Annotated in this window: 47 protein-coding genes and 3 pseudogenes; 24 read left to right on the top strand and 26 right to left on the bottom strand. The window is 64.5% G+C overall.

All coding sequences use genetic code 11. The features are described 5' to 3' along the window. The first annotated feature begins 120 nt into the window (after positions 1-120). The 3 genes from ACK4OE_RS07285 to ACK4OE_RS07275 are packed head-to-tail and all read left to right on the top strand — an operon-like array spanning position 121 to position 2,962. A complete protein-coding gene (locus ACK4OE_RS07285; RefSeq protein WP_409884018.1) occupies positions 121-1,317 on the top strand; it encodes an aspartate aminotransferase family protein in 1,197 nt (398 codons plus the stop codon). A gap of 25 nt (positions 1,318-1,342) precedes the next feature. Continuing rightward, complete coding sequence (gene argF, locus ACK4OE_RS07280) at positions 1,343-2,263, top strand: ornithine carbamoyltransferase (RefSeq protein WP_409884017.1); 921 nt, start codon at positions 1,343-1,345, stop codon at positions 2,261-2,263. 18 nt (positions 2,264-2,281) lie between these two features. Beyond that, positions 2,282-2,962, top strand: a complete 681-nt coding sequence (locus ACK4OE_RS07275; protein ID WP_409884016.1) for a hypothetical protein — start codon at positions 2,282-2,284, stop codon at positions 2,960-2,962. A gap of 40 nt (positions 2,963-3,002) precedes the next feature. Here ACK4OE_RS07275 and ACK4OE_RS07270 read toward each other — a convergent pair whose 3' ends face one another. From ACK4OE_RS07270 to ACK4OE_RS07255, 4 genes are all read right to left on the bottom strand, one after another. Continuing rightward, positions 3,003-4,220, bottom strand: a complete 1,218-nt coding sequence (locus ACK4OE_RS07270; protein ID WP_409884014.1) for an alpha/beta hydrolase family protein — start codon at positions 4,218-4,220, stop codon at positions 3,003-3,005. A 206-nt stretch (positions 4,221-4,426) separates the two neighbouring features. Beyond that, positions 4,427-4,831: a hypothetical protein gene (locus ACK4OE_RS07265; protein WP_409884013.1), complete on the bottom strand. Its 405-nt coding sequence runs from the start codon at positions 4,829-4,831 to the stop codon at positions 4,427-4,429. A 71-nt stretch (positions 4,832-4,902) separates the two neighbouring features. After that, positions 4,903-7,104, bottom strand: coding sequence for a TonB-dependent receptor plug domain-containing protein (locus ACK4OE_RS07260; protein ID WP_409884012.1), 2,202 nt, complete (start codon positions 7,102-7,104; stop codon positions 4,903-4,905). Positions 7,105-7,238: 134 nt separating this feature from the next. Next, on the bottom strand, positions 7,239-8,249 hold the full coding sequence (locus tag ACK4OE_RS07255; RefSeq protein WP_409884011.1) for an N-acetyltransferase family protein: 1,011 nt from the start codon (positions 8,247-8,249) through the stop codon (positions 7,239-7,241). Positions 8,250-8,420: 171 nt separating this feature from the next. On the opposite strand from ACK4OE_RS07255, the gene ACK4OE_RS07250 reads away from it, so the two are divergent. The 7 genes and pseudogenes from ACK4OE_RS07250 (at position 8,421) to ACK4OE_RS07220 (ending at position 14,563) form a co-directional block, all read left to right on the top strand. Next, on the top strand, positions 8,421-9,086 hold the full coding sequence (locus ACK4OE_RS07250) for a response regulator transcription factor (protein ID WP_409884010.1): 666 nt from the start codon (positions 8,421-8,423) through the stop codon (positions 9,084-9,086). Between the two features lie 8 nt (positions 9,087-9,094). Beyond that, positions 9,095-10,498, top strand: coding sequence for a sensor histidine kinase (locus ACK4OE_RS07245; RefSeq protein WP_409884008.1), 1,404 nt, complete (start codon positions 9,095-9,097; stop codon positions 10,496-10,498). A 36-nt stretch (positions 10,499-10,534) separates the two neighbouring features. Next, a pseudogene (locus ACK4OE_RS07240) lies at positions 10,535-10,866 on the top strand (YkgJ family cysteine cluster protein). Between the two features lie 231 nt (positions 10,867-11,097). Beyond that, positions 11,098-11,916 carry a MipA/OmpV family protein gene (locus ACK4OE_RS07235; protein WP_409884007.1) on the top strand — a complete coding sequence of 273 codons (819 nt, stop codon included), beginning with the start codon at positions 11,098-11,100 and terminating at the stop codon, positions 11,914-11,916. 1 nt (position 11,917) lies between these two features. Beyond that, entirely contained in the window at positions 11,918-12,442 is a 525-nt protein-coding gene (locus ACK4OE_RS07230; protein WP_409884006.1) for a hypothetical protein, read from the top strand. Further along, complete coding sequence (locus tag ACK4OE_RS07225) at positions 12,439-13,125, top strand: response regulator transcription factor (protein ID WP_409884005.1); 687 nt, start codon at positions 12,439-12,441, stop codon at positions 13,123-13,125. Before ACK4OE_RS07230 ends, ACK4OE_RS07225 begins: the two co-directional genes overlap by 4 nt. Next, a complete protein-coding gene (locus ACK4OE_RS07220) occupies positions 13,094-14,563 on the top strand; it encodes a sensor histidine kinase (RefSeq protein ID WP_409884004.1) in 1,470 nt (489 codons plus the stop codon). The genes ACK4OE_RS07225 and ACK4OE_RS07220 overlap by 32 nt, the downstream gene beginning before the upstream one ends. A 1-nt stretch (position 14,564) precedes the next feature. Here the strand turns inward: ACK4OE_RS07220 and ACK4OE_RS07215 are convergent, their stop codons facing one another. Beyond that, positions 14,565-14,789 carry a hypothetical protein gene (locus tag ACK4OE_RS07215; protein WP_409884003.1) on the bottom strand — a complete coding sequence of 75 codons (225 nt, stop codon included), beginning with the start codon at positions 14,787-14,789 and terminating at the stop codon, positions 14,565-14,567. 14 nt (positions 14,790-14,803) lie between these two features. On the opposite strand from ACK4OE_RS07215, the gene kynB reads away from it, so the two are divergent. The 5 genes and pseudogenes from kynB to ACK4OE_RS07190 all read left to right on the top strand — a co-directional run bounded on the left by kynB (position 14,804) and on the right by ACK4OE_RS07190 (position 17,955). Then, positions 14,804-15,430: an arylformamidase gene (kynB, locus tag ACK4OE_RS07210; protein WP_409884002.1), complete on the top strand. Its 627-nt coding sequence runs from the start codon at positions 14,804-14,806 to the stop codon at positions 15,428-15,430. Between the two features lie 18 nt (positions 15,431-15,448). Next, positions 15,449-15,523 (top strand): annotated as a pseudogene (locus ACK4OE_RS07205) (hypothetical protein); the annotation flags it as partial. Further along, complete coding sequence (gene kynU, locus ACK4OE_RS07200; protein ID WP_409884001.1) at positions 15,520-16,830, top strand: kynureninase; 1,311 nt, start codon at positions 15,520-15,522, stop codon at positions 16,828-16,830. The pseudogene ACK4OE_RS07205 and the gene kynU, both read left to right, overlap by 4 nt. A gap of 2 nt (positions 16,831-16,832) precedes the next feature. Continuing rightward, on the top strand, positions 16,833-17,723 hold the full coding sequence (gene kynA, locus ACK4OE_RS07195) for a tryptophan 2,3-dioxygenase (protein WP_409884000.1): 891 nt from the start codon (positions 16,833-16,835) through the stop codon (positions 17,721-17,723). Between the two features lie 13 nt (positions 17,724-17,736). Next, positions 17,737-17,955, top strand: a complete 219-nt coding sequence (locus ACK4OE_RS07190; protein ID WP_409883999.1) for a hypothetical protein — start codon at positions 17,737-17,739, stop codon at positions 17,953-17,955. Between the two features lie 81 nt (positions 17,956-18,036). Here ACK4OE_RS07190 and ACK4OE_RS07185 read toward each other — a convergent pair whose 3' ends face one another. Beyond that, complete coding sequence (locus ACK4OE_RS07185; RefSeq protein ID WP_409883998.1) at positions 18,037-20,094, bottom strand: beta-propeller domain-containing protein; 2,058 nt, start codon at positions 20,092-20,094, stop codon at positions 18,037-18,039. Between the two features lie 208 nt (positions 20,095-20,302). Between ACK4OE_RS07185 and ACK4OE_RS07180 the strand changes: the two genes are divergently transcribed. Together ACK4OE_RS07180 and ACK4OE_RS07175 are read left to right on the top strand one after the other, a co-directional pair. After that, a complete protein-coding gene (locus tag ACK4OE_RS07180) occupies positions 20,303-21,127 on the top strand; it encodes a DUF6502 family protein (RefSeq protein WP_409883997.1) in 825 nt (274 codons plus the stop codon). Continuing rightward, the gene (locus ACK4OE_RS07175; RefSeq protein ID WP_409883996.1) at positions 21,111-21,617 is read left to right on the top strand and encodes a hypothetical protein; all 507 of its coding nucleotides are present in this window, start codon (positions 21,111-21,113) and stop codon (positions 21,615-21,617) included. The genes ACK4OE_RS07180 and ACK4OE_RS07175 overlap by 17 nt, the downstream gene beginning before the upstream one ends. A gap of 202 nt (positions 21,618-21,819) precedes the next feature. Here ACK4OE_RS07175 and ACK4OE_RS07170 read toward each other — a convergent pair whose 3' ends face one another. Next, positions 21,820-22,170 carry a hypothetical protein gene (locus tag ACK4OE_RS07170; protein ID WP_409883995.1) on the bottom strand — a complete coding sequence of 117 codons (351 nt, stop codon included), beginning with the start codon at positions 22,168-22,170 and terminating at the stop codon, positions 21,820-21,822. A gap of 497 nt (positions 22,171-22,667) precedes the next feature. Between ACK4OE_RS07170 and ACK4OE_RS07165 the strand changes: the two genes are divergently transcribed. Then, positions 22,668-23,849, top strand: coding sequence for an MFS transporter (locus ACK4OE_RS07165; protein ID WP_409884032.1), 1,182 nt, complete (start codon positions 22,668-22,670; stop codon positions 23,847-23,849). Positions 23,850-23,950: 101 nt separating this feature from the next. After that, positions 23,951-24,790: an ornithine carbamoyltransferase gene (locus ACK4OE_RS07160; protein ID WP_409883994.1), complete on the top strand. Its 840-nt coding sequence runs from the start codon at positions 23,951-23,953 to the stop codon at positions 24,788-24,790. Positions 24,791-24,911: 121 nt separating this feature from the next. Here ACK4OE_RS07160 and ACK4OE_RS07155 read toward each other — a convergent pair whose 3' ends face one another. The 5 genes from ACK4OE_RS07155 to ACK4OE_RS07135 all read right to left on the bottom strand — a co-directional run bounded on the left by ACK4OE_RS07155 (position 24,912) and on the right by ACK4OE_RS07135 (position 35,796). Next, complete coding sequence (locus tag ACK4OE_RS07155; RefSeq protein ID WP_409883993.1) at positions 24,912-26,123, bottom strand: FAD-dependent monooxygenase; 1,212 nt, start codon at positions 26,121-26,123, stop codon at positions 24,912-24,914. Positions 26,124-26,172: 49 nt separating this feature from the next. Next, positions 26,173-28,692, bottom strand: a complete 2,520-nt coding sequence (locus ACK4OE_RS07150) for a putative bifunctional diguanylate cyclase/phosphodiesterase (protein ID WP_409883991.1) — start codon at positions 28,690-28,692, stop codon at positions 26,173-26,175. Then, entirely contained in the window at positions 28,689-32,024 is a 3,336-nt protein-coding gene (locus ACK4OE_RS07145; protein WP_409883990.1) for an EAL domain-containing protein, read from the bottom strand. Before ACK4OE_RS07145 ends, ACK4OE_RS07150 begins: the two co-directional genes overlap by 4 nt. Positions 32,025-32,206: 182 nt before the next feature. Then, positions 32,207-35,155, bottom strand: coding sequence for an aconitate hydratase (locus tag ACK4OE_RS07140; RefSeq protein ID WP_409883989.1), 2,949 nt, complete (start codon positions 35,153-35,155; stop codon positions 32,207-32,209). Between the two features lie 230 nt (positions 35,156-35,385). Continuing rightward, entirely contained in the window at positions 35,386-35,796 is a 411-nt protein-coding gene (locus ACK4OE_RS07135) for a hypothetical protein (protein WP_409883988.1), read from the bottom strand. 110 nt (positions 35,797-35,906) lie between these two features. Between ACK4OE_RS07135 and ACK4OE_RS07130 the strand changes: the two genes are divergently transcribed. After that, positions 35,907-36,794: a helix-turn-helix domain-containing protein gene (locus tag ACK4OE_RS07130; protein ID WP_409883987.1), complete on the top strand. Its 888-nt coding sequence runs from the start codon at positions 35,907-35,909 to the stop codon at positions 36,792-36,794. A gap of 200 nt (positions 36,795-36,994) precedes the next feature. Here ACK4OE_RS07130 and ACK4OE_RS07125 read toward each other — a convergent pair whose 3' ends face one another. Continuing rightward, positions 36,995-37,297: an H-NS histone family protein gene (locus tag ACK4OE_RS07125; RefSeq protein WP_409883986.1), complete on the bottom strand. Its 303-nt coding sequence runs from the start codon at positions 37,295-37,297 to the stop codon at positions 36,995-36,997. A gap of 474 nt (positions 37,298-37,771) precedes the next feature. Here ACK4OE_RS07125 and ACK4OE_RS07120 point away from each other — a divergent pair, with 474 nt between their 5' ends. Then, entirely contained in the window at positions 37,772-38,617 is an 846-nt protein-coding gene (locus ACK4OE_RS07120) for a symmetrical bis(5'-nucleosyl)-tetraphosphatase (protein ID WP_409883985.1), read from the top strand. A 96-nt stretch (positions 38,618-38,713) separates the two neighbouring features. On the opposite strand, the gene ACK4OE_RS07115 is transcribed toward ACK4OE_RS07120, so the two are convergent. Both ACK4OE_RS07115 and ACK4OE_RS07110 read right to left on the bottom strand, forming a co-directional pair. Next, the gene (locus ACK4OE_RS07115) at positions 38,714-40,219 is read right to left on the bottom strand and encodes a DEAD/DEAH box helicase (RefSeq protein WP_409883984.1); all 1,506 of its coding nucleotides are present in this window, start codon (positions 40,217-40,219) and stop codon (positions 38,714-38,716) included. 343 nt (positions 40,220-40,562) lie between these two features. Then, positions 40,563-41,441, bottom strand: coding sequence for a neutral zinc metallopeptidase (locus ACK4OE_RS07110; RefSeq protein ID WP_409883983.1), 879 nt, complete (start codon positions 41,439-41,441; stop codon positions 40,563-40,565). A gap of 140 nt (positions 41,442-41,581) precedes the next feature. Between ACK4OE_RS07110 and pcp the strand changes: the two genes are divergently transcribed. The 3 genes from pcp (at position 41,582) to ACK4OE_RS07095 (ending at position 45,003) form a co-directional block, all read left to right on the top strand. After that, positions 41,582-42,256, top strand: a complete 675-nt coding sequence (pcp, locus tag ACK4OE_RS07105; protein WP_409883982.1) for a pyroglutamyl-peptidase I — start codon at positions 41,582-41,584, stop codon at positions 42,254-42,256. 99 nt (positions 42,257-42,355) lie between these two features. After that, entirely contained in the window at positions 42,356-43,306 is a 951-nt protein-coding gene (locus tag ACK4OE_RS07100) for a delta(1)-pyrroline-2-carboxylate reductase family protein (RefSeq protein ID WP_409883981.1), read from the top strand. After that, positions 43,303-45,003 carry a diguanylate cyclase gene (locus ACK4OE_RS07095; protein WP_409883980.1) on the top strand — a complete coding sequence of 567 codons (1,701 nt, stop codon included), beginning with the start codon at positions 43,303-43,305 and terminating at the stop codon, positions 45,001-45,003. The genes ACK4OE_RS07100 and ACK4OE_RS07095 overlap by 4 nt, the downstream gene beginning before the upstream one ends. Before the next feature lie 16 nt (positions 45,004-45,019). Here ACK4OE_RS07095 and ACK4OE_RS07090 read toward each other — a convergent pair whose 3' ends face one another. The 11 genes and pseudogenes from ACK4OE_RS07090 to ACK4OE_RS07040 form a co-directional block, all read right to left on the bottom strand. Beyond that, positions 45,020-45,277: a hypothetical protein gene (locus tag ACK4OE_RS07090; protein WP_409883979.1), complete on the bottom strand. Its 258-nt coding sequence runs from the start codon at positions 45,275-45,277 to the stop codon at positions 45,020-45,022. A 369-nt stretch (positions 45,278-45,646) separates the two neighbouring features. Continuing rightward, positions 45,647-46,219 carry a dCTP deaminase gene (dcd, locus tag ACK4OE_RS07085; RefSeq protein ID WP_409883978.1) on the bottom strand — a complete coding sequence of 191 codons (573 nt, stop codon included), beginning with the start codon at positions 46,217-46,219 and terminating at the stop codon, positions 45,647-45,649. 81 nt (positions 46,220-46,300) lie between these two features. Continuing rightward, positions 46,301-47,611, bottom strand: a complete 1,311-nt coding sequence (gene guaD, locus ACK4OE_RS07080) for a guanine deaminase (RefSeq protein ID WP_409883977.1) — start codon at positions 47,609-47,611, stop codon at positions 46,301-46,303. A gap of 94 nt (positions 47,612-47,705) precedes the next feature. Beyond that, positions 47,706-48,809 (bottom strand): BMP family ABC transporter substrate-binding protein, encoded by a 1,104-nt coding sequence (locus ACK4OE_RS07075; RefSeq protein ID WP_409883976.1) that lies wholly within the window; start codon positions 48,807-48,809, stop codon positions 47,706-47,708. A 132-nt stretch (positions 48,810-48,941) separates the two neighbouring features. Further along, entirely contained in the window at positions 48,942-50,516 is a 1,575-nt protein-coding gene (locus tag ACK4OE_RS07070; protein ID WP_409883975.1) for a methyl-accepting chemotaxis protein, read from the bottom strand. A 363-nt stretch (positions 50,517-50,879) separates the two neighbouring features. Then, positions 50,880-51,932: an adenosine deaminase gene (locus ACK4OE_RS07065; RefSeq protein ID WP_409883974.1), complete on the bottom strand. Its 1,053-nt coding sequence runs from the start codon at positions 51,930-51,932 to the stop codon at positions 50,880-50,882. Further along, entirely contained in the window at positions 51,932-52,915 is a 984-nt protein-coding gene (locus ACK4OE_RS07060; protein WP_409883973.1) for a Rieske 2Fe-2S domain-containing protein, read from the bottom strand. The genes ACK4OE_RS07065 and ACK4OE_RS07060 overlap by 1 nt, the downstream gene beginning before the upstream one ends. Positions 52,916-53,020: 105 nt before the next feature. Then, positions 53,021-54,187 carry a BMP family ABC transporter substrate-binding protein gene (locus tag ACK4OE_RS07055; protein WP_409883972.1) on the bottom strand — a complete coding sequence of 389 codons (1,167 nt, stop codon included), beginning with the start codon at positions 54,185-54,187 and terminating at the stop codon, positions 53,021-53,023. Between the two features lie 107 nt (positions 54,188-54,294). Beyond that, positions 54,295-55,215: an ABC transporter permease gene (locus tag ACK4OE_RS07050; protein WP_409883971.1), complete on the bottom strand. Its 921-nt coding sequence runs from the start codon at positions 55,213-55,215 to the stop codon at positions 54,295-54,297. Beyond that, the gene (locus tag ACK4OE_RS07045) at positions 55,215-56,285 is read right to left on the bottom strand and encodes an ABC transporter permease (RefSeq protein WP_409883970.1); all 1,071 of its coding nucleotides are present in this window, start codon (positions 56,283-56,285) and stop codon (positions 55,215-55,217) included. The genes ACK4OE_RS07050 and ACK4OE_RS07045 overlap by 1 nt, the downstream gene beginning before the upstream one ends. After that, a pseudogene (locus ACK4OE_RS07040) lies at positions 56,278-56,891 on the bottom strand (ABC transporter ATP-binding protein); the annotation flags it as partial. The gene ACK4OE_RS07045 and the pseudogene ACK4OE_RS07040, both read right to left, overlap by 8 nt.

Here is a 56,891-nt window from a genome sequence, read left to right as displayed (position 1 = left end):
ATTGCAGTGATGCGCAATCGTCAACAGACGATCACCTTGCTCCCCCTAGAATCGTGCTTCGCTTTTTCGGGTTTACAGGCCACAAGCCGACCCATTACCGCACCGTCTGGAGATTTCTGCATGACCGCTACCACCCCGGCAGCTTCGCCCCACGTGATGAACACCTATGGCCGCGTACCCATCGCGCTGGCCCGTGGGCAAGGCTGCCGAGTCTGGGACGTGAACGGCAAAGAATACCTGGACGGTCTGGGCGGCATTGCGGTGAACACACTGGGCCACAACCACGCCAAGCTAGTGCCCGCGTTGCAGGATCAGATCACCAAACTGATCCACACCTCCAACTACTACCACGTGCCGCTGCAAGAGCAACTGGCCGCCAAGCTGGTGGAGCTGTCGGGCATGACCAACGTGTTCTTCTGCAACTCGGGCCTGGAGGCCAACGAGGCGGCACTGAAGATCGCACGCAAGTACGGCGTGGACAAGGGCATCGCCAAGCCCGAGATCGTCGTGTACGAGAAAGCCTTCCACGGCCGGTCCATTGCCACCATGTCGGCCACGGGCAACCCCAAGATCCACAGCGGCTTTGGCCCGCTGGTCGAGGGTTTCATCCGCGTGCCGATGAACGACATCGAGGCCATCAAGAAGGCCACCGAAGGCAACCCCAATGTGGTCGCGGTGTTCTTCGAAACCATTCAGGGCGAAGGCGGCATCAACTCGATGCGGGTGGAATACCTGCAGCAGCTGCGCGCGCTGTGCGACGAGCGCGACTGGCTCATGATGATCGACGAAGTGCAGTGTGGCGTGGGCCGCACCGGCAAGTGGTTTGCCCACCAGTGGGCTGGCATCGTGCCCGACGTGATGCCTCTGGCCAAGGGCCTGGGATCGGGCGTGCCGATTGGCGCGGTGGTGGCAGGCCCCAAGGCCGCCAACGTACTGCAGCCCGGCAACCACGGCACCACCTTTGGCGGCAACCCGCTGGCCATGCGTGCCGGGGTCGAAACCATCCGCATCATGGAAGAAGACGGCCTGCTGGCAAACGCCGCCAAGGCGGGCGACCACCTGCGCGCCGCACTGCAGCGCGAACTGGGCAGCCTGCCCGGCGTGAAGGAAATTCGCGGCCAGGGCCTGATGCTGGGCATCGAGCTGAACAAGCCCTGCGGCGCACTGATCGGCCGCGCGGCCGAGGCGGGCCTGCTGCTCTCGGTCACGGCCGACAGCGTGATCCGTTTGGTTCCCCCGCTGATCCTGACAAACGCCGAGGCCGACGAGATCGTCGCCAAACTGACCCCGCTGGTCAAAGCCATACTGGCCGAATAATCGGCCGGCACCGAGACACAAGCCCATGAAACATTACCTGCAGTTCAACGACCTCAACGCCGACGAATACAGCTACCTGTTCGAGCGCGCCGCGCTCATCAAGAAAAAGTTCAAGGCCTACGAAAAACACCACCCACTGGTGGACCGCACGCTGGCCATGATCTTCGAGAAGGCCAGCACCCGCACGCGTGTGAGCTTTGAGGCGGGCATGTACCAGCTCGGCGGCAGCGTGGTGCACCTGACCACCGGCGACAGCCAGCTGGGCCGCGCCGAGCCGATTGAAGACAGCGCCAAGGTCATCAGCCGCATGGTGGACCTGGTGATGATCCGCACCTATGAGCAGACCAAGATCGAAGACTTTGCCGCCAACTCGCGCGTGCCTGTCATCAACGGACTGACCAACGAGTACCACCCCTGCCAGATCCTGGCGGACATCTTCACCTTCATCGAACACCGTGGTTCCATAAAAGGCAAGACGGTGGCCTGGGTGGGCGACGGCAACAACATGGCCAACACCTGGCTGCAAGCCGCCGCGCTGCTTGGCTTCAAGGTGCATGTGAGTACGCCCCGCGGCTATGAAATTGATGAGAAATTGGCCGCTGGCGCTGGTGGAATAAGCGCTGGCAGCTATCAATTTTTTAGCAACCCCATGGACGCCTGCCAGGGCGCAGACCTGGTTACCACCGATGTGTGGACCAGCATGGGCTACGAGGCCGAGAACGAAGAGCGCAAGAAGGCGTTTGCAGACTGGTGTGTGGACACCGAAATGATGGCTGCAGCCAAGCCCGACGCACTGTTTATGCACTGCCTGCCTGCGCACCGGGGCGAAGAGGTCGAAGCGGACGTGATCGACGGGCCGCAGTCGGTGGTATGGGATGAAGCCGAGAACCGGATGCATGTGCAGAAGGCGCTTATGGAATATCTGCTGCTTGGCAAGGTAGCCTGATCCCCAAAAGCCCCATCCATGCCTTGGCGCCGCCTGCCTGCCCATAGCGCCGAACTGCTGGCGCATTGGCAAACATTGGGCCAAGCGCTGGGCATGGATACACCAGCCTGGCGCAAGGAAGGACGGCGCCTGATGCTCAGTTGGACTCGATGGCCGCGCGCGTACCACGACACCACCCACCTCTGGGCCTGCCTGCGGCATTGGCAAATGGTGCAGGATCAGCAACCCGGCGCGCTCGACAACCCTCACGCTGTGGCTCTGGCCATGTGGTACCACGACGCCATCTATTGGCCGTGGAGCAAGCACAACGAAGAGCGCAGCGCCGACTGGGCAAGCCGCTTTCTGCCCAGCCAGGGCCTGCCCGCCACGCTGGCGCAAACCGTGCACCAGCACATCATGGACACCCGGCACACTCCAGGCCCACTCACGGGCGATGCGCAATGGGTGGTCGATATCGACCTGGCCATCCTTGGCCAGAGCGACGCGGTGTATCGCCAGTTCGAGCGCAACGTGCGGCGCGAATACTTCTTCGTGCGCTGGCCGCGCTATGTGACGGGGCGCAGTGTGGTGCTGCAGGGGTTTCTCGACCGCCCGCGCATCTACGGCACCGAACTGTTTTACCAACAGTACGAAGCGCAGGCGCGCGCGAACCTGAGGCATGCGCTGGAGGCGCTGCGCAACGGGCAGCTGTACCGCTGACCGTCCGACCACAGCCCCGAGTAGGCACTAGCATCCGCGTCTACCGGGAAGGTCCGGCGAGGGTCTGCGCAAGGTAGCTGTCCAACTCTTCCCTCCACAGTGCAGGAAAGTCATGAATGCTGTGGCCGTCCTGCCCCGGCGGCAGGGTGTAGCTGACCATCTTGCCCTTCCCGCCCGCTGCGAGAAAAGACTCAAAACTGGCACGGCTGTGGTCCAGCGAATAGTAGGAATCACGCTCCCCATACAGCCATAGGGTTGGCCGAGGCATGGCCGTGCCCCGGACGAATCCGGTGCGGTTAATGAGCGCAGCCTCCTTGCACCCCTCACCCATCCAGCCGCCCACAAAATTTACGACGCCCTGGAACATGTCTGGCCGAGCACCTGCATACGCAACCGACAGCAGGCCTCCACGCGACACCCCGCCGACTAGCAAGCGCGTCTTGTCGACATCGGGGCGTTGCCGCACGTGCGCCATCACTGCATCCAGGTCGGCCAGCGCCCGGTCCAGCCCCTTCAGCGACTGTTCGGGCTGGCAGGTGTAGCCCTCCGCACGGTTGGCCCCAAAACCTTCGTCGTACAGGCCATCCGACTTGCCGCGCCCTCGGCGTTGGGGGAACACGACCTGCCAACCTTTGGAGGTGAAATACTGCGCCACCTCGGGGCTGGTCCAGGTCAACGTAAACCAGCTGGGGCGATTGCCTGCACCCGTAGAGCCATGGTTGAAGACGAGCGTGGGCAACAGACCCTTAGCATTGATGGGACGGACCACCACCGCCTCCAACGTCTGCGCACGACCATCTGCATCGGTCCAGGGTGTGGGCAGGCGCTCAACCACACGCGTGTATTGCCGTGCCAGCGGCTTATTGGTCAGCACACCAGCAGCCAGCAACTGTGTCTCAGGGCGCCACACAGACATTTCCATTTCATCCACCCCGCCTCGCAGGCGAAGCACTAACCGCGCACCCGTATGAAGCCGCGCGTGCAGTTCGTTGCCAACGAAGCTCCCCTGCGCCCGGTCGGTCACCTGGGGCTGCTGCTCGCTCGCCCCGGCGTACACAACGGTGGCACCGGTCGTGGTGACGGATTCAATAGCAACGCGGATATCGCACGCTCTCGAATTGCAGGCCCAGCCCTGCCAGACACCGCTCCAGCGGGCCTTATCCACGGGCAGCGATACATCTGGAGGCGTGATCACCACGTCAGTCGGCAAAACGGCGGCGACCGAGCTCTCCGAAAAACCTGGAACCAAATCGGGCATGTAGCTTGGCCACGCAGTGATGGTTGCCGGAACGGGATCAGGCTGCTGCGCCACAGCGTGCCCACACAGCATGAGTGGAAGCCAGAAAAATGCGGAAACCCGGCTTTTTTGCAAACACTTTCGCAATGCAAGCCTGATACGAAAACTGAACATGGGCAAACCTCATAAAAATGGAGCAGCAACCCGCGCTGTCTGCAGGCCAATCTTCAATCGCACGGCTGAAAACGCCTGCATTCTTCCACCACGTGGATGGCGGTCAGCCAGTTCACACCACCTTCAGACCTGGCCGTGAACTTGACCCACGATCCCTCGGGAATGTCCGCCACTAAAGCCCTGTCGCGCACAGTGAACGTCTGCGTGGAGAACGGTATTTTGGAACGCGGCAGCAGCTTCAGACGCACCAGCAGTCGGCCGTCCCGATCCGGCTGCACAGACACCAGGCGGGCCCGCGTGAAAACTGGCTCTGCAGTGGCGGCACTCTTGTCGCCCTGTGTTGCTGGTGCAGACGGTGCGGCGACGGCACTCGGCGCCAGTGCGCAGCACAGCGACGCCGCCACCACCAGCACCGCGAACTGACCAGAAACTGCTGCAACCCAATTTCCTGTTTTCATGCTGACCTTTCTAGCGACATTGGCGATCTGAAGGCGCAGGCGGGTGCATCACCGCCACCCCGCCCCGTGTTTCAAAACTGAGTGCCCACGGTCAGGTACACCCGTGGCGTCCACTGCATGCTGCTGCGGCTGACCACAGGCGCCGCGCCCGAAGCATCCACCCGGTCCCGGCGGAAGTGCGCGTCGCCCACGTTGTACACGCCCAGCCGCCAATACCCCAGTCCGCGCACCAGCTGACCCACGTAAAAGTCCAGCATGGCGCTCACGCGGTTCTGGCCCGTGAGCGTGGCGTTGATGTCCTGGTCGGCACGCCCTGTCATGGTCAACGTGGCGCCGCCATACCAGCCGCCGCTGCGCGGCATGGGTTTGGCAGCGGTCAGCGTGGCCACATAGCGCGCCTGCCCGGGGATGCGCCGCCCTTCGTTGGTCCCGCTGGTCATGCGCGACTGCAAGAGGCTGGCGTTGGCCGACAGCGTCCAGTCGCGCCCCAGGCCCAGCCACGCGAGCCCCGTGCGGGCATCGGCCTCCAGGCCCCACACCATCGCGTCGCCCACGTTCGCACGCTGCTCCACCCATCGCGATCCATTCAATGCCAGCGTGGGCGCCAGCACATCGCTCATCTGCCGCACAAACAGATTCAGGCCTGCGTGGCCGTTGGCCAGGCGCCGCTCAAAACCAGTGTCCAGCGTCCACGCCACCTGCGGGCGCAGGTTGGGGTTGCCGATGGTGTCGGGGTTGCCCAGGCTGTTGCTGCCCTGGCTGGGGATGACCCGGTCCACCAGGTCCCACACGCGCGGCAACTGGGTGACGCGGGCCAGGTTCACACGCCACTGCAGGTCGTCGGACAGCGGCGTGCGGGTGTGCAGCGATGGCTGCAGGATGTTCCATTGCTTGCTGCCCGCCACTGCAGAGCTTCCGCCGTTGAGCTCCACGCGTTCGCCGCGCAGGCCCAGCGTGAGTGTGGTGCTGGCGGGCAGCTCCCATTCGTTTTGCCCCCAGACCACCCAGCGGCGGATGCCAGCGTCCAGACCCGAGTTCACCGGCATGGCGCCGCTCGCGTTGGTGCTCACAAAGAGCTTGCGGTCTTCCAGCTGCGCCCCGGCACTCCACAGCAGCGCATCGGCCGTGCCGGTGAGCTTGCTGCTGAGGCTCCAGACGTCTTCGCGCCGGTCGTCCACAAAGCTGTAGCTGTCCTTGACCACAGCACCACCCCCGCCAATGTTGCGTAGCAGCTCGCCTCTGCGGTCCACGGTGTCGCTGGCACGGCTGGCGGTCAGCGTGGTTTCGAGCTTGCTGGCAGCAAAGCGGTGCGTCCAGTCGGCGGCCGCTTGCAGATAGCGACGGTCGTAGTAGTGTGATTCTTGTGAGTTCAAAGCGTAGGTGCCATCGCCGCTGCCTACGCTGTCGGCCACGCCGCCAAAGTCTGCCTTGCTGAGCGTTGCCCGCAGCGTCACCTGGTCTGCCGCGCCGATCTTTCCGCTGATGCGCGGCACCAGTGCGTAGTCGGTGCGCTTGTAGCGGGCGCTGGTGTCGGACTGCGCCACTTCAGCCCCGGCACGCTGCGTGCTGCGGTGCGTGTCCGAACCCAGCAGCAGCCCTGTCGCCGACGCGGCGACGAAGTACGACCAGGGCTGGCTGGCCTCCGCTTCGCGAGGCTCGTCAGCGCCCTTGGACGTTACCCCCAAGGGGCCGGTGCGCGAGAAGAACGCCTGCCCCGCATTGCGGCCCCACACGTGGTTGTCGGTCAGGCGCAGCGTGGTTTCGCGCTTCACGGTGGCCTGGCGCAACACGATGTTGAGCGTGCCGCCCGTGGCACCCGAGAACTCTGCGCTGGGCGCGCGCACCACCTCGATGCGTTCGATCAGTTCGGGCGGCAATTGGTCAATGGGTAACTGGGTGCGCTTGCCGCCCACGCGCTGGCCGTCAATGAGCAACTGCGTGGCGCCGCGCTCCATGCCGCGCATGCGGATCTCCACGCTGCCGTCAGCACTCGGCGTCACCTGCACACCCGGCAACTGGCGCAGAACATCGGCCACCGAGAACGCGCCCATCTGCTCGATGTCGCTGCGGTCCACCACCACCAGCGAACCGGCCGCAAAAAACCGCTGCTCCAAGGACCTGCGTGCCGTGACCGTGACGCCATCAAGCTGTGGGGTTGCGCCGCCTGTTCCGTCTGGCGTGCCCTGCGCCCATGCGGCACTCCCTGCCGCGGAGGCTACGCATGCTGCCCAGATGGCAATGCGATGGCTTTTGTGTGTTGTTCGATTTTTCATAGACACCCTCTCTGTGCCAGATTGTCCGGGGGCAAGGCTTAAGCGCAGCCTAAGGCCCATGCCTTTTGCACCCGGGTGTCGCAGAACTGCAGCATCCCAGCGACAGGTGATTGCGGAGCCAGCGCACGCCGCGACTACAGCCTGGGCACCTCCAGCGGCTTGCGGTAAATCGTGTTGCGCTTGACCACCTGAAAACCGCAGTCCGCATACACCCGATTAGCGCCCGTCAGGTTCTCGCCATCCACCGCCAATGCCGACTCGACCATCCCTTCGTCGGCCAACAAGCGCAGGCTGCGGGCAATCAATGCCCTTGCCAGACCGCGCTTGCGCCACTTGCGGCCCACACTGATGAACTCGGTGTAGCCCCGTCGCCTGGACAGATGGCGGTTTTCGTCCTCATTGATGTACGTGCGGACCTGGCCTGCGACCTCATTGCCGTCCCACGCTACCTGCCAGCGAGCGGGCTGAAAAATCCGGCTCTCCAGCCAGGTGTCGTAGTCGCGTGGCAAGGGAGGCGCCATGCCCCAGTGGTCTTCAAACGCGGTGTGGTGCGCGTCCCAAATGGCGCGGCAGTGCTCGGGCAACACGGGCCGCAGCTCCAGCCCTTGCGGCATGGGAAAGTCGGGCGCAGCATGCAGTTCGGTATTCAGCATTTCAAAGAAGTACCGCATTGGCGCATAGCCACTGGCCTGCAGCAGTTTCGCGCGCGCTTCCTCGCCTTGCTGCACATAGGCATGGTGCACGTGCGGGCCGCCCGGCTGCTGCGTTGCCACGGTGTGGTGCCGCTGCTCGATCCAGCCCTGCAGCACACGGCCAATGCCGCGCCCGCGCCAACGCCCTGGAACAAAACCGATTTGCGCGTGCAGCGTCAACCCGTCGGCCTGCGTGAACCGCCAGCACCGGCCATAGGCGACCAGCTCGCCATTCAACTCGGCCATTACTGCGTCCTGGTACGGATCGCACTGGGTGAAAGCGGCGTAGTCGCGCGCCAGGTCTTCGGGTGTGCGCCGTGCGAGCACCCCATCGGCATCAAAGCTGGCATTGGCCACCTCGGCCATGGCCGGAAAGTCCGATGGGCCGCGAAACGGCCGCAACACCAGCTGCGAGAGCGCCGATGGCCCCCTCAATGATTTGCTATGGCCCACAAGGGCCTCCTCCCCAGTTCCGTCCATTCTTTTTACCCCTCAAGTGCCGGTACACGGGCCACATTGCGCTGCGCGCGCTGCCACATTGTGCAAAGCGCTGCCTTAACGCCAGCTAAAGGCACCGCTTGAGGCAGCGCACAGCCGCCACCACACCCGCCACAATCGCACCCCATGCACATCCTGCTCATCGAAGACGACCTGGACCTGGGCCGCGCTCTGCAGTCCGCGCTGAAGGTGGAGGGCCTGACCAGCGAATGGCTGCGCCGCGCGGTGGATGCGCCCGCCATGGTCGACGCCACCACGGTGGACTGCGTGCTGCTGGACCTGACCCTGCCCGACGGCAGTGGTTTTGACCTGCTCGCGCGCTGGCGCAACCAGGCAGGCCAGGGCGGGCAAGTGCCCATCATCGTGATCACAGCGCGCTCGGCGGTCGAAGACCGGCTGGCCGGGCTGGATGGCGGGGCAGACGACTTTGTGATCAAGCCTTTTGCCACGGCCGAGCTGATGTCGCGCATCCGCGCCGTGCTGCGCCGCAGTGCACGCCAGGCCAGCGAGCGCTGGGTGTTGGGCGATCTGGTGGTGGAGCCGCGCCGCCATGCCGCGCAGCGCGGAGGCGCGGCGCTTGACTTGTCACCGCGCGAGTTTCAACTGCTGCTGGAGCTGGCGCGCGAGCCAGGGGTGGTGGTGTCCAAAAGCGTGCTGTCGCAACGGCTCGACCCGTTGGGCGAGCCCGTGGACTTTGGCGCCATCGAAGTGCATGTGTCCAACCTGCGCCGCAAGATCGGAGCGGAGCTGATCCGCACTGTGCGGGGCGTGGGCTATCTGCTGCAGTCATGACGCGCGCCATGTTCATTCCTCAACCGCTGCGCACAGCGTGGGCAAAGCTGGCCGAGCCGACGCTGGTGCGGCGCAGTGTCGTGTCTGTTGTGCTGGCCTTCGTGCTGGTGTGGGCGGTACTGCTGGGCTATCTCTTCATCACCTATAAGCAGACCATCGCCAACGAACCCGGCTTGCAAAAATACGGTGACGCTGTGCTGGCATCGCTGGCGAACGTTTCCGACCCAGCGCTTGCAGCTGCCGCACTGGCGTCTACCGATAGTTGGACCAATATCCGCCGTCGCCAGATCGGCGTGATGCCGGGCACCTCGCTGTATCAACTGGCAGATGCACGGGGCGAGCCCATATACGCGTCGCCCGGTTGGCAGACGCTGCCTACGCGGGCGCACGACGGGACTATCACTGAGACCCTCGTGAGTGGCCAGGTGCACCGCATCTACGCAGGCCACAAAGCTCGCTGGGTGCTGACCATTGCAGACCCGAAGCGCTCGGACGCGGCCTTCCTCTCGCGCAACGCGCGGTCGCTGGTGCCCTACCTCCTTCTGGCCGCCCCCTTCGTGCTGATCCCCGTGTGGCTGTCCGTGCGCAACGGCCTCAAGCCCCTGCAGCAACTGGCCCGCCGCATCGCCCAGCGCAACACCGACGACCTGCAACCCGTGGGCTTCAACGCCCGCCACCGCGAACTCAAACCGCTGGAACAATCGCTCGATACCCTGCTGGCCCGCATGCGCCAAAAGGTTGAGCGCGAACGCGCGTTTGTGCAGGACGCCGCCCACGAGATCCGCACGCCCTTGGCCGTGATCACCGCGCAAGCCCATGTCATGGCCCGCTCGCAAAGCGAAGACGAGCGCACGCAGGCCCAGGCGCACCTGGAGCAGGCCATTGCACGCACCTCGCACCTGGCGCAGCAGCTGCTGGACCTGGCCGCGCTGGACGAAGCGCAGCGCCCCGCACCGCGCGATCTGGACGTGGCGCAGTGGCTACGCGCCGCTTTGGCGCAGGCCGCGCCGCAGGCCATGGCGCAGCAGATCGAGCTGTCGCTGGACGCGCCCGACACGCTGCCCGCTCGGCTGGACCTGCCTGCGCTCGAATCCATCGTGCACAACCTCATCGACAACGCGGTGCGCTACGCCACGGCCGGGGGGAATGTGGCGGTGGCTCTGCGGCACGATGGCGCGCTGCTGCACCTGGTGGTGCAAGACGATGGACCGGGCATTCCGGTCACCGAGCGCAGCCGGGTGTTCGAGCGTTTTTACCGGGGCGTTGGGCACGCGGCCAATGGGTCGGGACTGGGCCTGGCCATCGTGCGGCAGGCCGTGCGGCGCATGGGTGGGCAGGTGCAGGTGGGCGAAGGCTTGAACGGCCAGGGCGTGGGATTTTTCGTTAGCATTCCCCTGCCCCGCAGCGCCTGAATCCGCACAGGCGATCCACTCACCATTTCGCCCGCCATGCCCGACTCCGTCCACCCATGCCTGACCTGTGGCGCCTGCTGCGCCAGCTTTCGCGTGGACTTTGCAGAAGAAGAAAGCAGGAGAGGGGTGGCACCGTGCCGGGCAGCCTGGCCGTGACAGTGACCAGCACCCCCTGCCGCATGCGCGGCACCGACCACGTGCCTGCGCGCTGAGCGGCGCCCACCGGCAAGATCGGCGAGAAAGCGGCCTGCGGCATCTACGAATGGCGCCCCTCGCCCTGCCGCGAGTTCGAGGCGGGGGACGATACCTGCCACCGAGCGCGTCTGCGACACGGGCTGCCGCCGCTGGCGGAAGGACTGGGTTACTGAGCAACGGTCAGACACCCACTGCAGCCAGCAGGCTCCTGGCACGGCATTGACATCCCACTGCGCAAAACAGGGCCGATGCAAGCAGTTCGCCCCAAGCCTCAGCTGGCGATGCATCCCAATTGCGCAAGTGCAGATTGGCGAAAACAACACCCAATGGCCGCAGGTAGCCAGTAAGTAGCCGGTAAGTACGAGCGGGAGAACATGGATGCCTTCACATCCAGGGTTCTATCCATGCACACGCCACAGACACTCGCGCCACACGCGGCACCTCTGACCCGCATCGCCGTAGCAGCCCTCACCGGCCTTGCCCTGGCAGGCAATGCGACAGCCCAATCTGCACCTCCAGCATCGTCCATACCCTCGTCGCAATGGGGCCTGGGCATCGGAGTGGGGGTGTTCCAAAGCCCTTACCTGGGCGCAGACAACAAAACCCGGGCGTTGCCTTTGATCAACTACGAGAACTCCTGGTTGCGCGTCGCAGGCACCAGCGCGGATGTCAAGCTGGGGAACTGGCCTGTGGGTGCCAGCAGCTCCATCGCGCTGGCGGCACGCCTCAAGTACGAACCCACCGGCTACGAGGCTGGCGATGCCCCGATCCTGACCGGCATGGACGAGCGCAAAGGCAGCTTCTGGGCTGGCGGCACTGCCACCTGGCTGAACCCCATCGCCCGGGCCACTGCCGAATGGACCGCTGACGCATCCAGCAACAGCAAGGGGCAAAAGGTGTCGCTGCAGCTGGATCGGCGCTTCGGCTTCGGAAAACTGGGCGTCACGCCCAGGGTCGAGGCCCAATGGCTGGACAAGAAGTATGTGGACTACTACTTCGGTGTGAAGGCCAATGAAGCCGTGCCCATCATCCGCCCTCAGTACATCGGCAAGGCAGCCACCGTGATGGAGGTCGGCGTGCGGTTGGACTATTCGCTCCAGGCCCAACAAACTGTTTTTCTCGACGTCAGCGCCACCCAGTTGCCCGACGAGATCAAACTCAGTCCCATTGTGGGGCGGTCCAGCCTGTCGCGGGCCACCGTCGGCTACCTGTACCGCTTTTGAGATGAGACCCCTGGGCCTCCCTGAAAGCGCAGTGGCAGATCTGTATCCCGTTACCCCCGGGGAGCAGACTGAAGAAGCCAAGAGACGCCATCCCGGCGTCGAAAAGCGGCTGCACAGCCCCCACGGGCAACACCGCGCCCAACTGGACGAGGTCTTTGAGCGCCTGGTGCGGGGGTTTCGGAAAGCAATGATGGAGATGCTGGGTACAGAGCCCCCCGGTGCCACCAGGCATCTGAGGGCCTACCTGCAGTGCGTCAGCGAGCACGCGCTCCAAAGGCCAAAGGGGCACTTTGCGGCAGTGGCCTTGATGGCCGATGACAGCTACCGGGCCATCTGGAATGATTTCATCGAAGAGGCATGTGCCTATGATGATTGCGATGCCCGCCTGCTGGACCATTGCAGAGCGGCCGCAGAAACCCTGTGGATGGAACAAGCTACCCTGCAGCGGGCCAACCCTCAGCGCATCGCACGGCTCACGGCCCACCTGCTGGCAACCGCACAAGATCAACCGGCAAGCTCCGTATGAACCGTATTGCACTGATTGAAGACCATACGAGATTGGCAGCGCTTGTGCGCCAGGCACTGGGCAATGCGGGTATCGAAACCGATGTGTTTCACGCGGTCGCGCCCGCGTGGCTAGCGTTGCAAGACATCACCTACGGAGTGGTCGTCGTGGACAGAGGATTGCCAGATGGTGACGGGCTGCATCTGGTCAAGCGTCTGCGAGCCTCGGGCAGCGCCACCCCGTGCTTGATGCTCACGGCACGGGACGCCCTGCATGACCGCCTCGAAGGGCTGGACTCTGGCGCTGACGACTACCTCACCAAACCCTTCCCAATGGAAGAGCTGGTGGCACGGGTGCGTGCGCTCCTGCGGCGTCCCGCCAACGTGCAGGAATTTGCCCCTACCCATGGCGACGTCTGCGTCAGCCCCGAACACGGGCACATGGTTTGTGCTGGCGCCACCGTCTTCTTGCCGGCCACAGAACTGCAGATCATGCTGTGCCTGGCCCGCAAAGCAGGTCAGACTGTCAAGCGCTCCACACTGGAGGCTGCGGCCTGGGGCATGACAGAGGCCGTCACCCCCAACGCATTGGATGTGGCCCTGCACAGGCTGCGCCGCAAGCTGACTGCGGCAGGGTCCTGCATGCAGATCGTCAACCTTCGAACCCAAGGCTATGCCCTTCGTGAAGTTTCAGTGGCCCCATAGCCTGCGCGCCCGCCTGCTGGCGGTGTATGGCGTTGCAATGCTGGTCAGTGCCCTCCTGGTGGGGTCAATGGCCTTTTTTATGGCAGGTCCGTTTAACCGGTACATGCTGCAGTACGGGGCAGAAGACTTTGCCCAAAACATCGCGACAAGAGCCCAGTTTTCGGCCGATGGCAAGCCCACGGGGTTTGACGAGCAAAAAATTGAAACGTGGCTCTTCACCAGCTTCAAGGAAGAACTGGCGGTACGCATTGTCGACCCCGAGGGCCGGGCAGCGTTTTCACCCACAGGCGAAGCCGATGTCCTGGCACCGCAGGGCCAGGGTTTCAACCCAGCCGTCAGAAGGTTCGCGCTGGAACGCAATGGCGTGCAAATGCACGCGGGCACCGCCCCCATTGAGCACGATGGTGTCACTTGGTACGTGCAGTTTGCGGCCAGCGACCGACTGGTGCTGAAGCTGCGCGATTCCTTAGGCACACCGGCATTGCAGCATGGGATTTTGGCCACCTGCCTGACCTTCCTGGCGGTGTTTCTGGTGGCAACGCACCTGACCCTGCAGCGCATGCTGCTTCCGCTGCGTGCGGCCTCTCTGGAAGCACAGCGCATAACACCGCAGACACTGGATGCACGCCTTCAGGCCCGCGACCTGCCGGAGGAATTGGCCCCCTTGATCAATGCGTTCAACCGCGCGCTGGACCGGCTGCAGGTGGGTTTTCGCACCCAGCAAGAGTTTTTGGCCAACGCCGCGCACGAGTTGAAGACCCCACTGGCCCTCATCCGGGCGCAGGTCGAACTGATGCCGGCAACGCAGAACAACACGTATCTGCTGCAGGATGTGGACCACATGGCGCGCCAGGTGCAGCAACTGCTGCACCTGGCCGAGGCCAGCGAGACCCACAACTATCGGATCGAAGAAGTGCACCCGCTCGCCGCCATTTCAGAGGTCTGCGAGTACATGGACCGTATTGCCGAGCGCAACGGCGTAAAGATTGCCTTTGGCATGCGGCCACAAAAATACGGGGCTGCTGCGTTCTGGAGGGCTGACCGCGGGGCCCTGTTCACGCTGCTCAAGAATCTGCTGGAAAACGCCATTCAGCACAGCCCGGCAGGCACCGTCGTCACAATAACTGCCCACCGCGACGGGTTCAGCGTGGCCGATCAAGGCACCGGTGTCCATCCGGCAGAGCTGGACAAACTCTTCCACAGGTTCTGGCGCGGCGCGGCGCGGCGCGACAAAGGCGCTGGCCTGGGCCTGTCCATTTGCCAGGAAATCACCAACGCGCACCAATGGCAGATTGAGGCACGCCCTGGTGCTGTGGGGCTGGAGGTCCGTGTCCGCTTTCCGTCTGCAGATGGGCGGGCACAACACTCCGAGCACCCGCAACCGGCTTCCCCATCGCCCCCATCGCCCCCATCGCCCCCATCGCCAACAGGACACTAATCTAAGGGTTCGCTGGCACCTGTGCGAATTCACAATTTGCCAGCGCAAGCGCTCGCAGGATGGCTGCTTCCTGCTCTACTGCGCAGATCGCCAACAGCACCGGCACGGTGCAGCGCAAAACGGGCAAGGCGTGCGGCCAGCCCCAGCGTTCAGCCTCGCAGACCCACCAGGTCTTAAAAAATAGCCTCTGTTGGAAATAACCGACACCGCAAAAAATCCAGGCCATTACCTTCACATCCCATGCAAAAGCTTTGGGACATTTCCCCACCCATCCACACGGGCAGCCCGGTGTTTCCGGGCGACACGCCCTACAGCCAGCAGTGGTGCGCCACCATCGGCCCCGGCTGCCCGGTCAACGTCAGCGCCATCACTCTGTCGCCCCATGTGGGCGCCCATGCCGACGCGCCACTGCACTACGACGAAAACGGCGCCACGATTGGTGATGTATCGCTCGACGCGTTCCTTGGGCCCTGCCGCGTGGTCCACGCCATTGGCTGCGGACCGCTCATCACCTGGGACCACATTGCCCACGCAGTGGATGACGCCCTGCCCCCGCGCGTGCTGGTGCGCACCTACGCGCAGGCCCCCGAGCAGTGGGACGGCCAGCTGGCCGCTTACGCCCCTGACACCATCGAGCGGCTGGCCGACCGGGGCGTGCTGCTGGTGGGCATCGACACCGCCAGCATCGACCCGGCCGACAGCAAAACACTCGACAGTCACCAGGTCATCCGCCGCCGGGGCCTGCGCGTGCTGGAGAACCTGGTGCTCGACAACGTGCCCGAGGGTCACTACGAGCTGATCGCCCTGCCGCTGAAGCTGACCACCGCCGATGCGTCACCCGTGCGCGCCGTGCTGCGAGCGCTCTGACACCACAAATTTCAAGCCTTTTTGGCCTCTAGCGCTTATCCCATAAGCGCTAGCAGCTATCAAAATAGAAGTAACCGACCTGAACCGCTATGACGACAACCCTCAAAGACTGCCGCGCCCTGGATGCGCAAGACGCCCTCGCACCGCTGCGCGAGCACTTCAGCCTGCCTGCGGGCGTGATCTACCTCGACGGCAACTCGCTGGGCGTGCTGCCCAAAGCCGCCGCAGCACGTGTGGCCGAAGTGGTGGCGCGCGAATGGGGCACGGACCTCATCAAATCCTGGAACACCGCAAGCTGGGTGGACCTGCCCCAGCGCCTGGGCAACCAGCTGGCACCGTTGATCGGCGCGGGCAAAGATGAAGTGGTGTGCACCGACAGCACCTCCATCAACCTCTACAAAGTGCTCAGCGCCGCGCTGAACATCGCCCGCGAAGACAGCCCCGCCCGCAAGCGCATCGTGAGCGAGCGCAGCAACTTCCCCACCGACCTCTACATCGCCGAAGGCCTGTGCAAAGAGCGTGGGCTAGAGCTGGTGCTGGTGGAGCCCGAAGAGATCACCGCCACGCTGACCAGCGACGTGGCGGTGCTGATGCTGACGCACGTGAACTACCGCACCGGTGCCATGCACGACATGGCGGCCATCACCGCTGCGGCGCACGCCGAGGGCATCTTGTGCGTATGGGACTTGGCGCACAGCGCAGGTGCCGTACCCGTGGACTTGAACGGCGCAGGCGCCGACTTCTCCATCGGCTGCGGTTACAAGTATTTGAACGGAGGCCCTGGCGCCCCGGCCTTTGTGTGGGTGCACCCGCGCCACGCCAACCGGTTCTGGCAACCGCTTTCGGGCTGGTGGGGCCATGCGGCACCTTTTGCCTTTACGCCGGATTACCAACCTGCCCCGGGCATCACGCGTTACCTGTGTGGCACGCAGCCCATCATCAGCCTGTCGGCCTTGCAATGCGGGCTGGACGTGTTCACCGCCGCAGAAAACCTGGGCGGCATGGCCGCACTGCGCACCAAGTCGCTGGCACTCACAGACCTGTTCATAAAGCTTGTAGAAGAGCGCTGCGCAGGCCACGGCCTGGGTCTGGCCACACCGCGTGAACATGCACAGCGTGGCTCGCAGGTCTGTTTGACGCGTGACGAAGGTGCTGGCGTCAACGGCCAGGGCAGCGGCGCGTACGCCATCGTGCAAGCGCTGATCGCGCGCGGTGTGATTGGCGACTTCCGCAAGGGCGATGGGGGCAAGGGTCCGCACAAGGACATCCTGCGCTTTGGCTTCACGCCGCTGTACATCGGCTTTGAAGACGTGTGGAACGCGGTGGAGCATCTGCGCCAGGTGCTGGAAAGCGGCGATTGGCAAAAGCCCGAGTTCAACCAGACCCACGCGGTGACCTGATCATGTGCCCCTTTTCCCAAACTCCCGCGGGTGATGAAAAGGCCGTGGCCCTGCCCGAATCCATCGTGCACGAAGAGCGCGCCCAGCTCGACTTCAGCAAAAGCATGAGCTACGGCGACTACCTGCAGCTCGACGCCATCCTCACCGCGCAAAAGCCGCTGTCGCCCGCGCACGACGAGATGCTGTTCATCGTGCAGCACCAGACCAGCGAGCTGTGGATGAAGCTCATGCTGCACGAGCTGCGCGCGACCATCGACCGTATTGCCAACCCCGATACGGGCACCCGCGCCGAGGCCTTCAAGATGCTGGCCCGCGTGAGCCGCATCATGGAGCAGTTGGTGAGCGCATGGAGCGTGCTGGCCACCATGACGCCGCCCGAGTACACGGCCATGCGCCCGTACCTGGCCAGCTCCAGCGGCTTTCAGAGCTACCAGTACCGCGCCATCGAGTTCTCGCTGGGCAACAAGAACGCCGCGATGCTCAAGCCGCATGAGCACCGCCCCGACCTGCTGGCCCAGGTGCGGTCGGCGTACGAAACGCCCTCGCTGTACGACGTGTCGCTGCAATTGCTGGCCAAGGAAGGCTTGCACATTCCGGCAAGCCACCTGGAGCGCGACTGGACGCAGCCGTACATGGAAAGCGAAGCGGTCAAAGAGGCCTGGCTGGCGGTCTACCGCGACCCGCAGAAGTACTGGGACCTGTACCAGCTCGGCGAAAAGCTCACTGACATCGAGGACGCCTTCCGCCTCTGGCGATTCCGCCACGTGACCACGGTGGAGCGCGTGATCGGATTCAAACGCGGTACCGGCGGCACGGGCGGCGTGAGCTACCTGCGCAAGATGCTGGACGTGGTGCTGTTCCCCGAGATCTGGAAGCTGCGCACCGATCTCTGAACCACAACCGGCCTTGGGCCTGGCGCAGAACCTCCTGGCCATGAAGGCCCTGGCCACGACTGGCATCCAGAAGGGCCACATGGCCCTGCATGCGCAGAACATCGCGATGATGGCGGGCGCCGTGGGCGACGAGATCGACCGCGTGGCGCAGGTGCTGGTGGCGCAGGGCACCGTGCGCATCGACGTGGCTGAAGCCGAGCTGCAGCGGCTGCGCGCAGGCTCTGGCGCATAGATTTCAAACCAAAATGGCCGCTAGCGCCTATCCATAAAGCGCTAGTAGCTATCATTTTTAAATCATTACCTCATTGCAAGGTCAGTCGCCCACCTTGTAAAACGTCTGCCCGCCCGACAGCTGATAGACAGCGTTGTCGATCTGCAGGCTGCGTTCGTTCCACAGCTCGTTTTGGCCGTTCCAGCCCGGCACAAAAGGGTCCGCTGAGGTGAGGGTCCCCAGCATTGACCGCTGCCTGAGCGTGCCCGTGTTGGTGTTCACCTCCCACCGCGCAGCGCCTTGTTCGCCCCGCACTGGGGGCGGCGTTCCAACGATGGCGGACACCCGCGTGGCTCGCGCCGGGAAGGCAATCAACACGCGCGAGCCCTGTTGCAGCACGTTGAGCACCGGGCGCACTCCACCCAGTGTCGTGGTGCTGCCGTCGAGGCCCAGCGTGTCGGTGGCCACGCGCCGTGCCTGGGCAGGGTTGCGCACGTCAAACAGCGCCAGCGGGATGCCGTTTGCCGTGCCGCCATTGATGCGGTCCTGGCCAATGCCCAGCAGCCAGCCGTTGGGCAAGGGAAACAGATGGTCTTTATGACCCGACGCAGCAAACTCGCCCGCCATCGCCGGGTTGGCGGGGTTGCCCAGGTCCATCGCATACACCGGGTCGGTCTGCAAGAAGGTGGTGGCGTAGGCCCGCGCGCCCGCAAAGTGCACCGTGTCGATCTGCTGGCCGCCCTGCCCCAGGGGCGACAGCCGCTGCCGGATGGGCAGCTTGGACAGCAGCGTGAGGCGGCTGTCGCCCGGGTTGTCGCGCAGCACTGACAACACGGCGGTGGACACGGGTTTGGACTGGATGGTGATGGGCGCGGTTCCGCTTTGGCCCGTCTGGCCGGTGTAGCTCACCACGCGCAGGTCGCCCTGGTATTCGTTCATGCGGGCGGGCAGCCGCCCGATGTCCCAACCCAGGTGCCCATCCACGCTGCCCGATGCGCTGTAGTCCACCTGCGCGCCTCGCAGCACAAAGCGGTGGATGTCGGTGCGGCTGCCCGTGGGGAACACGGTGTTGGCCACATCGCCCACATAGCGGTACTGGCGCGAGCTGGCCACATACACGCTGGCCACGCCCATGTGCAGGCCTTCACTGCCGCCCGCAAAGCACCGGCTGCTGCGTGCCAAGCTGGTGGAGGACAGGTCGATGGCAGTGACCGTGGTGACCTGCAGCGCCAGCGATGCGTTGGCCGTTTGCACCAGGCAGTCGGCCTCGGCCACCAGCGGCTGGGGCTGGCCGCCATCTACCCGCAGCGTGGGCAGGATGTCTGCCGTCTTCAGGTCTTTGAGGGCCGTGTCCACGGCCGGTGCCGTTGCGCCCGCCGCCACGGAAAAGCGCGTGAGATCGGGCGACCAGGTGGTGACCAGGTACAGCGTGTTGCCCACCAGCCGGCTGCCCACCACCAAGCCATCAATGCGCATCTGCTTGAGCTGTGCGGGCGCCACGTCCTTGCCGATGGAGAACACGTCCAGCGACAAGGTGCGGCTGTACTCAGGCACCACGGTCGTCTCCGCGGTGCCGTCGCCCGCAAGCGGCGGTGCGGCCGCAAAGGCGATGCCCGGCTGCCTGCCAGCATACGGGTCTTGCTGTGACAGGATCGCAGCGCGCGTGCCGCCACCGGCCACATAAAAGCCATAGGGAGTGAACTTGGAATCCAGCGTCACGCGCCCCACGCTGCGCAGGCTGCCATCCACCAGCCGCGCCATGGCAGAAAAGCGCGGTGGCTCTGTACCGGCCCCGGTGGTGATGCTGCGGTGCAGCGCATACACCATGCTGCCGTCGGCCTTGATCAGGCCGTCCTCTTCCACCACCGGACCCACCAGGGGCGTGCCGGTGTTGGCAACCACCGAGCCCGCCGTGGTCAGCCCACCCACCGTGGGCACGGTGATGGCCGTGCCTGGCAACCCTGCCGCCACGCGCTGGGCGACCTTGGTCTTGAAGTAGCCCACCAGGTCGCCCGTTCGCGCGCTCTGCAGCCGCGCCTCGTTGGGCGCCTGTGGCCCACCTGCATCGCCACTGCCACCGCCACAGCCCGCCACAAACGCAGCGGCGCACAGCACGCCCCAGCCCATATGCACGCCCAACCTTGATTCCCAGTTCGTCATTTTTTGTTTCTCCAAGTAGTTATCTGCGGCGGGCGGGCGCATGCGTTCTTTCAATCCGGTGTTGCGCCATCACGGGCCACACCTGCCGCAGATGAGTGGGATAATATCCCACGCAACTTTAAGACGTCAAATTTGCAGACCTCAAATTTGCAGACGACAACCAAAGCACAATGGCAACCCGTTCCTGCTGTTCCCTTAGTTTTTGACCATGTCCTCCCGCTCCGCCATCGTCCTGGCCTGTGCTCTGCACGTGTTGCGCCCTCTGGCGCGGCTGCTGCTGCGCAATGGCGTGGCGTACCCGGCGTTTGCGGTGGCAATGAAGAAGGTGTTTCTGGATGCCGCCCATGACGAGTTGCGTGACAGCGGCAAGAAACCCACGGACAGTGCAGTCAGCCTCATGTCGGGCGTGCACCGGCGCGATGTGCGCAACCTGGGCCGCCTGGCAGAACCCCAGGCGCAGGACGACGGGTTTGAGACGCCACTGAACATGGCCAGCCAGGTGGTGGCACGCTGGCTGAGCCAGCCAGACTGCCTGGACGACGAGGGCCAGCCGCGCCCCCTGCCCCGCACCGGAGACGCACCCCACTTCGACGCCATCGTGGCCAGCATCAGCAGCGACGTGCGGCCCCGCGCGGTGCTGGACGAACTGGTGCGCCTGGGCATGGCGCAGGAGGACAACGACCACGTCACGCTGCTGGCCACGGGCTTTGTGCCGCGCCAGGGCTTTGCCGAAATGGCGCAGCTGATGCAGGACAACCTGCACGACCACATCGCTGCCGCCGCCCTCAACCTGCAGGGCGAGCACAACTACCTGGAGCAGGCGGTGTTTGTGGACCAGCTCAGCGACGAGTCGGCCCGGCGCCTGCATGCAGTGGCCGCCAAGGCCTGGCGCCAGGCCTTCAAAACGGTGATGACCGAGGCGCAGGCCCGCTTTGACCACGACCAGCAACACACCGACCCCAACCTGCGCATTCACCGCGCGCGGTTTGGCAGCTACTTCTACGCGGCAGACAAAGATGACCACCCTTCCTGATCTTGCAAGGCGCGCCCTTCAGGCATGCGCCGTTTCGGTATTGCTGGCACTGGCCGCCTGCGGGCCGGGAACCGGCGGCACGGGCACAGGCCCCATCACCGGCGTTTTCAACTATGCAGGCCCAGGCTTTTCGACGGGCGCGCCCTGTGCGCAAGACTGCCCTGGCGTGACGCTGCAGCTAGAGAGCGACCGGGTGGAATTCATTGCCGCCTGCCAACGATTCATCTACATCGGCCCGTGGGGTCTGGACGAACAAGGCGTTGCCGTGCTGGAAGGCACGCTGGAGACGACCGAGGTGGTCAACGGCCAGCCCCAGACCACACGCCAGCCTGCCGTGATGCGACTGCAGTTCAGCGAAGCCACGGCCGACAGCCGCGAGGTGGCGCTGACGATGCGCGACGCCACGGGGGCCAACCTGCTGGCGCCGGTCACGTTGCAACAGGGCTTCCGCGCGGCAACGCCTGCTGCGTGCGGAGCGGGCAGTGAATGATCCGGAATGAAACCCACTGTGCACCGGGTGCACCCCGCTCTGCGGCAGTGAAGTGGCTGGAACGCCCAAAAAATACATAAAAAAAGCTGCTAGCGCTTGATGGTCAGGCGCTAGCAGCTATCATTTTTGAATTTTTTTGGCCTGCCGCCAGGCGGCTACCGTCTGAGCACCCGGCATCAAACCGGGCCAGCAATGCCAGCCTTCAGCGGCCCGACACCAACATGGGGCGCCCACGGCACCAGATGGGGGTGAGGTAGCCGATCTGGATGGTCATCTCGTTGCCTTGGCCGCGCACCGTGGTGGGGCCGTTGCTGTAGGCGTAACCGGTGTCGGTGGCCTGCTCGGGCAGCCCGACCGTCCAGCCATTGCGCACCAGCACGCTCATGCCTTGCTCGGGGAAGAACTGCATCTCCACCTTGTCGCCGTTGCCACATGCAAACTGCATGTTGTTGCTGCGCTCGCCAAACGCCACCTTCTCGGCGGGGACGCTTGCGCATCCAGTGGTCAGGAGGGCTGCCAGCAAACTCGAACCCAGTGGTACCAACTTCTTCATCCGTTACTCCTGATTGCGGCGTGCCTTGCAGCACCCGCATAACCTGCAACTGTGGCCCAAGGCCCCACTGTAGGGAGCCTTGCAAGACGTCATAAGCACAAATCTTGCCAATGCAGCCTCGAATTCAGCGCTTCACAAAAAACCAAAAACCGCTAACAACCGAAGCACGGATGCAAGAGTGCCCCACGCCACCGGGGCCGTCGATTGGGGTGATCCCTGCGTCGGGTATTGCGCAGAGTCTGCGGGCGGCAGGTTGCACCCTCATGACGCGGGCAAAGACGGTGAAAATTCGGGGTTTACCCGCAGCATGGGTGACCGTGGTGTGACGGCAGGCAGCGGGTTTGGAGATGGCTCCCGGCGACAGGCACCCCGCCCATACGGGTTTACGCTCGACAACCTGGGCACCGCATTGCCCCCGCCCCCCAACCCCATCGACTCTTTACGTGCCCACCGCAAACTCCCCCGCCCCCCCGCTGCCCGCGCGCACCGCGTGGGTCATGCTGCTCGCGCTGATCTCCGGCTTTGGTCTGAGCCAGGCTTTTCGCACCATCACCGCCATCATGGCCACCGGGCTGCAGGCAGAGTTCGGCCTGTCGGCACAGGCGCTGGGCGTGTTTGCGGGCGCGTTTGCGTTTGCCTTCGGCACCATGCAGTTGTTCATGGGCATTGGCATTGACCTATATGGAGTGCGGCGCACGCTGCTGGTGGCGTTTCCGCTGGCGATTGCGGGTGCGGTGCTGTCGGCGCTGGCGCCCAGCTATGGCGGGGTGCTGCTGGGGCAGGTGCTGATCGGCGTGGGCTGCGCGCCCGCGTTTTTGGTATGCACGGTGTTCATTGCGCGCTACTTTCCGGCCCGCCGGTTTGCGATGGTGTCGGGCGTGGCCATGGGCGTGGGCGGGCTGGGCATGCTGTTCACGGGCACGCCGCTGGCGTGGCTGGTGCAACTGTCGTCCTGGCGCATGGGGTTTGCAGTGCTGGCGGGCCTGGCCGTGCTGGCTTGGCTGCTGATCTTCTGGAAGGTGCACGAGCCCGTGCAGCAACCCACCCACGATGCGCCCCCGCGTGAGTCAGTGCTGCAGGCGGTGCGCGGGTTTGGCGCGCTGTTTTTGCTGCCGCACACTGCCGGCATCATGCTGCTGGCGCTGACGACGTATGCGTCCTTCCTCACGCTGCGCGGGCTGTGGCTGGGGCCGCTGCTCATCGAGCGGCACGGTTATTCGCTGATTGCCAGCGGCAACGTGGCCATGCTCTCGTCGCTGGTGTCGCTGTTCACACCCGCACTGTTCGGGCGCATTGACCCCGGCCCTGGCAAACGCCGCAGCTGGATCACCGGCTTTACCGTGCTGCTGGCAGCGCTTTTCGGCGCCATCGGCCTGCTGCATGCCGAATGGCTGGACGTGGCGGGCTCCATTGCCGTGGGCCTGCTGTCGGGCTACATGGTGCTGCAGTATTCGGACGTGCGCTCGGCCTACGCGCCTGCCGTCACAGGGCGGGCCATGGCGGTCTTCACCATGGCGCTGTTTCTGGGCGTAGCGCTGATGCAGTGGGTGACTGGCGTGGCGGCCTCCATCGCCGCCGCGCAGGGTGCCGACCCTTATGTGGCGGTGATGCTGACCATTGCCGGCATGCTGGCTGCGGGTGCCCTGGCGTTCAGGTGCCTGCCCGCGCCAGCCCACTGACCGGCGCCCGCGGGGCATCGGCCACGCGCCACCACCTGAAGTACGCTGCAGGGTCCAGCGGTTTTTTTGCTGCTGCCCCTCTTCATCGAAAGACCGCCCGCATGAACCTCATCCATCTCACGGACCTGCAAGCCGACGACATCCGGCATATCTGGTCGCTGGCCGATGCACCCGCAGCGGCCCCGCTGCAAGGCACGGTGGCATGGTCGTTTGAGGGCAAGGGCATCCGCACGCGCACCACGTTCATCGAGGCGTTCCGCCAGCTGGGCTTGGCCTTTACCGAATTGCCGCACCTGTTGCAGACCAGCGAACGCCCGTGTGATTTGGCCGGTTACCTCGACCCGTTTTATGCGCTGTACGTGGTGCGCGAGTCCGACCATGCGCGGCTTTCAGAGTTTGCGGCCGCTTCCAGGCGCCCCGTCATCAACGCCATGTCGGCTGCGGGGCACCCGTGCGAGGTGCTGACCGACGCCTACTACGTCGATACGCAGATCAAGCCGCTGGCGCAGGCGCGGGTGTGCCTGTGGGGGCCCAGCACCAATGTTTTCCGGTCATGGCACGAACTGGCGCAGGTGTTGGGGCTGGAGCTGGTGCAGGTCTGCCACCGCCGTTTTCATGAGGCGTTGGCACATGTGTCGTTTGTAGAGCAGTCTGCCTTGCCTGGCGCAGTGGACGTCGTCATCACCGACTGCTGGCCCGCAGGTGCCGAGGCCGACGCACAGACGCAGGCCGACATGGCCCCGCTGACCGAGGAACACCTGGCCGCTATGGGCAGCCCCGCCCTGCTACCCACGCCGCCCTTCACCCTCGGCCGCGAGTTGACCGTGGACCCGCTGGAGTACCCGGGCTTTGTGGGCTACCAGCAAAAGGAACTGCTGCTGCCGGTGCAGGCGGCCATCATCCGCTGGGCGATGGGCGCGGACGGCCCTGCTGATCGATGAACCCGCCGAGGCGCGCAGTCACGATCGGCCGAAGCACCCCAGCGGTCAAAATTTAAGCCAAAACAGGCCTTAGCGCTTATCCAGCATGCGCCAGCAGCTATATTTTTTGTAGCAACAGGCACTACAAAGTGCTGGCGCTGGACCCATCCCCCCGGTACAGCCACGGCACGTCCAGCACCCGCTCGCCCAGCAGTCGCAGCGACAAGTCGCGGCCCCAGCGTACGGGCCCCGTGGCATGAAAGATGCGGCCATTGCGCGTGGACCGGGCCTGAACGCGCGCGTTGCGCTGCCAGCGGTTGAGGGCGTAGCGGGCGAGGCGCAGTGGCACGTCCAGGTCGTGCATGGCCAACGCCCGCTGCAGCTCGGCCGCGTCTTCAATGGCCATTCCCGCGCCCTGGGCCAGGTAGGGGCGCATGGGGTGGGCGGCGTCGCCCAGCAGGGCCACCAGGCCTTGCGCCATCTCGTCGGCACCGCGCACCGGGGGGCGGTCGCACAGCGGCCACAGGCGCCAGCCGGGGCCACCGGCGGCGCTGACACTGCGCACAACATCCTGCAGTGCCGTGCAGGTGCCTTGCAGCGCGTGTTCCAGGCCCGCTGCGTTGGCGGCGTGGTCCCAGCTTTCCAGGTCTTGCGGGGCGGGGCCCTGCACGATGACGACAAGGTTCTGCAGCTCACCCCGGCGCACGGGGTACTGCACGGCATGCAGGCGCGGGCCCAGCCAAGCAGTAACCTGCGCGGTGCGCAAGGTTTTGGGCAGCGCATGCTGCGGCACCAGGGCACGATAGGCCAGGTGGCCGGTCACCCGCGGGGGCGAGGCGCCCAGCAGCTGGGCGCGCGTGCGGCTCCACAGGCCGTCTGCCCCAATGAGCGCGTCGCCCTCTATCAGCTTGCCCCGGCTGGTGCGCACGGTCACGACACCCTCGCTGTCGACAAAGCTGTCGATGGCGTGCTCCAGATGCAACTGCGTATCGGTGTATTTGGTCACGGCGGCCAGCAGCAGCCCATGCAGGTCGGCGCGGTGGATGGTGGCGTAGGCCGCGCCGTAGCGTTGCACCGCCGTGGCGCCCAGCGGCAGCACGGCCAGTTCTTTACCACTGACGGCATTGCGCACCTGCAGTCGGCTGGGGAACGCGGCCACGGCCTGCAACGGCCGCTGCAGCCCCCAGGCCTGCAGGCGGCGCACCACATTCGGCCCGATCTGCACGCCCGCCCCCACCTCGCTGAACGCAGCGGCGCGTTCGTACAGCCGCACATCCCACCCCGCCCGCGACGCACCCAGCGCCGCGGCCAAACCACCGATGCCGCCACCGGCAACCAATACCTGTTTTTTCATGGCGCGATTGTGAACTGCACGCGCTGGCGGGCGCTTGTCCCAGCGCAGGTCATAGCGCAGGCCGCAGGGCTCGCTCCAGCACCTCGGGCGGCATGGGGCGGCCAAACAGGTAGCCCTGGAACGATTTGCACCCGTGGCGCTGCAAGAACTCCAGCTGGCCCGTGGTCTCCACGCCTTCGGCCACCACCGCCAGATCGAGGCTGTCGGCCAAGGCCAGAATGGTGCGCACGATCGCTGCGTCGTTGGGGTCTGTCTGCAGGTCGCGCACAAAACCCTGGTCGATCTTGAGCTGGTCCAGCGGCAGGCGCTTCAAGTAACTGAGTGACGAATACCCGGTGCCAAAGTCATCCAGCGAGAAGCCCACACCAAAACGGCGCAGGTACTCCATGCGCGCAATGATGTCCTCCACGTCGGCCAGCAGCAGGCTTTCGGTCAGCTCCAGCTTCAGGCGCTCGGGGTTGGCGCCCGTGGCGTTCAGGGTGCCCAGCACCTGCTCCACAAAGTCGGGCTGGCGAAACTGCCGCACGCTCACGTTCACCGACAAGAAGAACTGCCGCGTGAGCGTGCTGCGCGACCACGCCACCAGCTGCGCGCAGGCGGCCTCCAGCACCCACTGCCCCAGCGGCAGGATGAGCCCGGTCTGCTCGGCCAGCGGAATGAATTCGGCCGGTGACACCAGCCCGCGGCGCGGGTGCTTCCAGCGCACCAGCGCCTCGGCGCCCTGCAGGCGGCCTTTGCCGTCCACTATGGGCTGGTAGTACAGCACCAGCTCTTTGTCCTGCAAGCCACGGCGCAAGTCGACCTCCAGCGCAGACCGGTTGCTGACGGCCGCCTGCATGTCGGGGTCAAAGAACCGCTGGGTGTTGCGGCCCGCCGCCTTGGCCTGGTACATGGCCAGGTCGGCATGCTTGAGCAGCTCGTCCACACTGCACACCTGTTGGTCAAACAGCGCGATGCCAATGCTGGGAGTGCTGTGGTGGCTGGTTTCGCCCAGGGCGTAGGGCTTGCCCAGGGTGGTGGCGATGTGGCTGGCCACCAAAGCGGCCTCGGCGCTGGCGTGGGCGCCGTCGGCGCTCAGCCCCTCCACCAGCACCACAAATTCGTCGCCGCCAAAACGCGCCACGGTGTCCACCTCGCGCACGCAGGCTTTGAGGCGCTGGGCCACCTGCACCAGCAACTGGTCTCCGGTGTCGTGGCCCAGGGTGTCGTTCAGGTCCTTGAAGTTGTCTAGGTCGATGAACAGCAGCGCGCCCTGCGCGTGGCTGCGCTGCACGGCTGCCAGCGCGCGCTGCAGGCGGTCTACCAGCAAGCGGCGGTTGGGCAGGCCGGTCAGCACGTCGTAAAACGCCAATTGCTCGATCTGGCTTTCCACCCGCTTGCGCTCGGTGATGTCGCGGCCCACACCGCGATAGCCGCGCAGCATGCCTTCACTGTCAATCACAGGCACGCCACTGACGGAAATCCAGTGCATGGTGCCGTCGGGTCGCTGGCGCTGCAACTCCAGGTCGCGAAACGGTTGCCTGGCCTGCAGCACCGCCCGGTGCGCAGCCCAGTCGGCGTCGTTCATGTTCAGCGCACCAATCTCCCAGCGCGTGCGGCCCATCACGGCCGACAGCGGAATGCCATTGACGCTGAGGTCGCCCGCCAGCTGCACAAAGCGGCCCTCGGCGTCATGCTCCCAGTACCAGTCGGAAGACAGATCGCTGAGCGATCGGAAACGCGCCTCGCTCTCGCGCAGCTCGTTTTCCACCCGCACGTAGTCGCTCACGTCGGCAAAAGTGCGCACCAGGCTGCCATCGGGCAGCGTGGTGGTGCGCACCTCCAGCGTGCGGCCGTCGCGTGCGGTGCGCCAGTACAACGGGGGCGCAGGTGCCACCGCTCCCTGGGCCACGTAGTCGTGCCCGCGCCGGTCCACCAAGCTGTAGCCCTCGCCAAAGTCACCGCGCTCAGCCTGTACGCGGGTCAGGTCGGCCAGCGTGGGGCGGGTGCCCATCAGGGATTCGGGCAGGCTCAAAAGCTCCAGCACGCGCTCGTTGTAGACGGTGATGCGCCCGTCGGGTGCCGTCTTGAAGATGCCCTGGCTCATGCTGGCCAGCGTGGCCTGCAGGGCCTTGCGCTGCTCTTGCAGCATGGTCAGGGCTTCCTGCCACATGCGGGCGTCCACCATGCGCACGGGCAGGCCCTTGCCCTGGGCGCTGTGCATGAGAGTGGCCAGGCGGTGCAGCAGCTCGCCCAGATGGCCCACCCCGTCCAGATCAGAATCGCGCAGCACATAGTCGCCCAGGCCGCAGCGAAATGCCCGCGCTGCCAGGGCCTCCTGCGCTGCGCCAATGCACAGCAGCACGGGGCGGCCCGCGCACAGCTCCAGCAGGGCGGGCAGCTCGTGCACCGAGGGCCGCAGACATAACACCACTGCGTCCCAGGACTGTGAGGCCAATGGGGCCAGCGCCGCCTCGGGTGTGGGGCTGTTCACCACACGCCAGTCTGCGTGGCGCGCAGCCATCAGCCGCCGTGCGGCGGCGGCATGCTGGGTGTCGCTGTCCACCCACAGCACGCCGGGGGCGGTCATGGTGCCGCTCCTGCGCCACCCAGCGTACTGGCGGGTTGCGGAGCCATCGCACCCAGCTGGTGCTCACGCACAAACGCGTCGATGGGAGCGGGCCGCCCAAACAAATACCCCTGAAACGCCTCACACCCATGCAGCCGCAAAAACGACAGCTGCCCCGTCGTCTCCACTCCCTCGGCCACCACCTGCAGATCCAGGCTCTTGGCCAGCGCCAATATGGTTCTCACAATCGCCGCGTCGTTGGGGTCTGTCAGCACGTCCCGCACAAAGCTCTGGTCGATCTTGACCTGGTCGAGCGGCAGGCGTTTGAGGTAGGACAGGCTGGAGTAGCCGGTGCCAAAGTCATCGAGCGCAAAGCCTACGCCTTCGCTTTTGAGCTGCACCATGCGGGCGATGGTGTCTTCGATGTCCCCGAGCAGCAGGCTTTCGGTGAGTTCGAGTTTGAGTTTTTGGGGGTCTGCGTTGTGGTGCTTGAGGGTTTGCAGCACTTCGGCGACGAAGCCCGGTTGCCTGAATTGCCGGGCGCTGACGTTGACGGCGATGGTCAGGTGGGCGGTGGTTGCGTGCTGGCTCCAGCGCTGTAGTTGTTCGCAGGCGGTTTGAAGGACGTATTGGCCCAGCGGGAGGATGAGGCCGGTTTGTTCTGCCAGGGGGATGAAGTCGCCGGGGCTGATCATGCCGCGCTGGGGGTGGCGCCAGCGCACCAGGGCTTCGGCGCCCATGAGGGTGGCGTGGTGGTCCACAACGGGCTGGTAGTGCACCAGCAGTTCGCCCCGGGCCAGACCTTGGCGCAGGTCGGCTTCCAGGTTGGAGCGGGCATTGACTGCCGCCTGCATGTCGGGGTCGAAGAAGCGTTGGGTGTTGCGTCCTGCGGCTTTGGCCTGGTACATGGCCAGGTCGGCGCGTTTGAGGAGTTCGTCTACCGTGAGGCGGGTGTCGCCAAAGAGGGTGATGCCGATGCTGGGGGTGCTGTAGTGCTGGCCGCCGCCGAGCTCGAACGGCTGGTTCATGCTGGCCAGCAGTTTCTCGCCCACGGCTTCTGCCTGGGTGGCGGCTTCTGTCAGGTCGGCGCTGAGGTTGTCGAGCATGACGACGAATTCGTCGCCGCCAAAGCGGGCCACGGTGTCGGCTTCGCGCACGCTGCCCACCAGGCGGGTGGCGACCTGGGCCAGGAGCTGGTCGCCCATGTCGTGGCCCAGGGTGTCGTTCAAGTCTTTGAAGTTATCGAGGTCGATGAACAGCAAGGCGCCCTGGTTCTTGCTGCGCTGGCAGGCGGCGATGGAGCGTTGCAGGCGGTCGAGCAGCAGGCGGCGGTTGGGCAGGCCGGTCAATGCGTCGTAGAAGGCCAGGCGTTCGATCTCTTGTTCTGCGCGCTTGCGGTCTGTGATGTCGCGGCACACGCCCAGCACGCCGGTCACGCGGCCTGTCAGGTCGCGGATGGGGCTCTTGATGGTTTCAAAATGGCCCTGGTAGCCGTCCTCGGCGAAAGTGAGGGTTTCTTCGTACACCAGCGGCTGCCAGGCCTGCATGGCGCGCAGGTCGTATTTGCGAAAGCGCTCTGCTTCGGAGGGTGAGGTCAGGTCGTAGTCGTTGCAGCCCACAATCAGTCGCTCGGGCCGGCCCGCAAAGCGCTCGAACACCGGGTTGACCGACAGGTATACACCGTTGGCATCCTTCAAGAACACCATGTCGGGCATGGCGTTGACCACGCGGGCCAGGTGGGCCTTCTGGTCGGCCAGCTCAGCCTCCACGCGCTTGAGCTCGGTCAAATCGTAGGCAAAAAGCACCACGGCAGGCACCACGCCATGCTCATTCACCCCTTCAGGGGCAATGGTGGTGTGCCTGAACAGCAGCCCATCAGGGGTGTCGATACGGCTCTCGAACACCGTGGACTCACCCGCAAACGCCTTGTCAAAATGCGGCTGCATCCGTGCCAGGAGATCGAGCGAAATCAACTCGTCGACCATGCGCCCTTGCACCTCTTCAGCGGGGCGCCCCAGCCACAGCGCCTGCTGCTCATTCACATACAGCACGCGCATGTCGCGATCCACCCGCGCCACCCCGCCCGGCACATGGCGCAACATGTGGGCCATCAGCGCCTCTTTGGCATGCGCAGCTTCCTCGGCGTGGTGGTGGGCGGTGATGTCGGTCTGCACACCGTCCCACACCACACGCCCATCGCCCAGCAGGCGTGGAGACGAGTTCAGATGCATCCAGCGCACCTGGCCGTCGGTGCGACGCACCCTAAACACCGCCTCCATGCTGGTCATGGTCAAAAATGACTTCAGCTCGGCATGGTGCAGGCGGCCAATGTCTTCTGGGAGTATCTGGCGGTACAACAGCCTCGGATCGGCCATGACATCTTGCGCGCTCACCCCGTTGAGCCGCTCGATCGCATCACCCATGTGCAAAAAACGCGCGCTGCCATCGGCCTCGCGCACGATCTGGAACAACACGCTGTGGGGCAGGTTGCGCTCCAGCAGCGACATGCGTCCCTCGCTCTCGCGCAAGCGGCGCTCTGCCTCCTGCACCCTTGCAAAAGGCAGGCGGATGCCGGCGTTGAACACCGCTTGGTACAGCAGCGCGTAGGCCAGCACCCGAAACCCGTGGGCCAGCGGGCCACCAATAGGCGAATGCCCACCCAGCAGCGCCACCGTGATCTCGCCACAGACAAACGCGCCCGCAGCCCAGGCAAACACCCGCTCTCGCGGTTGCGCGTGCCGCACTCCGCTGCGGTACATCAGCACCGCCGCCGCTGCCAGCGCAATGGCAACTGCAAACGCCAGTAACTGCCGAAGTGCCCCCCCAGCGGTCTGCGCAAACCACCCCGGCAGCGCCCCCATGACCGACCACACCAGCAGCAGCGTGATGCCCCCCGCCGCCGCGAGCCAGGCTTTCGCGGGGCCGCGCGCGGATACCTGCAGCGCCGTCAGCAGCAAGGTGAGCATCTCTGCCACGCGCGCCCACCCGCTCAGCCACAGCGAAATGTCTGCAGTGCCGGACGGCAGGTGCACCGGGGTGGAATGGGCCAGCACGCCATGCAGGAAATTGCAGGCGGCCGCCACCCCGAACCCCACCACCAGCACGTTGGACCGCACCTGTTCGCGCGCCTCCAACGTGTGTAGCGATATCGACACCACCAGCAGGCCCAGCAGCACGGCCATCAGCTCCAGGAAAGGTTCCAGCCCGTGCTGCGCACCTGCGCCATCTCCCAGCACTTGTGCCAGCGGAACAATCACAAGCGCCAGCGCACCGACCACCAGCACCACCGTCAGGGCAGGCGCGTCCCACCACGGACTGCGTGCGGTTGTGGGGGTGCTGGGGAAGGACGACATACGGGGATGTTCAGGCGGCGGGCGGTGTTCGGGATGGCTTCATGTCGACATAACGTCACAAGTGTATCGACGAGTAAGGCGTGTGTTCATGCTGTTTTCCAGTGCCTGTGCGCTTGCACGCCACTGCTCCACGCAAAACGGGGCCGAAGCCCCGTTTTGTACTCACTACCTCAGCGGGCCGTTCAGCCTTCCAGCAACTGGCGCAGCACGAACGGCAGGATGCCCCCGGCCTGGTAGTAGTCCACCTCGATGGGCGTATCAATGCGCAGCGTCACCGTAACTTCCTTGCGCGAGCCGTCGGCCCGGTGGATCACCAGTTGCGCGTCGCTTTGCGGGGTGAGCGCGGGGTCGGGCACTACGTCGATGACTTCATTGCCCAGCAGGCCCAGCGTCTCCCACGAGTCCGCACCCTTGAACTGCAGGGGCAGCACGCCCATGCCGACCAGGTTCGAGCGGTGGATGCGCTCAAAGCTGCGCGCCACCACGGCCTTGATACCCAGCAATTGCGTGCCCTTGGCCGCCCAGTCGCGGCTGGAGCCGGTGCCGTACTCCTCGCCCGCAAAAATCACCGTGGGTGTGCCCTGCGACATGTACTGCATGGCGGCGTCGAAGATGAACATCTTCTCGCCCTGCAGTGCGCCCTCGTTCTGGAACACGGTCACCCCGCCCTCCTCGCGCGACCCGTCGGCCGTGGCGGGCAGCATCAGGTTCTTGATGCGCACGTTGGCAAAGGTGCCGCGCATCATCACGTCGTGGTTGCCGCGGCGGGCGCCGTAGCTGTTGAAGTCGGCCTTCATCACGCCATGCTGCAGCAGCCACTGGCCGGCGGGCGAGCTGTCCTTGATGGAGCCTGCCGGCGAGATGTGGTCGGTGGTGATGGAGTCGCCAAACAGCGCCATGATGCGTGCACCGCACACCGACGGAAGTTTGGCATCATTTTGGCCTGCAGCGCTTGATGGTTCTGCGCCAGCAGCTCCTTTTTCAAGAGCAAACTGGGCAAAGAACGGTGGCTCGGCGATGTACGTGCTGGCGGGCCAGGTGTAGGCGGTGCCGCTGACTCCCTTGATCTTCTCCCACAGCTTGCCGGGGTCGGTAGCCACCTTGGCGTAGTTCGCGCGGAAGGCTTTGCCATTCATCGCAAACTTCAGCAGCGCGTGGACTTCTTCGCTGGTGGGCCAGATGTCACCCAGGTAGATGTCTTTGCCACCCTTGCCCTTGCCCACAGGCTCGGTCATCAGGTCCTTGAGCACCGTGCCCGCAATGGCATAGGCCACCACCAGCGGCGGGCTGGCCAGAAAGTTGGCCTTGAGGTTGGGATGGATGCGCGCCTCGAAGTTGCGGTTGCCCGACAGTACGGCGGCGCACACCAGATCGTTGCTAGTGATGGCCTCATTCAGCTCGGGTGTCAGGTCCCCCGCATTACCGATGCAGGTGGTGCAGCCGTAACCGGCCACCGAGAAGCCCAGCTTTTCCAGGTACGGCAACAAACCGGTTTCCGTCAGGTATTCGGTAACGATGCGCGAGCCGGGCGCCAGCGATGTCTTGATGTGCGGTTTGACCTTCAGCCCCGCCTCCACCGCCTTTTTGGCCAGCAGGCCCGCCGCCAGCAGCACGCTGGGGTTGCTGGTGTTGGTGCAGCTGGTGATGGCGGCAATCAGCACATCGCCGTTGCCCACCGTCACGTCACCCGTGCGGCTGGCTTGCTGTGCCGGAACTTCGGCATGCGCGGCGGCCATGGTGGGCTTGTTCTGTTCCATCTCCACCACAAATCGCGGCGCGCCGGACGGTGCTGGCTTCTCTTCCGGCGGGGCCAGCAGGGGCGGCATGTCGCCACTGCGCACATGGTGGCGCGTGTGCAGCAACTCGGCCGGGCGGTTAAAACCATTTTGTGCGTTGGGCTTGCTGAACAGGTCCGCAAACTGGCTGCTGACCTTGCCAAGCTCGATGCGGTCTTGCGGGCGCTTGGGGCCGGCCAGGCTGGGGGTGACGCTGCCAAGGTCAAGCTTTACGACCTGCGAGTAGTCCACCTCACCGGCCAGCGGCACGCCGAACAGGCCCTGCGCCTTGAAGTAGGCCTCGAAGGCTTCGATTTCGGTCTTGGTGCGGCCCGTGCCCTTGAAGTAGTCGATGGTCTTTTCGTCCACCGGGAAGAAGCCCATGGTGGCGCCGTACTCGGGTGCCATGTTGCCGATGGTGGCGCGGTCAGGCAGCGCCAGGGTGCGCGTGCCTTCGCCAAAAAATTCGACAAACTTGCCCACCACCTTGTGTTGGCGCAGTAGCTCGGTCACCGTCAGCACAAGGTCGGTGGCGGTCACACCTTCGCGCAACTGGCCCGTCATCTCAAAGCCCACCACATCGGGGGTCAGGAAGTACACGGGCTGGCCCAGCATGGCGGCCTCGGCCTCGATGCCGCCCACGCCCCAGCCCACCACGCCGATGCCATTGATCATGGTGGTGTGGCTGTCTGTGCCCACCAGGGTGTCAGGGTAGTAAACGTTGTCCTTGCGCTTGTGCACGCCGCGCGCCAGATATTCGAGGTTGACCTGGTGCACGATGCCAAAGCCCGGAGGCACCACGCCAAAGGTGTCAAAGGCCTGCATGCCCCATTTCATGAACTCGTAGCGCTCTTTGTTGCGCTGGAATTCAAGCTTCATGTTCAGGTCGAGTGAATTCTTCTTGCCGTAGTGGTCGATCATGATCGAGTGGTCCACCACCAGGTCGACGGGCACCAACGGCTCGATCTTTTTGGGGTTCTTGCCCAGTTTTACAGCCACGCTGCGCATGGCGGCCAGGTCTGCCAGCAGCGGCACGCCGGTGAAGTCCTGCAGCACCACGCGCGAGACGACGAAGGGGATCTCGTCGGTGCGCGCAGCGTTGGGCGCCCAGTGCGCCAGCTGCTGCACATGCTCGGCGGTGACCTTGCGGCCATCGCAGTTGCGCAGCACCGATTCGAGCACGATGCGAATCGACACGGGCAGGCGGTTGATTTGAGGGAACTGCTTGGCCAGCGCGGGCAACGAGTAGAACTGACCTTCCTTGCCAGAGGCGGTCTTGAAGTTCTTGAGGGTGTTGGCAAACGCGTGGCGGGCGGGTTTGGTCGGCGATTTGGCTAGCTTGGGTTTTGAGGCCATGGCGAACTCCTGAAAAAGACAACAAGGCCCATTCTGGCAGTCTCACGTGTTGCCGCAATTGTGGGGATATGCAGCGGACCCCGGCAGCACACACCTGGCCAATGACATTCGCCTACCCCACTTGTGCACACCATAGCGATCAATTTCAAACCAAAATGGCCGCCAACGCTTGAATGGAAAGCGCTGGCAGCTATGCATGTGATAGCAGTTCAGTGGCGACACTGCGCGCACTACGCGACCGCAAACCCCGGCAGCCGCCGCACACCCATCCATTGCAGTTCTGCCAGCACAGCCACCGACACCACATGCACCACCAGATACGCCTGGCCGAGCAGCGTGGGGGCAAGTGCACTGCCCAGCAGCAACGCCAGGCTGGCAAGCGCCCAGGCAAAGTTGCAAGTGATCAGCACCCACAACAATCCGCGCGGCATCGCAGGGGCGCGGGCAATGGTGATGGCCAGAGCGGCGTAGCTCAGCAGCATCACGCCGGTCACGGTCAGCAGGCCTGCAGGCAGGCCCAACCATTCAGCCAGCGATGCAGTGAGCAGCAGATGCAAGGCACCCAGCAACACCCCGGTTGAGGCATCAAACCAGACCACGGCACGCAGGGTGGAGGGGGAGGACAACAGGTTCATCAACATGGCAAGCTCCTTGGGGTTGAAAGAAGGCTGCATCGTTGCCGCTGCGGCGCACCGCGTCGATGACCTGCCAGGTAATGGCCGACGCGCGCATTGCCCCTAGGATGCGGGGCATGACCTCCACGCCATCTTCCTCATCCAGCCCCTCGCACCGCCCTTCGCGCCACGCGCTGCCGCACCGCACGGCTGCGGTGGGGTCGCCCGCATCGTTTGGCGACCACCTGCGCACGTGGCGCCAGCAGCGGCACCTGAGCCAGCTGGAGCTGGCGGACGAGGCAGACATCTCCACCCGCCACGTGAGCTTCATGGAAACCGGCCGCACCAACCCCAGCCGCGACATGGTGCTGCGCCTGTGCGAACGCCTGGCTGTGCCCCTGCGTGAACGCAACGCGCTGCTGGTGGCGGCCGGCTACGCGCCCATGTACCGCGAACGTGCACTGGACGACCCCGCGCTGGCCGCCGCGCGCCAGGCGGTGGAGCTGGTGCTCAAAGGCCATGAGCCCTGCCCCGCCATCGCCCTGGACCGCTGCTGGAACGTGGTGGCCACGAACCGCGCCGCGCACGCCCTGCTGGCCGCCCATGTCAGCCCCGCGTTGCTGGCGCCGCCGGTCAACGTGTTCCGGCTCAGCCTGCACCCCGAAGGCCTGGCCCCGCGCATTGCCAACCTGGCCCAATGGCGGGCCCACCTGTTTGAACGCCTGCGCCAGCAAATACAGGCCACGGCAGACCCGGCTTTGATTGCGCTGCAGGCCGAGTTACAACAATATCCCGCGACTGAAGAGTCCAGCCCCATGGTACTGGTCGGTGAAATGCTGGGCGTGGTAATGCCGTTCTGCTTTGAAAGCGTGCATGGCATGCTGTCGTTGATCAGCACCACTACCATATTCGGCACGCCGGTGGATGTGACCTTGCAGGAGCTGGCGGTGGAGTCGTTTTTCCCGGCCGATGATTTCACGGCGAAGGTATTGCGCGACGTGGCTCAGCACCATTCTGAAGATTGAAAATCGCAGACTGGATCTGAGCGCGGCCAGGGTCGCGCGTCCGCGTCAAGAATGCAAAGCAGTCCACCAAGAGCCGATGCAAATCGGATCGCCTTGCAAAATACCCTGCACACCCCGTTCAGCACCACCAATGCCGAACGAATCCCGCACCATAAAAAAAGCCCGCTGAAGCGGGCTTTTTGCTGGGGAGCAAAACAGGCTCAAATCGCAAACTGTGCGCGGTCCTGGTTTTGAATCCACTTAGGTGCCTTGCCGCGGCCGGTCCAGGTCTGGCCGGTGGCGGGGTCACGGTATTTGGGAGCCACCTTGGTGCCGGCTGTGGAGCTGCGGCCCACCTTGCCTGCGGCCTTGCCCGAAGGAAACACGTCCTGGGCCGTCAGACCGTGCTCTGCGACCAGCGTACGAACCTGGGCCACGGCGTCCGACAATTCGCGGCGGCGGGCTTCACTGATTTGTTGCTCAAGGGCTTCGCGCTGCTTCAACAGTTCTTTATAGCTGGTCATAGTATCTAGGTAGAGGTTGTGAGGTGGACGACTGAAGAATTATATAAATATTGCGCCGGATTTGTGCAAGACAGGACAATTCTCATAAAAAAATGATTACTTCCCTGACCATCATATTGAACGGTTCAATCTGCCCCCCTGGTAACGCTGGGTATTGAGACGCTTTGCCAGCAGGCGTTCCATGGAATGGTGTGGGCACCACGTTGTGAGCCGTCATTGTTCTATGCAACTTTTGCGATTTCCACAGGGTAAATATCTGGCGCCAGCACTCCATTCATTGCGCAACAGTGGGCAAAACTCCATTTTCTGTCGTCAAAATGGTGCGCGCCGGTTATAGCGGGGCCAAGCTGCATGAAAAAGCAAAGTGTTCCGCTGCGGGTCGGTTCTCACGTTCACTGAGACCAAAGCACCCGAAAGCCACGGCCGCAGCGCAATACGCTGAAAATCCACGCTTCCTTCCTTTTCACACACACCATGGCTCTTTACTGTATTGGCGATATCCAGGGCTGCGACTCAGCGCTGGGCCGCCTGCTGGACGTGATCGGTTTTTCATCCAGCCGGGACACCGTGTACCTGCTGGGCGACCTGGTGAACCGAGGCCCCGACTCGGCCGCCGTATTGCGCCGCTGCATGGCCCACGGCGACGCCCTGCGCTGCTTGCTGGGCAACCACGACCTTCACCTGCTGGCGGCCGCCCATGGCGCCCGCAAGCCATCGCGCCGCGACACCCTGGGCACGGTGCTGGACGCGCCTGACCGCGATGCCCTGCTCGACTGGGTGCGCCAGCAGCCGCTGGCGCGCGTGCACGAGCACGCTGGGCAAGCGCTGCTGATGGTGCACGCAGGGGTGTTGCCCGCGTGGTCGGCCGCCGACACATTGGCCCGCGCGCAGGAGGTGCACACCGTGCTGCGCAGCGCCGATCTGCCAGCTTTTTTGCACGCGATGTACGGCAACACGCCTGACCAGTGGAGCGACCAGCTCACCGGCACCGACCGCCTGCGCGTGATCGTGAATGCGCTGACTCGATTGCGGTTTTGCTCGGCCAACGGGGTGATGGACTTTGAAAGCACCGAAAGCGCAAGCGCCGCGCCCCCTGGCCTGATGCCGTGGTTTGACGTGCCAGGGCGCCAAACCGCGGGCACGCTGGTCGCGTTTGGCCATTGGTCCACGCTGGGCTGGCTCAACCACAGCGACCTGCTGGGGCTGGACACCGGGTGTGTGTGGGGAGGTTGCCTGAGCGCAGTGCACTTTGGCGCGACGCTGTCAGACCGGGAGCTGCTGCAGGTGCACTGCGAGCAGGCGCAGCAGCCCGGCAACTAAACAACAAATGCAAAAAAATAGCGGCCTTTGGGCCGCTATTCTTTATATAGCTGTCAGCGCTTTACCATCAAGCGCTAGCAGCCATTTTGACCACAATTATTGGATGGAAGTCTCAGGCTGAACGGCCTTGAACAGTGCGGCCACCTTGCGCTTGGGCTTGATGTTGGCCGAGATGCTGCTGCGCTGCGCCGACTTGGCAGATTCCCAGGCGGGTGCGGCGTCGGGGGCTGCGCTGGCTTCGTACGGCTTTTCAAAGAACGGGTCGCGGGAGGCCACTGCGGGGCGAAACCCACGGTGCTGTTCACGCGGCTCGCGGGGTTCGCGGCCCAAGGGACGCGGTTCGCGCTCGCGGCGCGGGGGTGCCGAGATGGCATCGCGCCCGTCACCGGTTTCGCCCGCTTCGCGCCAGGCGCGGCGGCCATCGTTGATGCGGCCCTGATTGCGAATGTTTGGCTGGTCTTCTTCGTACTCAACGGCTTCGAGTTCGATCTTTTTCTTGATCAACTTCTCGATGTCGGCCACCAGACGGGCATCGCTGCCCGACACCAGCGTGACCGCCAGACCCGACGCCCCCGCGCGGCCGGTGCGGCCAATGCGGTGCACGTAGTCTTCGGCGTTGAACGGCACGTCGAAATTGAACACGGCAGGTACGTCCTTGATGTCCAGGCCGCGTGCGGCCACATCGGTACACACCAGCAGGTCGACTTCGCCGCTCTTGAACGCTTCGAGCGCCTTCAGGCGTTCGTCCTGGCTCTTGTCGCCATGCAGCGCGGTGGTCTTGAGGCCTTCGCGCTCCAGGCTGCGCGCCAAACGGGCACAACCGAGCTTGCTGTTGACAAAGATGAAGGCCTGCTTGATACCCCGGGTCTTCAGAACCTGGTGGATGGCGCGGCGCTTGTCGTCGTCGTTGGCGCTGTAAAAGCGCTGCTCCACGGTGGAGGCCGTTTCGTTCGGCCGGGCCACCTCGATGGTGACGGGGTTTTGCAGGTAGCTGCTGGCTAGGCGCTTGATCTCAGGCGAGAACGTAGCGCTGAACAACAGTGTGGTGCGCTGCTTGGGCAGGTACGACAGGATGCGCTGCAGATCGGGCAGGAAGCCGATGTCCAGCATGCGGTCCGCCTCGTCGAGCACCACGTATTCGACCTGGTTGAGCACCGCGTTCTTGGCTTCGATGTGGTCCAGCAAGCGTCCCGGCGTGGCCACCAACACTTCGACGCCTTTTTTCAGCTCGATGGTTTGGGGCTTCATGTCCATGCCGCCAAACACCACGGTGCTGCGCAGCTTGGTGTACTTGGCATACAGCGCGATTTGCTGGGCCACCTGGTCCGCCAGCTCACGCGTGGGCAGCAGTACCAGGGCGCGCACAGGGTGGCGGGCGGGAGAGGTGGAGCTGCTTTCGTGCTTGAGCAGCCGCTGCAGCAAAGGCAGCGAGAACGCCGCCGTTTTACCCGTGCCCGTCTGGGCTGCGCCCATCACGTCCTGGCCAGTCAGGACCACCGGAATGGCCTGCTCCTGGATGGGTGTCATGGACTCGTAGCCCATTTCGGCTACGGCGCGCGCCAGCGGCTCGGCCAGCGATAGATTGGAAAAGGAACTTGTCATTTAGCCTTCTATTGTCGCACCGGTGGCCAAAAAAGCGATTTTTCGCAATCGAAACGCAGAAAACAGGGACCACATGGGTCAACACTTGGCGGTACATCCACAACAAAAGCTATTATTTTTATAGCTTTTAGCGCTTATCTGTAAAGCGTTACAGCCCATTTTCATCACAATTTAATTCAGCACCGCGCGCAGCTGACGGGTGGTAAAGGCAAAACGCCTCGCCCCGATCTGGGCGAGGGTATTCATTAGAGGGAGCGCGCCGTCAGGAGCGCTAAAGCCAGTGAAACCGGGTGCAGCGCAAATGACTTGGTATCTTGCGCGCCTCCGACCAACGCAGCAGCAGCTACACGCTGCGGGCCGCGAAGGTATCGCACCCCTTCACGCTCCCGTTCTGCAACCCGTTGTTGAACCAGCGCTGGCGCTGCGCACTGGTGCCATGGGTGAAACTGTCCGGCACCACGGCGCCACCCCCAGCGCGCTGCAGGGCATCGTCGCCAATCTTGGCGGCTGCGTTCATGGCCTCTTCAACGTCGCCTTTCTCCAGTATCTGGCGCGCGCTTTGGGCGTGGTGGGCCCACACCCCGGCAAAACAGTCGGCCTGCAGTTCCAGCCGCACCGACAGTGCGTTGTATTCCACCTTGCTCACCCGGCCACGCATCTCGTCGACCTTGCCGCTGATACCCAGCTGGTTCTGCACATGGTGACCCACCTCATGCGCAATCACATAGGCCTGCGCAAAGTCGCCGGGCGCACCCAGGCGGTTCTTCAGGGTTTCATAAAAGCCGAGGTCGATGTAGACCTTCTGGTCTGCCGGGCAGTAAAACGGCCCCATGGCGGCCTGGCCTGTGCCGCAGGCCGTGGGCGTGGAGCCCCGAAACAGCACCAGACGGGGCTCCTGGTACGTGCCACCGCCCTCGCGGAACACCGCCTTCCACACGTCTTCGGTATCGGCCAGCACGGTGGAGACAAACCGGGCCATGGTGTCGTCGGCAGGCGGGCGCTGCGCCGGGCCTTGCGACTGCACCTGCGCAGGGGGCCCGCCGCCGCTCAGCAGGCCCAGGATAGTTAACGGATTGATACCCAGCACCCAGCCACCGACCAGCGCAATCACGATGGTGCCAATACCAATGCTGCGCCCGCCAAAGATCGGGGACCCGCCCCCACCGCCACCGCTGCGGCGATCTTCCACGTTGTCCGATTCGCGATTGCCTTCCCATTTCATACCGGTTCTCCCGCTCGCTCCAGAGGTGGAGGGAATGGGCAGCATGTTACGCGCCGAACGGGGGCCGGGAGGCACAGCCGCTACCATGCTGCCGGATGCGCACGCCCATGCGCCATCCCTGTCAACGGACTTTTCTCGCCATGCTCAACGATGCCTCCCGTTTCTCGCCCGCTGCAAAGCGGGTGATTCTGCTCACCGGCTTCGACCCCTTTGGCGGCGACATGCAGAACCCCAGCTGGCTCATTGCGCAAGCACTCCACGGCCAGCGCATTGCAGGCCATGTGGTGATAGCTGCCCAACTGCCCACCGTGTTTGATGAGGCGCTGCAGCACCTGCAGGCGTTGGTCGCGGCGCACCAACCCGCGCTGACCCTGTGCCTGGGCCAGGCGGGTGGGCGAGCCGCACTGTCGCTGGAGCGCATTGGCATCAACATCAACGATGCACGCATTGCCGACAACAGGGGGCACCAGCCCATCGACACGCCCGTGGTGCCCGGCGGCCCCGCAGCGTACTTTTCGACCCTGCCCATCAAGGCCATGCTGCGCGCCACGTTGTGTGCTGGCGTGCCATGCGAGGTGTCGCAAACTGCAGGCACCTTTGTTTGCAACCACGTGCTGTATGGGCTGATGCACATGCTCGCACGCGGCACCGGCCAGGCAGGCGCGCGTGGCGGGTTTGTGCATGTGCCCTGGTTGCCCGCACAGGGCACGCCACACCTACCACTGCGCGACATGGTGCGCGGCATCCACACGGCACTGTGGACGGCCATGCTGGTGCAAAGTGACATTGCGCTGGGCGCGGGTGCCACATATTGATTGATGGGCCCACAGAGCATCCGGAAAACGGCATTCCCCCGGCCCCTACTGGGGGCTTGTCCGCTTCTCGGGGCATCCCGCGCTGTGTAGAGTTGGCACATGCTTTCCGCCCCCACTTCAGAACCCGCTGGCACGCTGGACGCTGCGGCCACCGCCGCGCGGCTGCCTTGGGGCCCGCTGGCCGATGAAATCGCCGCGCTCCTGCACGACAGCACTGTTTCGGTGCCTGCCCGCTCGGTGCTGCCCCTGCCCCGGGGCGGCAGCCTGTTTGTGATGCCCGCCACCGACAGCCGCGTTGCGATGACCAAGCTCATCACGCTGACGCCCGCCAACGCAAGCACCGGACGCGCCTCCATCCAAGGCGACGTGGTGATTTTTGACATCGCCACGGGCGAGCGCCGCCTGGTGCTGGACGGACCCACTGTCACCGCGCGCCGCACCGCTGCCGTGTCGTTGCTGGCGGCGCGGCTGATGGCACCCGTGCAGCAAGGTCCGCTGCTGGTGGTGGGCGCAGGCGTGCAGGGGCAGGCGCATGCGCAGGCTTTTATCGAAGGGCTGGGCGTGCGAGAGGTGTGGATCGCCTCGCGCAGCGCGGGCAGCGCCGAACTGCTGGCGCAGCAGGTGCGCGCAATGGGCGCCACCGCCCGGGTGGTCACCGATGCAGACGCCGCGCTGCCCCACTGCCCGCTGGTGGCAACCTGCACCCCCGCTCACGCCGTGGTGCTGACCGCCACGCCACGGCCCGATGCCTTTATTGCAGCGGTCGGCGCTTTTACGCCGACCATGGCAGAGCTTTCGCCGTCGCTATGCCTGCACATGGCCCAGCACGGGCACATCGTGGTGGACACCGAGGACGCCAGCCATGAGGCGGGCGATCTGCTGCAGGCGGGCCTTGACGTGGCGGCCATCCCCACGTTGCGCGATGTGGTTCGCGGCCCATTCACAGCGAGCACGGGGCCCGTGCTTTTCAAAAGCTGCGGCTGGGCCGGGTGGGACCTGGCAGCGGCGCGGCTGGCGATGCAAGCCGTCACACAGCGGGAGCACCCATGAATCTGTTTGCCCGCTTCTCCGACCGGGGTCTGCGCATGCAGATTGCCCTGGTCTTCGGCACGCTGGTGGTGACGCTCTCGGTGCTGCTGTCACTGGCCTTCGGAGAGCTGTTCAAGCACCGTCTTCAGCGCGATGCGGGCACGTCGCTGCAGGTCGTCGCTGAAAACGCCGGCAAACTTCTGGCTAACGGGCTCATGGAACGCAGCCTCGAAGCCGAGGTACTGGCCGACTCCACCCAGGTGTGGGCCAAGGGACTCGACACCCCCGAAGCCCGCTACCTGCTGGCGCGCGCCCAAGCCATGCATCCCACCAGCCTATGGATTGGCGTGGCAGACGCCCAAGGCATCGTGCGCTCGGCCACCAACGGTATGCTGGTGGGGCACAGCGTGGCGGAACGCCCCTGGTTCAAGGCGGGCATGGAGCAGGTGCATGTGGGCGACGTACACCCCGCCGCCCTGCTGGAAAAGTTGCTGCCGCCCCTGGCATCCGGCGAACCCTACCGGTTTGTGGACTTTGCCGCACCGATCCGCGTGGGCCCCACCACCGTGGGTGTGCTGGGTATTCATGGCAGCTGGGAATGGACGCGGGAGGTGCTCGAAAGCCTGACGCCGCCCCGGTCGGACGAGAGCGCGGTCGAACTTTTCATCTTTGACCGTGCGGGCGCGCTCATCCTTGCGCCCAGCGGCCAAGCGCGCACGCTGCAGGCCACTGGTCAGCGGCTACCCGAAGGCGTCAACATCAACAACAACCGAGATGGCGGGCGAATCAACACCGCCGTGGTGCGCTGGCAGGACGAGCAGCGCTACCTGACCGCAGCCACCCAGCTGCAGCCGCGCAACGCTGCCAGCGACCTGGGATGGCGCATCGTGGCGCGCCAGCCGGTGGAGCTGGCGTTTGCGGAGGCCAATCGCACGGTGCACATGTCGCTGGCGATAGGGCTGATAGCTGCCCTGCTGGCGTCCGCCCTGGCATGGATGGCCGCGCGCAGGCTGAGCGATGACCTGGACGCATTGGCCGAAGCCGCCAGCGCAGTAGAGGCTGGAAAGCCCGGTGCCGACATCCCGGCCGTGCACAGCAATCTCGAAGTGGCGAAACTGTCTGTGGCGCTGGGCAGCATGACGCACCGACTGCTTGCGGCCCGCGAGGCCATGGAAGAAACAGTCCGCCTGCGCACGCTGGAGCTGGAAACAGCCAACCGGGCGCTGGACCTGCAGGCCCGCACCGACGCGCTGACCGGCCTGCTCAACCGCCGCGGGTTCGACACCCAGATGGCGTTTAGCCTGGCGATGGCCCGCCGCAGCGGCAGGCCGTTGAGCCTCATCACCGTGGACGTGGACCACTTCAAGCGCGTCAACGACACTTTTGGCCATGAAGCGGGTGACGAAGTGCTGCGGCGGCTTGCGCGCACGCTCGAACAACGCCTGCGCGGATCAGACGTCGTGGCCCGCCTGGGCGGCGAGGAATTTGTGGTGCTGCTGCCTGACACGGACCTGGCGGGGGCCCAGGCCATAGCCCAAGCACTGGTCACGGCGATGGCCGCGCAGCAAGACCCCGTTGTGGGCGCCATCACGGTGAGCGCTGGCGTAGCCAGCATGCGCGGCCTGCAAGACAACGGCAACGACATCCTGCGCAGGGGTGACGCCGCGCTGTACGAAGCCAAGGGCCAAGGGCGCAACCGGGTGTGTGTGGAGACTTAGCGCCACCAACAGCGGTTTAAGCGACCCCCCATTGCTGCGAAGCGGTTTCAGGCGGCACATCGAAATACGCCTGCAATTGGGCAGCCACACCGCGCAGGGCCTCATCGGGCACCTGCTGCGCAGCGGCCAGTTGCTGCACCGCATAGGGGCGGTGGCCCAGCATCATCGCGGCGCTCACGCAGTGGCCGTGGGCAGCCATTTGCAGGATGAATGCATTAAGCAGATCGCACGGCCAGTAAGTCACCCCGCCTGCAGCATCTCCCGATCGGGCCATGCACGGGCCTGTTTCATCCACCCACTGATCGCTGCCCGCAGTTGCGCAAGCCCCCGCCGTATCGGCCAACGACTGTTGCCGCGCCTGCAGGCCGCCGGTTGGATTCAAAGACGTCGAAAACGAAGCCGCCAAAGAACCTATCCATGCGGCTACGGACTGAGCAACTGTGGGAGCAACTGAGGGAGGGGCAAAGGTCAGCATGGCAAGGTGTCTTCCAGATTCGGTCACGCCAGCATGACGCTGGAACATGACATCCATGCTAAGAAAACTTACCCCTGCTTGCATTTCGGCCAACCGGCACGGATGCTGTAGGACGCCACCGCGGCTCACCACGCCCCCGTCCGCCGCCGCTATCCGCCCGGTGGTCTATCAAGCCTTGGGCAGCGTAACCCCCACCTGGCCCTGGTACTTGCCGCCCCGGTCTTTGTAGCTGACCTCACACACATCGTCCTTGTCGCTTTCGAAGAACAGCACCTGGGCGCAGCCCTCACCCGCATAAATGCGTGCGGGCAGCGGCGTGGTGTTGGAGAACTCCAGCGTCACATAGCCTTCCCACTCGGGCTCGAACGGCGTGACGTTGACGATGATGCCGCAGCGGGCATAGGTGCTTTTGCCCAGGCAGATGGTGAGCACGTTGCGCGGGATGCGAAAGTATTCCATCGTGCGGGCCAGCGCAAAGCTGTTGGGCGGAATGATGCAGCTGTCGCCTTCAAAATCCACAAAACTCTTCTCGTCAAAGTTCTTGGGGTCCACCACCGTGCTGTGGATGTTGGTGAACACCTTGAATTCGGGCGCGCAGCGGATGTCGTAACCGTAGCTGCTGGTGCCGTAGCTGATGATCTTCTTGCCCTCGACCTCGCGCACCTGGCCGGGCTCAAAGGGTTCGATCATTCCGTGCTCGGCCGCCATGCGGCGGATCCATTTGTCGCTCTTGATGCTCATGGCTAAATTCCCTGCGCTGTGGCCCAGGCAGGCTGCACACCGCCGGGCGCTATTAAATATGTAGCTGGTAGCGCTTGATGATCAAGCGCTAGAGCCGTATTTTGCTTGAGAAATCACGGTTTGTTCCACCACCCGGTCATCGCCCAGCACGATCAGCGCAAACAAAAGCTCATTGAGGTTGCGCGCTTGGGCGGTCTTGCGCGCTAAAAGCGGCGTGGCCTCGGGGTTGAGCACCAAAAAATCCGCTTCGCAGCCCGGCTGCAGATTGCCCACCACACCCGCCAGGCCCAGCGCCTTGGCCGCACCTGCCGTGTGCTGCCACCACAGCTGCTGGGGAGACAGGCTCAGGCCCTGCTTGGTCTGGCGACCTTCGACAGTGGTGCGCCCAACATAGTAGGCAGCCATCATCGTGTGGAACGGGCTGAAGCTGGTGCCGCCCCCCACGTCACTGGCCAGGCCGTAGCCAAATCCCACGCGGTCCGCGCTGGCGTAATCAAAAAACCCGCTGCCCAAAAACAGGTTGCTGGTGGGGCTGACGGCGGCCACGGCGCCGGTGTCACGCATCAACGCGCGGTCGTCATCGTCAAAGTGGATGCAGTGTGCGTACACCGCGCGCTCACGCATCAGGCCAAAGTCGTCGTACACACCCAGGTAGCTGCGCGAGGCGGGAAACAGCTCGCGTGCCCAGCGAATCTCGTCCAGGTTTTCGGCCACGTGCGACTGGATCCACACGTCGGGATAGCGCGCGGCCAGCTCGCCCGCGCCGCGCAGCTGCTCGTGCGTGCTGGTGGGTGCAAAACGCGGGGTGATGGCATAGCCCAGGCGGTCCACACCGTGCCAGCGCTGGATCAGCAATTCGGTGTCGATGAGGCTTTGCTCGGTGTCGTCCCGCACGCCGTCGGGCGAGTGGCGGTCCTGCAGCACCTTGCCGGTGATCAGACGCATCTGCTGGCGTTGCGCCTCGGCAAACAGCGCGTCGGCCGATGTCGGGTGCGACGTGGAAAAAGCCAGTGCCGTGGTCACGCCGTTGCGCAGCAGCTCGGCAACGAAGAACTGCGCCACCTGTTCGCTGTAGTCGGATTCGACAAAACGCGATTCATGGGGAAACGTGTAGTTTTCAAGCCAGGGGAGCAACCCGTCAGCAGGCGAGCCGATGACATCGGTCTGCGGGAAGTGGATGTGCATGTCCACAAAACCGGGCGCCAGAATGCGCCCGGGCAGGTGCGTCACGGGCTGGTCAGCATATTGCGGCGCCAGCGACTGCCAGGAGCCCGCCGCCAGCACACGATGACGGCCCTGGGCATCGGGGCCCGTAGCCAGCAGGCCATCTTGGTCATACAGGGCCGTGCCGTCGTCGGCAAAGCGCAAAAGGGCAGATCGATAAACAGGCATGGCGGCAAGCTTAGCGGCAAGGGGGCACCGCTTGTATACGGAGCGCCCCATAGTAGATATGGGGATTCAGAGAGCGCCGGTAGGTCGTGCAGGCTCAGCGGGCCAGCTTGCCCACCACACCCTCCACCAGCCAGTTCATCTGCAATATTTGTGCATCCGACAGTGCCTGACCCGCAGCGATCCGCTCTTGCCCCTCGTTGTCGCGCACCGGCGCCTTGCCCGCGCGGAAAGGCTGGAGCTTGCCAGCGCCGATGGCCTTTTGCGCGGCCAGCACCTCCTGCTGCACGGCGGCTGGCACGCGGGGGCCAAAGTCGCCGACGCGGATCATGCCTTCGCGCACGCCGCCCCAAAGGTTGGCGCTTTTCCAACTGCCGTTTTGTACGGCGCGCACCCGCTCGGTGTAGTAGTTGCCCCACTGGTGGGTCACGGCCACGATCTGCGCATCGGGCCCTGTGCGGCGCATGTCGGAGTGGTAGGCCACGGCCATCTTTCCCCGCTCCTGCGCAGCCGCCATCACGGCTGTGGAGCCGGTATGGAATGCGATCACATCCACATCCTGGTTGAACAGGGCCATGGCGGCATCGCGCTCCTTGGGCGGGTCAAACCACACGTTGAGCCACACCACCTTGACGGTGGCCTGCGGGTTGACCGAGCGCATGCCCAGAGTGAACGCATTGATGCCCTGCAGCACTTCTGGGATGGGGAAGCCCGCCACAAAACCAGCCACACCGGTTTTGCTCATGCGGCCCGCTGCAATGCCCGCCAGGTAGCGGCCCTCGTAGTAGCGCGCGTTGGCGGTGGTCACATTGGGGGCTGTCTTGTAGCCGGTGATGGACTCGAACTTGACTTGGGGGAAGTCCTGCGCCACCTTGAGCGTGGGCTCCATGTAGCCAAAACTGGGGGTGAAGATGATCTGGTGGCCGGTGGCGGCCAGGTCGCGGATCACGCGCTCGGCATCAGCACCTTCGGCCACGTTCTCGACGAAGGTGGTCTTCACCTGGCTGCCCAGCGCAGCCTCCACGGCCTTGCGCCCTTCATCGTGCTGGCGTGTCCAGCCCGCTTCGGTGATCGGGGAGACGTAGACGAATCCGGCCTTGACGGGTTCGCCAGCACGGGCGTCTTTGCCCTGTGCGGTCTGTGAAAAAACGGGGGATAAAAAACAGGCGGCCACGAGCGTGGCTGCGAGGTTTTTGTACATGGTGGTCCTCTACATGGCCCAGTTGGTAAAAACACCAGACTCGCAGGGCGACGCGTCTGGTGGTGGGTTTGCAGCTTGGTTCGATCCGCTGGAGGGTCGGCCTCTACAAGGTTGATGCGGCCGTCAAAGCACTCAGTTCAGGCGCGGGGCGTGCGAGGGCGCGCCCAGACGGAAGGCGCCCACCACGTCTGCCAGGCGTGCAGCCTGGTCCTTCAGGCTCTCGGCCGCAGCGGTGGATTCTTCCACCAAGGCCGCGTTTTGTTGAGTCATCTGGTCGAGCTGGTTGACCGCAACGTTGACCTGGCCAATGCCCAGGCTCTGCTCGGATGCGGCGGCGCTGATCTCGCCAATGATGTCGGTCACGCGGCGCACCGAACTCACGATCTCGCCCATGGTGGTGCCTGCGTTTTGCACCAGCGCGGCGCCCGACTCCACCTTTTCGACCGACACGCCGATCAGGGTCTTGATCTCCTTGGCGGCCTCGGCGCTGCGCTGGGCCAGGTTACGCACCTCGCTCGCCACCACGGCAAAACCACGGCCTTGTTCACCGGCACGGGCCGCCTCGACGGCGGCGTTCAGCGCCAGGATGTTGGTCTGGAAGGCAATGCCATCAATGGTGCCGATGATGTCGGAAATCTTCTTGCTGCTGGCGTTGATGTCGTCCATGGTGTGCACCACCTGGGCCACCACATCCCCGCCACGTTGTGCCACCTGCGCAGCCGACGCCGCCAACTGGTTGGCCTGCACGGCCGAGTCCGCGCTCTGGCGCACGGTGCTGGTCAGCTCTTCCATCGAGCTGGCGGTCTCCTGCAGGCTGCTGGCAGTCTGCTCGGTGCGGGCGCTGAGGTCCTGGTTGCCAATGGCGATCTGGGTGCTGGCGGTGGAGATGCTGTCCACCACGCCACGCACCTGCTGCAGCGAGCGGTGCAGGGCACTGCGCATGGCATCCAGGGATCGCAGCAGGTGACCGGTTTCGTCGTTGGCGTAGGTCGCCTGGGGGGCGCCGGTCAGGTCCATGTTGGCAATGGTTTCTGCAATGGCCTCGGCCTGGCGCAGCGGGCGCGTGATGCTGGTGGTCAGCAGCCAGGCCAGCAAGGCGCCCAGCAGCAGCGTGACGCCGGTGCAGATCTGCAGCAGCAGCGTGGTCTGGGCGCGCAGTGCTTCACTGCGCTTGCCCGCGGCGTCCAGCTGGTTGCGCTGCAGGTCCACCATCTGCTTGACGCCCGCCACATAGTCGCGCGAAGTGGGCTCAAACCGTTCGGTGAAGACCTTGCCTGCTGCATCGGCATCGCCCGCCTGCTTGAGCTTGCTGACTTCCTCGCGCGCGTTGAGGTAAGCCCGGCGCAGCTCGCCCAACTTGGCAAACAGCTGCTTTTCATCGGGCGTATCCATCTTCGACTCGATGAACTTCTGCAGCGTGTTGGTCTCGCTGATGGCGGCGGCCGTGGCCGGTGCGAAATATGGCACCAGCGAGGCGTCGCTGCTTTTGGCAATGGCCGCAGCACGCTGCACGCCCGCGGTGGTGTTGAGCAGCCAGTCCGCGCCCGCACGCTCAGTCTTGACGTTCTCGTCCACCATGGTGTCGATCAACGCACCCAGCTGGTTCAGTTTGACAACCGCAACCACGCTGCTGACGAAAAACAGCAAAAGAATCACGCCCAGTACCAGGGTCAGGCGCTTGCCGATGGAAAGTTGATGGAGAAACATGGTGAGAAATATGACGGGAGAAGAATGCACAACGCCTGCGCACAACGGCCGCCCCACGGGGCGCAGCACACACCACCGCGCGCGGGCAAAAAAGCGCCCGGAGCGCATGGCGCGCTTCGGGCAGGTACAGAATCTCACAATTGTAGGGTTTACCCGGAACTCATACGGCGCACCCTCCCGCAGATTCGCCTTGGGCCCATGTCACGCTGGCACGCTGCCATCACCGATGGAATGGCGAGCAGATTCAGCATCAATTTAGCCACCAGCGCTTATCTGTAAAGCGCTATTAGCTAGTATTTTGATAGCATTTGCTACCTGCTTGGCACGCTGCGCGGCGACCCAGCTTGTCAGGCTCTTGCTGAGTCAATAGTCATGCTCCACACAGCGCTCAAACGTTTCCTTGAGCTTGTGTTCCCAAATCCGCTTGTCTGCGTTGCCCGCAAAACTCGCCTCAAAGCTGTTGAACGCCAGCTGGTAAGCATGTTTTGCCGTGAGGCCCGTGGCGGCAAACACCTGGGTGAAGTTCTCGTTCATGTAGCCACCAAAGTACGCAGGGTCGTCCGAGTTGACCGTGGCGGCCAGCCCGGCGTCGAGCAGTTTGCCCAGGTTGTGGTCGGCAAGGTTGGGGAAGACGCACAGCTTCTGGTTGGACAGGGGGCACACGGTGAGCGCAATGCGGTCTTTCGCCAACCGCTGCATCAAAGCGGCATCGTGCACTGCCTGCACCCCGTGGTCGATGCGCTCGACCTTGAGTACATCGAGCGCGCTCCAGATGTAGGCCGGCGGGCCCTCCTCGCCCGCATGGGCCACCAGATGCAGGCCCAGTTCGCGGCAGCGGGCAAACACGCGGGCGAACTTCTCGGGCGGGTGGCCGAGTTCGCTGGAATCGAGGCCTACGCCCACGATCTTGTCGATCAGGGGCATGGCCTGCTCCAGCGTTTCGAAAGCGGACTCTTCGCTCAGGTGGCGCAGGAAACACATGATCAGCGTGGCGCTGATGCCCAGCTCGGTCCGCGCATCTTCACACGCACGTTGCAGGCCGTTGATGACGGTCTCCATCGCCACGCCACGCTCCGTGTGAGTCTGGGGGTCGAAAAAAATCTCGGCATGCAGCACGTTGTCACGCGCAGCGCGGCCCAGGTAGGCGCGCGCCATGTCGTAAAAATCCTGCTCATGCAACAGCACGCTGGCCCCTGCGTAGTAGATGTCCAGAAAACTCTGCAGGTTGCTGAACGCGTAGGCGCTACGCAGGTCTTCCACGCTAGCGTAGGGCAAGGTCAGTTCGTTGCGCTGCGCCAGGGCAAAGATCAGTTCGGGCTCCAGCGATCCTTCGATGTGGATGTGCAGTTCGGCCTTGGGCATTGCGCGCAGCAATGCAGGCAGGCGGTCGGCGGAAATCGGGGGCACTTTAAACATCAGCAGACTCCAAAAGTAATGCCGCTCTGGCGCAGATAGCGGCGGTAGGCAGATGATGCCTTGTCGGCAGCGGTATGCAACTCTGCGCGCAGATCGAGCGGCAGGAGCTGTGGCGTCTGCGACTCCAGCACGGGCTGGTCCTGCGTGAAGATGGTGTGCTGAAACGCCTGCAGTTTCTCGTCGGGCGAATCGAAATCTGCCACAGCCAAACGAAACCACACGCGGCTGCGCACGGGTGTCACGGGGCAGATAAACAGAGCAATTGATTCGCGCCAGCCATCTACGGCCGTGGTGCCCGCTTCAGGCACCTTGGTCAGCACGGCTGCATAGGGCGCCGTGACTTCGTAGGTGTATTCCACCTGGGCCGGGGCCGTGGAATGCAGGTTGGACTGGGGTTGCCAGGCCTTGCAGCCCGTGGCCAGCAGGCCGGTAGGCGTGGCTTCCACGTGATAATCGTCAATGATCGTGGCGTCGCGGCTACCCAGCCAGCCTTCATGCACAAAGCCGAAGTGCGACATGTCCAGAAAATTCTCGATGATGCGCGGTGCGCTGGCGGCCACGTCATACGGCCCACAGTTGAGCTTGCGCAGCCGCGCGTCGTACTCGGCCGCAAATGCGGGCAGTGCCGCACTGCCCTGCTGCTCCATGCGCACCCAGACCACGCCATGGGCTTCACGCGCCTCAAAGGCCCGTGCGCAATGCCCAGGCGGGGGCACAAACGCGGGCAATGCGGGGACATAGGTACAGCGCCCGTCGGCTGCAAACTGCCAGCCGTGATACGGGCACTCCAGCTGCCCTTGCGGCGTCACGCGGCCCAGCGACAGCCGGGCGCCACGGTGCGGGCACTGGTCGGCAAACGCCTGCACCAAACCCTCCGCATCGCGCCACACCACCACGGGTTGCTCCAGAAGCTGCACGGCAACAGGGGTATGCGCCACATCGCCCACCAAGGCCACCGGATGCCACAAGCTTGATTCGACCATCTGCTCATCCTTTTTGTAAAACCGGGAGCGGAAATAGAAAAGGGCCACCCGCAGGCGGCCCTCTCTGTGTACAGCAGGCCCATCAGCCCACTGATTTTTTCTTACTTACTTCTTCTCGCCGCCGGGGATCTTGCCTTCCACGCCCTTGACGTAGAAGTTCACGCCGCCCAAGAACTTGTCATCGGCGACCACATCCTTGGCCAGCACTTCCTTGCCGTCCTGACCCACGATAGGGCCCTTCCAGATGTTGTAGGTGCCTTCGGCCAGGCCCTTCTTGATCTCTTCGACCTTGGTCTTGATGTCTGCAGGCACGTCTTCAGCGATGGAGACGATGTCGATGGCGCCTTCCTTCACGCCCCACCAGCTTTGGCCCGTGCTCCAGGTGCCTTCCAGCGCGTCCTTGGTGGCCTTCACGTAGTACGGGCCCCAGTTGATCACAGCAGATGCCAGGTGGGCCTTGGGGCCGTAGGCGGTCATGTCGCTGTCCCAACCGAAGGCGCGCTTGCCCTTTTCTTGGGCTGTCTTCAAAACGGCAGCCGAGTCGGTGTTCTGGAACAGCACGTCGGCGCCGCCATTGATCAGGCTGGTGGCGGCTTCGGTTTCCTTCGGTGGGCTAAACCACTCGTTCACCCACACCACCTTGGTCTTGATCTTGGGGTTGACCGATTGGGCGCCCATGGTGAAGCTGTTGATGTTGCGGATCACTTCAGGGATTGGCACCGAGCCGACCACGCCCAGCGTGTTGGACTTGGTCATGGCGCCAGCGATCACACCAGCCATGTACGCACCTTCGTAGGTGCGGCTGTCGTAGGTGCGCAGGTTTTCTGCCGTCTTGTAGCCCGTGGCGTGCTCGAACTTGGCGCCCTTGTTGTCTTCCGCGACCTTGAGCATGGACTCCATGTAGCCGAAGGTGGTGCCAAAGATCAGCTTGTTACCCTGGCCGGCCAGGTCACGCAGTACGCGTTCGGCGTCGGCCGATTCGGGCACGCTCTCCACGAAGCTGGTCACGACCTTGTCGCCGAATTCCTTTTCGATGGCCTTGCGTCCGTTGTCGTGCGCAAAGGTCCAGCCGCCGTCGCCCACAGGGCCGACATAAGCAAAGGCGATCTTCAGTGGCTCGGGCTTGGGTGCCGGGGCTTCTGCCACAGGGGCCGGAGCAGGCGCAGGGGCCGGTGCCGGTTCTTCCTTCTTGCCACAGCCCACGAGTGCGGCAGCGGCAACGGCGGAGAGCGCTGCCACCTTGAGCATGGAGCGTTTCTGCAGATCAGTCATGTCAGTTCCTTCTTGAGAACGTTGGGGGTTGAAACACGCGAAAAAGATGAATTATGGGGCGATCTACCGCTGGGTAACGCGTATTTGCGGCAGCTGGCATGGGCCATTCAGCTACCCGGATAAAACGGCTTGCCCAGCGACGCAGGCATGTTGATGCGAATCCACGCCGGATTGCGCGAGATCAACGCCAGCACCACGATGGTGGCCACATACGGCAGCATGCTCAGCAACTGGCTGGCCACCTGCACGCCCGTGGCCTGCAAATGGAACTGCAGCATCGTCACGCCGCCAAACAGATAAGCACCAAGCAACACCCGTGCCGGGCGCCAAGTGGCAAAGGTGGTGAGCGCCAGCGCAATCCAGCCGCGCCCGGCCACCATGCCCTCCACCCACAGCGGGGTGTAGACGGTAGAGATGTACGCCCCGGCCAGCCCGCACAGCGAGCCACCGGCCACCACGGCGGCCAAGCGAATACGGCGCACCGGGTAGCCCAGCGCATGGGCCGACTCAGGCGATTCCCCCACCGAGCGCAGGACCAGCCCGGCGCGCGTGCGGTACAGGAACCAGATCATTCCCACCACCAGCAGCATGGTGATGTACACCAGCGGGTGCTGCCGGAACAGCGCGGGGCCGAGCAGTGGCACATCGCCCAGCACCGGGATCACGTATTTGGGCAGCTCTGGCAGCTTGGCCTGGACGTAGCTGATGCCCGCAAAGGCCGAAAAACCCACGCCGAACAGGCTGAGCGCCAGCCCCGTGGCGTACTGGTTGGTGTTGAGCCAGATCACCAGCACACCAAAGATGGCCGCCAGCAACGCACCTGCCGCCATGCCCGCCGCAAACCCCAGCCAGGTATTGCCCGTGTGCACCACGGTGGCAAAACCGGCGATGGCGGCGCAGAGCATCATGCCCTCGGCGCCCAGGTTGACGATGCCCGCCTTCTCATTGATCAACAGCCCCAGGGCCGCGATGGCCAGCACGGTGCCCGCGCTCAGCGTGGCACCGATGAGGAGTGCATAGGATTCCATCACTTGCCTCCTTTCGAACCAACCCAGCGCAGTCGATACGCAATCAGCGTGTCACACGCCAGCAGCGTGAACAGCAGCAGGCCCTGGAACACGCCCGTGAGCGACTTGGGCAAGCCCATGCGCGACTGCGCCAGCTCGCCGCCGATGTAGAACATGCTCATGAGGATGGCCGACAGGATCATGCCCACCGGGTGCAGGCGCCCCACAAAGGCCACGATGATGGCCGCAAAGCCGTAGCCTGCGGGCACATACGGTGTGAGCTGGCCGATGGGGCCAGCGACTTCCAGCGCACCGGCCAGGCCGGCCGCGCCGCCCGAGATCAACAACGCCGTCCACAGCGCCTTGCGCGACGAAAAGCCCGCGTAGCGCGCCGCAGCGGGGGCTAGCCCGCCCACCTGCTGGGCAAAACCGGCCCGTGTGCGAAACAGAAACACCCACAGCGCCGCAGCGCCCGCCAACGCCAACAAGAGCCCAATGGACACCCGCGAGCCCTGCATCAGGCGCGGGATCTGCGTCACTTTCTCGAACGTCTTGGTCTGCGGAAAGTTGTAGCCCATGGGGTCCTTCCACGGGCCATAGACAAGGTAGCCCAGCACCAGCGTGGCCACATAGACCAGCATCAGGCTCACAAGGATCTCATTGGCGTTGAACTTGTCGCGCAGCAGCGCCGTGAGCCCCGCCCACGCCATGCCGCCCAGCACACCGGCCAACAGGATGGCGGGCACGATCCACGGGCCGGTGGTCTTGTCGGCCAGCAAGGCGATGCCACCTGCCGTGACCGCACCAATCACAAACTGGCCCTCAGCCCCGATGTTCCACACGTTGGAGCGAAAACACACGGCCAGCCCCAGCGCAATCAGCAAAAGCGGCGTGGCCTTGACCATGAGTTCGCCAATGGCATAGGGCGTCTTGATCGGCTCCCAGAAGAAGACCTGGAGCCCGCGCACCGGGTCTTTGCCCAGCGCCATGAACAGGGCCACACCAATCAACACCGTGACGACCAGCGCCAGCAGCGGCGAGCCGTAGGTCCACCAGCCAGACGCCTGGGGGCGGGGTTCCAGCTTAAGCATGCTGCACCTCCCCGGCCCGGGCCTGCTGTTGCTGCTGGGCCAGGTGCGCCTGCACATCGGCATGCCACAGCCCGCTCATCCATTCGCCAATGCGCTCCACTGTGGCCTCGGCGCGCGGCACCGAAGGCGAAAGGTGCCCCTTGGCCACCACATGCAGCCGGTCACAGATTTCAAACAATTCGTCCAGCTCCTCACTGACCACCAGCACCGCGCAGCCCGCATCACGCAGCGCCAGGATGGAGCCGCGAATCTGCGCCGCAGCCCCCACGTCCACACCCCAGGTGGGCTGCGAGACGATGAGTAGCTTCGGGTTGGCATCGATCTCGCGCCCCACGATGAACTTCTGCAGGTTGCCACCCGACAGCGACTTGGCCGCTGCGTTGGGACCACCCGCCTTCACATTGAAGCGCCGGATGATGTCCTCGGCATGCTTTTGCAGCGCGCCCACCTTGATCCAGCCACTGCCGCTGACCGCATTGGTGCGGGTGAGCAGCAGGTTGTGCGCCAGCCCCATGGTGGGCACGGCGCCCCGGCCCAAACGCTCTTCGGGCACAAAGTGCAGGCCCAGCGCACGGCGCTGGCCGGGGCCCATGCGGCCTGCGTTCT

Origin of the sequence: Acidovorax sp. (assembly GCF_046314175.1) — a bacterium.
Lineage (GTDB): Bacteria > Pseudomonadota > Gammaproteobacteria > Burkholderiales > Burkholderiaceae_C > Acidovorax.
This window is presented reverse-complemented; position numbering and strand designations above follow the sequence as displayed.

Bases quoted from the DNA above. Each gene is read 5' to 3' on its own strand.
- kynU (WP_409884001.1), top strand. From the start codon at position 15,520: ATGACGACAACCCTCAAAGACTGCCGCGCCCTGGATGCGCAAGACGCC.
- ACK4OE_RS07070 (WP_409883975.1), bottom strand. From the start codon at position 50,516: ATGTTTCTCCATCAACTTTCCATCGGCAAGCGCCTGACCCTGGTACTG.
- ACK4OE_RS07135 (WP_409883988.1), bottom strand. From the start codon at position 35,796: ATGTTGATGAACCTGTTGTCCTCCCCCTCCACCCTGCGTGCCGTGGTC.
- ACK4OE_RS07260 (WP_409884012.1), bottom strand. From the start codon at position 7,104: ATGAAAAATCGAACAACACACAAAAGCCATCGCATTGCCATCTGGGCA.
- ACK4OE_RS07145 (WP_409883990.1), bottom strand. From the start codon at position 32,024: ATGTCGTCCTTCCCCAGCACCCCCACAACCGCACGCAGTCCGTGGTGG.
- ACK4OE_RS07285 (WP_409884018.1), top strand. From the start codon at position 121: ATGACCGCTACCACCCCGGCAGCTTCGCCCCACGTGATGAACACCTAT.
- guaD (WP_409883977.1), bottom strand. From the start codon at position 47,611: ATGCCTGTTTATCGATCTGCCCTTTTGCGCTTTGCCGACGACGGCACG.
- ACK4OE_RS07170 (WP_409883995.1), bottom strand. From the start codon at position 22,170: ATGAAGAAGTTGGTACCACTGGGTTCGAGTTTGCTGGCAGCCCTCCTG.
- ACK4OE_RS07115 (WP_409883984.1), bottom strand. From the start codon at position 40,219: ATGACAAGTTCCTTTTCCAATCTATCGCTGGCCGAGCCGCTGGCGCGC.
- ACK4OE_RS07055 (WP_409883972.1), bottom strand. From the start codon at position 54,187: ATGACTGATCTGCAGAAACGCTCCATGCTCAAGGTGGCAGCGCTCTCC.
- ACK4OE_RS07090 (WP_409883979.1), bottom strand. From the start codon at position 45,277: ATGGCCCGATCGGGAGATGCTGCAGGCGGGGTGACTTACTGGCCGTGC.
- ACK4OE_RS07165 (WP_409884032.1), top strand. From the start codon at position 22,668: ATGCTGCTCGCGCTGATCTCCGGCTTTGGTCTGAGCCAGGCTTTTCGC.
- ACK4OE_RS07275 (WP_409884016.1), top strand. From the start codon at position 2,282: ATGCCTTGGCGCCGCCTGCCTGCCCATAGCGCCGAACTGCTGGCGCAT.
- ACK4OE_RS07075 (WP_409883976.1), bottom strand. From the start codon at position 48,809: ATGTACAAAAACCTCGCAGCCACGCTCGTGGCCGCCTGTTTTTTATCC.
- ACK4OE_RS07050 (WP_409883971.1), bottom strand. From the start codon at position 55,215: ATGGAATCCTATGCACTCCTCATCGGTGCCACGCTGAGCGCGGGCACC.
- argF (WP_409884017.1), top strand. From the start codon at position 1,343: ATGAAACATTACCTGCAGTTCAACGACCTCAACGCCGACGAATACAGC.
- ACK4OE_RS07110 (WP_409883983.1), bottom strand. From the start codon at position 41,441: ATGAAATGGGAAGGCAATCGCGAATCGGACAACGTGGAAGATCGCCGC.
- kynB (WP_409884002.1), top strand. From the start codon at position 14,804: ATGCAAAAGCTTTGGGACATTTCCCCACCCATCCACACGGGCAGCCCG.
- ACK4OE_RS07180 (WP_409883997.1), top strand. From the start codon at position 20,303: ATGTCCTCCCGCTCCGCCATCGTCCTGGCCTGTGCTCTGCACGTGTTG.
- ACK4OE_RS07265 (WP_409884013.1), bottom strand. From the start codon at position 4,831: ATGAAAACAGGAAATTGGGTTGCAGCAGTTTCTGGTCAGTTCGCGGTG.
- ACK4OE_RS07220 (WP_409884004.1), top strand. From the start codon at position 13,094: ATGCCCTTCGTGAAGTTTCAGTGGCCCCATAGCCTGCGCGCCCGCCTG.
- ACK4OE_RS07235 (WP_409884007.1), top strand. From the start codon at position 11,098: ATGCACACGCCACAGACACTCGCGCCACACGCGGCACCTCTGACCCGC.
- ACK4OE_RS07225 (WP_409884005.1), top strand. From the start codon at position 12,439: ATGAACCGTATTGCACTGATTGAAGACCATACGAGATTGGCAGCGCTT.
- ACK4OE_RS07095 (WP_409883980.1), top strand. From the start codon at position 43,303: ATGAATCTGTTTGCCCGCTTCTCCGACCGGGGTCTGCGCATGCAGATT.
- dcd (WP_409883978.1), bottom strand. From the start codon at position 46,219: ATGAGCATCAAGAGCGACAAATGGATCCGCCGCATGGCGGCCGAGCAC.
- ACK4OE_RS07270 (WP_409884014.1), bottom strand. From the start codon at position 4,220: ATGCCCGATTTGGTTCCAGGTTTTTCGGAGAGCTCGGTCGCCGCCGTT.
- ACK4OE_RS07140 (WP_409883989.1), bottom strand. From the start codon at position 35,155: ATGGCCTCAAAACCCAAGCTAGCCAAATCGCCGACCAAACCCGCCCGC.
- ACK4OE_RS07065 (WP_409883974.1), bottom strand. From the start codon at position 51,932: ATGTTTAAAGTGCCCCCGATTTCCGCCGACCGCCTGCCTGCATTGCTG.
- ACK4OE_RS07060 (WP_409883973.1), bottom strand. From the start codon at position 52,915: ATGGTCGAATCAAGCTTGTGGCATCCGGTGGCCTTGGTGGGCGATGTG.
- kynA (WP_409884000.1), top strand. From the start codon at position 16,833: ATGTGCCCCTTTTCCCAAACTCCCGCGGGTGATGAAAAGGCCGTGGCC.
- ACK4OE_RS07230 (WP_409884006.1), top strand. From the start codon at position 11,918: ATGAGACCCCTGGGCCTCCCTGAAAGCGCAGTGGCAGATCTGTATCCC.
- ACK4OE_RS07175 (WP_409883996.1), top strand. From the start codon at position 21,111: ATGACCACCCTTCCTGATCTTGCAAGGCGCGCCCTTCAGGCATGCGCC.
- ACK4OE_RS07130 (WP_409883987.1), top strand. From the start codon at position 35,907: ATGACCTCCACGCCATCTTCCTCATCCAGCCCCTCGCACCGCCCTTCG.
- pcp (WP_409883982.1), top strand. From the start codon at position 41,582: ATGCTCAACGATGCCTCCCGTTTCTCGCCCGCTGCAAAGCGGGTGATT.
- ACK4OE_RS07120 (WP_409883985.1), top strand. From the start codon at position 37,772: ATGGCTCTTTACTGTATTGGCGATATCCAGGGCTGCGACTCAGCGCTG.
- ACK4OE_RS07215 (WP_409884003.1), bottom strand. From the start codon at position 14,789: ATGGCCTGGATTTTTTGCGGTGTCGGTTATTTCCAACAGAGGCTATTT.
- ACK4OE_RS07160 (WP_409883994.1), top strand. From the start codon at position 23,951: ATGAACCTCATCCATCTCACGGACCTGCAAGCCGACGACATCCGGCAT.
- ACK4OE_RS07250 (WP_409884010.1), top strand. From the start codon at position 8,421: ATGCACATCCTGCTCATCGAAGACGACCTGGACCTGGGCCGCGCTCTG.
- ACK4OE_RS07245 (WP_409884008.1), top strand. From the start codon at position 9,095: ATGTTCATTCCTCAACCGCTGCGCACAGCGTGGGCAAAGCTGGCCGAG.
- ACK4OE_RS07100 (WP_409883981.1), top strand. From the start codon at position 42,356: ATGCTTTCCGCCCCCACTTCAGAACCCGCTGGCACGCTGGACGCTGCG.
- ACK4OE_RS07150 (WP_409883991.1), bottom strand. From the start codon at position 28,692: ATGACCGCCCCCGGCGTGCTGTGGGTGGACAGCGACACCCAGCATGCC.
- ACK4OE_RS07185 (WP_409883998.1), bottom strand. From the start codon at position 20,094: ATGACGAACTGGGAATCAAGGTTGGGCGTGCATATGGGCTGGGGCGTG.
- ACK4OE_RS07045 (WP_409883970.1), bottom strand. From the start codon at position 56,285: ATGCTTAAGCTGGAACCCCGCCCCCAGGCGTCTGGCTGGTGGACCTAC.
- ACK4OE_RS07125 (WP_409883986.1), bottom strand. From the start codon at position 37,297: ATGACCAGCTATAAAGAACTGTTGAAGCAGCGCGAAGCCCTTGAGCAA.
- ACK4OE_RS07155 (WP_409883993.1), bottom strand. From the start codon at position 26,123: ATGAAAAAACAGGTATTGGTTGCCGGTGGCGGCATCGGTGGTTTGGCC.